The sequence below is a fragment of the Arachnia propionica genome (assembly GCF_003932785.1).
Taxonomy (GTDB): domain Bacteria; phylum Actinomycetota; class Actinomycetes; order Propionibacteriales; family Propionibacteriaceae; genus Arachnia; species Arachnia propionica_B.
In genome coordinates, this window is sequence record NZ_RQYT01000018.1 from 1 (window position 1) to 49,102 (window position 49,102).

Here is a 49,102-nt window from a genome sequence, read left to right on the forward strand (position 1 = left end):
AACGCACGGTCCAGTGCGCTCTTCGTCGTCCGCCTTGCCATGAGGTCACCGTGACGATCCTCGTGACGACCCCCCTATCCGCGCACCCTCTTACTCGGTTGGCGGGCGCTCTTGGGTCTGATCAACCAGTGGGTGGATTAGAGATCTTGGGTCGGATTCCTCGCTGGCACTCGCGGTGAGGCACGGCCAAGGGAGCGAAACGTCTGCTCGATGTTTGAGTACCGACCGCTCTCCTGCGGCTCGTTTCACGTGAAACGGTGCTGAGTGGGTCTTAGAGGGTGCGCGGATAGGCGAATCTACTGCGGTCGCCCCGGTGACCCCCTGGCTGTGTTGTCCTCCTTGAACGCACGGTCCAGTGCGCTTTTCGTCGTCCGCCTTGCCATGAGGTCACCGTGACGATCCTCGCAACGATCCCCCTATCCGCGCACCCTCTTACCCAGCAGCCGCCGGCGTCAGTCTCCTCGCCGCTGGTCGAGCCGGGTCCGTAGCTTGCGGAGGACCCGTGTCGAGACCTCCGTAGGGTCCCTGCCTGCTCGGGTTCCTGCACGGTGAGTGAGGGGTCTCGACACGGACGGCTCGCTGGCGCTCGCGGTCCGGCTCGACCAGCCGAGGAAGACGTCCGCATGGGGTCTCGGACTCACTCCTTGTGCTGACGCGTGCTGCGCAGGTCGTTTCACGTGAAACGGTGGCGAGTGGCTCTCATCCAGCGGTGCCTCGCGTCGGCCACAGCCCCGCTGGTCGAGCCGGGTCCGGAGGACCCGTGTCGAGACCTCCGTGGGATTCCCGCCCGGCTCGGCCAACGGAGCGAAGCGTCTGCCAGCAGCGGTGACGAAGGGCAGCGAACTTCAGAGTCGGAGTCCTCCTCCGCGACAGCGACGATCCGTTTCACGTGAAACGACAGAGTCAGTGACGCGCTTGCGCCGGTCGGTCCAGTGATTTCTGTCGTTTCGTGTCATCCGTTTCACGTGAAACGCCGCGGAACTCGCTTGCGTCGGTGCTGGAGTTTAAAGTTGTGCTCGTTCGGAGGAGGAGATCATGGGATTGTTCTTTCGGAAGCGTCGCCAGGAGTCCAAGACCGAGGAGCCGTGGAAGCAGCACGCCAACGTTTCACGTGAAACGGTGGTGCAGCGCTCGAACGGCCCCCGTCGGGCTCTCCAAGAGGAGGGTGAGGACTCCTGGGACTACGTGGATGAATATGGGGTGGAGTACGAACCCGAGGGACCGCCGCTGACCTTGCCGCGCCCGGCCAAGCCGCGAGTCTTCGTCGTCGCGAACCAGAAGGGGGGCGTCGGAAAGACCACCACGACGGTCAACATTGCGTCGTCTCTGGCCTTTGGTGGTCTGAATGTGCTCGTGGTGGACATTGACCCGCAGGGAAATGCCTCGACGGCGCTCGGTATCGACCATGATCCGGGCACTCCCGGCACCTACGAAGTGTTGTTGCAGGGTGCCGAGATCCAGGACTTGGCGAAGCGATCTCCCCACACGCCGAATCTCCACGTGTTGCCGGCTGCCATTGAGCTGGCCACCGCCGAACTTGAATTGGTGAGCATCGCAGGCCGTGAGGCCAAGATGAAGAAGGCCTTGGCCACCTACATCGAGCAATCCGGCGTTGACTACGTCTTCTTCGACTGTCCTCCCTCGCTGGGGCTCCTCACACTCAACGCCCTGGTGGCCGCGACGGAGATCCTCGTCCCCATTCAATGCGAGTACTACGCACTGGAAGGCGTTGCCCAGCTCATCCGCACCATTCAGCGGGTCAAGGGCAACCTCAACGACGCCCTCGATCTCAGCACGGTGCTGCTGACGATGTTCGACAATCGCACCAATCTGGCGTCTGAAGTGGCACGTGAAATCCGCACCCACTTCCCGACCCAGACCCTGGACGTCGAGATTCCGCGTTCCGTGCGCATCGCGGAGGCCCCGAGCTACGGTCAGAGCGTCATCACCTATCAGCCGAAGTCCTCCGGAGCCATCGCGTATCAGAAGGCGGCCGAGGAGATCGCACACCGCGCAGTTACCGAGGAGAAATGATGATGGCCAAGGCACATCAAGGGCTTGGCAAGGGCCTGGGCGACCTGTTTGCCCGTACGGAGGCGGACGAGACGAAGCCCTCCGAGCAGCTCAAGGACGGCTCCTACTTCATGGAGATCCCCCTTGAGAAGATCACCCCGAACCCCCGTCAGCCTCGCACCGTGTTCGACGAGGACGACCTCGCCGAACTCACCGCGTCGATCCGGGAGTTCGGTGTTCTCCAGCCTGTCGTTGTACGTGAAGTCGGGTCCCGATTCGAGCTCATCATGGGCGAGCGTCGCTTCCGGGCCTCCAAGCAGGCGGGTAAGGAGACGATCCCGGCCATCGTGAGGGGCACGGAGGACGACGCCCTGTTGCGCGACGCCCTGCTGGAGAACCTGCACCGGGCGAACCTCAATCCCCTTGAGGAGGCCCTGGCCTACCAGCAGCTCCTGACCGATTTCGAGTGCTCGAAGGAGGAGCTGTCCCAGCGGATCCACCGTAGCCGACCGCAGATCTCGAACACGTTGCGGCTGCTCAATCTGCCAGCATCGGTGCAGACGAAGGTGGCTGCGGGGGTGCTCTCGGCGGGTCATGCCCGGGCACTGCTCGGTCTGTTGTCCCCCTCCGCCCAGGAGCGACTCGCGGAGCGCATCATCGCCGAGGGTCTCTCGGTGCGCAGCACGGAGGAGATCGTCCGGCTCGGTGACGCTCCTGAGGCCGCACCGGAACCGACGACGAAGGTCCGTCGCCTCCCCTCCGAGCGCGAGGCCGCCGTCGCTCAGCGGCTCTCGGATCACTTCGACACCCGGGTCAAGGTGGCGATCGGTCGGCACAAGGGCAAGATCACCATCGAGTTCGCCTCGGGGGACGACCTGGAACGCATCCTCGCCGTGATCGAGGACCGCACGATCTGAACCAAGCAGCGGCAAACAGCTCAAGCCGCTAAGCGCTTGGAGTCTTTGTCGATAAATCACCGCATGGGGTGTCGAACAGGTTGATCCTCTCGCCTGTGACAAGGGATTTTGTCTCAGAGCGATTCTGAGCGACCCGATCCCTCGGCACGGACGTGGGGAGGGCTGAAACCAGCCGGTGTGATCCGATTGCGGGACCGCTTTCTTCTGCTCCGAGGACTTCCCCCCGATGGTCGAGCCGGGTCCGGAGCCTGCGAAGGACCCGTGTCGAGACCGACGTGGAACTCCGCTCGGCTCGAGTTCCAGCTCGGTGTGCCAGCGGGATGGAGGGAGCGCCAGAAATCTGGAACCAGATGGCTCATTGACTCGTGTGCTGCGGTGTGAGGAGAGAACGGTGTCTCAGTGGGTCCAGGACGGCTTCAGCGAGTCTGGCCGGAAACCCTGTTGGCCGACGGAGAACGAGGATCCTCGAGGCTCGTCCTTCGAAGCGGACAGTGACTCGTCCAACGTCTATGCTCTGAGGAGAAGTTTTCACGAAAGGTCCCCCATGAGCGAGCCGTACCCCTCCGGCCCCCAACAGCCCGGTTTCCAGCCCTCACCCAACGGCCAGCCCTATTCTTCTTCTCCTGGCTTTGATGCTCCGCACCAGGGTGGGCCCATGATGCCGCCCAATCCCTACGGTCAGCAGCCCACCGGTTATCCGCCGGCAGGGTATGGGGCTGTTCAGCCCGGGTACGGTCAGCCGACCGGGGCCGGTTACCCGCCTCAGGCAGCCTACGGACAGCCCCCCTACTACGCGGCTGCACCCAAGCGCCCCGGTGCCGCGACGGGGGCCTCGGTGCTCGGCATCATCAGCGGCAGTTTCGGACTGATCATCGGTTTTTTCAGCGTGATCGGAGTCACAGGTGTGGATCTGGCCGCCACCCTGCTCAAGGTGGACAACGAGGGCCTCTACGTCGCCCTGGGCTACATCAACGCCTTCGGCACCTTCCTCACCGCCGTCGCGCTGCTCGCCAGCGGCATCACCTTCCTCAAGGGCAAGGGATACGGGGTGCTCCTCGGGGCAGGCTTCGCCCAGCTGGCCATGGTCACCATCCTTCTGGTGATGCATGTCATGACCGAGACCCTGGCCCTCGCCCCCACGATTCTTGCGTTGTGCATCGGGTACGGTCTGGCAGCCACCATCGTCTTCCTCCTGCTCAGCCCCTCGGCCAAGCAGTGGAGCAAGTGACCACTGATCTCCTCAGGTGCCCGGGCCTCGGCCCGGGCACCTGTCGTTTCAGGGGCTGATGCCCATGGCTTCGAAAATGTCAGGGCACGCCACTACCGTAGGGTGCGCAAGGGATGGAGCACGCAGGACGTGCCTGGACACCGGAGACGACATGGTTCCCACCACCACCGAGGGGCAGCGTGCGGAGCTGCACCGCACCATCTGGCGCATCGCGAACGACCTCCGGGGCAGCGTCGACGGGTGGGACTTCAAGGCGTATGTGCTGGGGATGCTGTTCTACCGCTTCATCTCGGAGAACCTGACCGCCTACATCAACGCTGATGGGGACGACGACTACGCGGAGCTGCCGGATGCCGTTGCGGAGCGAGGCATGCAGGGGATCATCGAGGAGAAGGGGTTCTTCATCTTCCCCTCGGAGCTGTTCGTCAATGTCCGTGCCCGGGCCGCTGAGGACGCAAACCTCAACGAGACGTTGGCACGGGTGTTCCGCAACATCCAGGGCTCCGCGATGGGCCAGCCCAGTGAACGCGCCCTCAAGGGCCTGTTCGACGACCTCGACGTCGACAGCTCGAAGCTCGGACCAACCATCCCCAGGCGGAACGAGAAGCTCGTCAAGCTGCTCAACGCCATCGGTGACCTGCCGCTGGGAAGCTTCGAGGACAACTCCATCGACCTGTTCGGCGACGCCTACGAGTACCTCATGCAGATGTATGCCTCCCAGGCGGGCAAGTCCGGGGGCGAGTACTACACGCCGCCGGAGGTCTCAGAGGTGCTGGCCCGGCTCACCGTGGTGGGACGGAAGCGCGTCAACAAGGTGTACGACCCGGCGGCGGGTTCCGGGTCGCTGCTGCTGAAATTCGCGAAGGTACTGGGGCCGGAGAACGTGGACAGGTTCGTCGGTCAGGAGATCAACCTCACCACCTACAACCTGGCCCGCATCAACATGTTCCTGCACAATCTCAACTACGAGCAGTTCGACATCGCGCACGGCGACACCCTGCTGGATCCGTACCACGAGGACGAGGAACCCTTCGAGGCCATCGTGTCGAATCCGCCCTACTCCATCAAATGGGAGGGCAACTCCAACCCGCTGCTCATCAACGATCCACGATTCGCCCCTGCGGGCGTGCTGGCACCGAAGTCGAAGGCCGATCTGGCCTTCACGATGCACATCCTGTCCTGGCTGGCGGTCAACGGCACGGCGGCCATCGTCGAGTTCCCCGGGGTGCTGTACCGGGGCGGCGCGGAGCAGAAGATCCGCAAGTATCTCGTGGACAACAACTACGTGGATGCGGTCATCCAGCTGCCGCAGGACCTGTTCTTCGGCACGACGATCGCCACCTGCATCATCGTGTTGAAGAAGTCGAAGCCCAGCAACGATGTGCTGTTCATCGACGCCTCGGCGGAGTTCAGCCGGGTCGGCAACAAGAACAAGCTGCAGCCGGAGCATCAAGAGCGCATCCTGGAGCTGTACACCGCCCGGGCCGAGGTCCCCCACGTCGCGTCGCTGGTCAGCAACGAGGAGATCGGCGAGGCCGACTACAACCTGTCCGTCTCTGCGCACGTGGAGAAGGAGGACACCCGCGAGGCGGTCGACATCACGGAACTCAACGCGGAGATCGCCCGCATCGTGGCCCGTCAGGCCGAACTCCGGACCGAGATCGACGCGATCGTCGCGGACCTGGAGGGAGACTCGGTGCCATGAGCAAGCCACCCACCTCATCATCCGCCGAGTACCTGACCTTCGTGGCTGCCACGGGGGGAGATGACACGGCGGTGGAGTTGCGTTACCAGGATGAGAACATCTGGGGAACGCAGCGCATCATGGCTGAACTCTATGATGTGACAGTGCCAGCGATCTCCCAGCACTTGAAGCGGCTGGTTGACGACGGTGAGATCCAACCGGAATCAGTTATTAAGAAATACTTAACAACTGGGCCCGATGGCAAGCAATACATGGTCAAACACTACAACCTCCAGGCGATGGTTGCTGTTGGGTTCAAGGTCAACAATCCCAGGGCCGTTCAATTCAGGCGGTGGGCGTCGCAGATTGTGAAGGACTACACCATTCAAGGGTGGGTCATGGACGTCGAACGTCTCAAGAGTGGTCACCGATTCACCGACGAGTTCTTCAAGCGCCAGCTGGAGCTCATCCGGGAGATTCGTGCTTCGGAGCGGAAATTCTATCAGCAGATCACGGACATATACGCCACTGCTTTCGACTACGACCCGCAGGCTGCGACAACTCGGGAATTCTACGCCTTGGTCCAGAACAAGCTTCATTGGGCAACCCATCGTCACACGGCGGCGGAGCTCATCGTGGAACGGGCCAACGCCGAGAAGCCCAACATGGGACTCACCACCTGGGCCTCTGCGCCCGCGGGAAAAATAGTCAAGTCAGATGTCTCCATCGCCAAGAATTACCTCAGCAAGGAGGAGCTTGATTTCCTGCAGCGCCTCGTGTCGATGTATTTGGACTACGCTGAGCTGCAGGCAACGCGTAAGATCCCCATGTCCATGGAGGACTGGGCCAAACGGTTGGATGGCTTCCTCGAGTTCAATGGATCAGAGATCCTGATGGGCCCGGGGAGAATTTCACATGAACAAGCCAAACTTCATGCTGAAACCGAGTTCGAGAAGTATCGAGTGGTACAGGACAAGCTGTACGTCAGTGACTTTGATCGTTTTCTTGAGTTGGAGGCAAGCGTTGGGCAGACAGCGAATCCTGAGGAGGATGGTGAAGAATGAGCAGGATCGACGACCTGATCGCTGAGCTGTGTCCCGATGGCGTGGACTTCAAGCAGTTGGGTGAGATCGCGGAGCTTGTTCGCGGAAACGGAATGCCCAAGTCGGTCCTGACCGACGAGGGAGTGGGGGCCATACATTACGGCCAGATCTACACTCGCTACGGGGCATGGGCCACGAAGACCATCTCCTTCGTGAGTCCAGAAACGGCGGTCAAGTTGGCCAAGGTTGATCCAGGCGACATCATCATCACCAATACCAGCGAGAACGTCGAGGACGTGGGAAAGGCGGTCGCATGGCTCGGTGAAAAGCAGATCGTCACCGGTGGTCACGCCACGGTCATCAAACACGGCCAAGATGCAAAGTACCTGTCGTACTGGTTCCAAACGAGCTCCTTCTATTCCCAGAAGAAATCCTTGGCCACCGGGACGAAGGTTGTGGATGTTTCGGCCAAGCAACTTCAAAGAGTTCGTGTTCCAGTTCCCCCGCTTGAAATTCAGCACGAGATCGTGAGAGTCTTGGACAAGTTCGCCCAGCTGGAGTTGGAACTGAGGGTGGAATTGGAGGCGGAGCTGAAGGCCCGGATGCGGCAGTATGAGTACTACCGCGACAAGTTGCTGACCTTCGATGAAACGGCGGGGGGGGGGTGGACCTCATTGAGTGAAATTGGGCAGTTCGTTCGTGGGCGCAGATTTACCAAGCAGGACATGGTACCTTGTGGTATCCCGTGTATCCATTACGGAGAAATCTATACCCACTACGGTGTCTCGGCCAGTCAGGTAGTCAGTCACGTGCGTGAAGACATTTCGGGTCAGCTCAGGTATGCGCAACCGGGAGATGTGGTGATCGCAGCTGTTGGAGAAACAGTCGAGGATGTTGGGAAAGCTGTTGCATGGCTTGGCGAGGTTCCTGTTGCGATTCATGATGATTCTTTTTGCTTCCGGTCAGGTCAGAATCCCACCTATGTCTCGTATGTCATGCGGACGACTTCTTTTCGGGAGCAGAAAAACCGTCATGTTTCGAGGGCGAAGGTCAAGCGAATCGGAAGCGAAGGGCTGGGGAAGATCAGAATTCCGCTCCCTCCCCTTGAAGAGCAGCGTCGAATCGTGTCCATTCTGGATCGTTTTGACGCACTGGTGAATCATCTCAGTTCTGGTCTGCCTGCTGAGATCGCTGCTCGGCGGAAGCAGTACGAGTACTACCGGGATCGGTTGCTCACCTTCGAGGAGAAGCGATGATCCCCGACTACCAGACCTGCATGCGACCCGTGCTGGCTCGGCTTTCCGATGGTCAGACCTGGCGGAAGCGGGACCTCGTTGCTGCCCTGGAGGAGGAGTTCCAACTCACCGCGGAGGAACGCGCCGCGCTGTTGCCGAGCGGAAGACAGCGGGTGATCGCCAGTCGGGTGGGATGGGCCATCACCTACCTGGTGAACGCCGGGCTGGTTGAACGCCCTGCCCGTGGCCAGGAGAGAATCACCGAGGCTGGAATCGCAGCCCTCAGCGCCCATCCCGAGCGGATCGACACGAAGACCCTGGAAAAGTACTCGTCCTTCCGTGAGTTCCTGCAGCGCACCCGGGAGGACAAACCCGCGGCACCAGCCGACCAGGAGGCCGTTGCCCCGACCGACCTCATCGCCCAAGCCATCAGTGTCAACCGGGCCACCGTCGAGACCGAGGTGTTGCAGGCCACCTTGAACACCACCCCGGCGGCCTTCGAACACCTGGTCATCCGACTGCTCGGGGCCATGGGATACGGGCAGCGTGGCTCGCTGGAACGCACCCAGCTCAGCAACGACGGTGGCATCGACGGGATCATCAGCCAGGACCCCCTCGGCCTGGACCGCATCTACGTCCAGGCCAAACGCTGGGCCGTGGACCGCACCGTCGATCGGCCCGAGATCCAGAAGTTCGCAGGAGCCCTGCTCGGCAGGCAGGGCGATCGCGGCGTCTACATCACCACCGCCACCTTCACCCGTGGCGCCTGCGAGGAGGCCGAACGGATCAACGCCCGCATCGAACTCATCGACGGCCCACGGCTGGCCCGCTTGCTGGTGCAGCACGGTGTGGGCGTCCAGGTCGAGGCCACCCACACCCTGGTTCGTCTCGACGAGGACTTCTTCGAAGGACTGTGATGGAAATGCGACGACTGCGAACGGGACGGAGGAGCCTGATTCATGAGTTATGAACCCATCGCGATCTCCGCGGAGAGCACCGTCGTCGCCGAGTACACCCCTGAACCCAGCGACGAGACCGCCTACCAGTCCGAGGCCGAACTGGAACGAGACCTCATCCGCATTCTCGAATCCCAGGCCTACGAACACCTCACCATCACGCGAGAGGAGGACCTCGTCGCGAATCTGCGTCGCCAGCTCGAGGCACTCAACTCCATCACCTTCACCGACGCCGAATGGGGCCGCTTCTTCCAGCAGCTCTGCCGAGGCACTGAAGGGATCGCCGAGAAGACCGCCCGTATCCAGATCGCTCCGGTCGAACTCCTTCGCCGTGACGACGACACCAAGAAGAACATCGTGTTGCTGGACCGCAGCCACATCCACAACAACCGGCTGCAGGTCATCAACCAGTACGAGACCCCCGACGCCGACGACGCCAGCCCCGGCGGCGGCCGCCACGCCACCCGATACGACGTCACCATCCTCGTCAACGGGCTGCCGCTGGTCCACATCGAACTGAAACGGCGCGGCGTCGACATCCGGGAGGCCTTCAATCAGATCAACCGCTATCAACGCGACAGCTTCTGGGCCGGATCCGGGCTGTTCGAGTACGTCCAGCTGTTCATCATCTCCAACGGCACCCTGACGAAGTACTACTCCAACACCACCCGGGACCGCCACATCAAGGACAGCCACACCCGATCAGGCACGAAGAAACGCTCCAACAGCTTCGAGTTCACCTCCTGGTGGGCCGACGCGCAGAACAGACCCATCCAGGATCTCCGCTCGTTCGCCAAGACCTTCCTCGCGAAACACACCCTGCTCAACATCCTCACCCGCTACTGCGTGTTCACCGAGGACAAGTCCCTGCTGGCGATGCGGCCCTACCAGATCGTCGCCACTGAGCGGATCCTGCAACGTATCGACGTCGCCACCAACCATCGCCAACTCGGCACCATCGACGCCGGCGGCTACGTGTGGCACACCACCGGGTCCGGCAAGACCCTCACCAGTTTCAAGACCGCCCAGCTCGCCGCCACGATGCCGAGCGTCGACAAGGTGCTGTTCGTCGTCGACCGCAAGGACCTCGACTACCAGACGATGAGGGAGTACGACCGATTCAAGAAGGGGGCAGCCAACTCCAACACCTCCACCGCCGTACTCAAGGAACAGCTGGAGGACCCCGAGGCCCGCATCATCATCACCACCATCCAGAAACTCGCCACCTTCATCAGGGGCAATCGGAGCCATCCCGTCTACAACCAGCACGTCGTCCTCATCTTCGACGAATGCCACCGCTCCCAGTTCGGCGACATGCACGCCGACATCACCCGGGCCTTCAAGCGCTACAACCTCTTCGGATTCACCGGCACCCCCATCTTCGCCGCCAACAGCACCTCCGGCGGCAACCCTCGGCTCCGCACCACCGAGCAGGCCTTCGGCACCAAGCTGCACACCTACACCATCGTCGACGCCATCACGGACAAGAACGTGTTGCCGTTCCGCATCGACTACGTGCGCACCCTCGACGTCGGCGCGGTCGTGGACAAGCAGGTCACGGCCATCGACACCGAGCAGGCGCTGCTCGCCCCGGAACGCATCCAAGAGATCGTCCGCTACATCCTTGACCACTTCGACCAGAAGACGAAACGCTCCTCCCACTACGAGCACTCGGTGGTGACCAACGTCGTCGCAGCCAGCAGGCGACGTCGCAGCGAGGATCTCATGCGGGCCACCCGGCGGGTCCGCGGCTTCAACGCGATCCTCGCCACCTCCTCCATCGACGCGGCACGGCGCTACTACAACCAGTTCCGGATCCAGATGGAACAGTTGCCACCGGACCGGCAGCTGAAGGTCGGGCTCATCTACTCCTACGGGGCCAACGAGGCCAGCGACGACGGGATCCTCGACGACGAGGCCTTCGACACCGACGAGCTCGGCGACGATGCGCGCAGCTTCCTGGAGGATGCGATCCAGGACTACAACGACCTGTTCAGCACCAGCTACGACACCGGTGCGGACGGGTTCCAGAACTACTACAAGGACCTGTCGATGCGGTTGAAGAACCGTGAGCTGGACCTGGTGATCGTCGTCAACATGTTCCTCACCGGATTCGACGCCACAACCCTCAACACCTTGTTCGTGGACAAGAACCTGCGCGCCCACGGGCTGATCCAGGCCTATTCCCGGACCAATCGGATCCTCAACTCGGTGAAGACCTACGGCAACATCGTCGCCTTCCGGGACCTGGAGGAGGAGACCAACAAGGCGCTGGAACTCTTCGGCAACCGGGAGAGCCGCGGGGTGGTGCTGCTGAAACCCTACGGCGAGTACCACGCCGAGTACGCCGAGAAGGTGGCCGAATTGCTGGCCTCTTTCCCGCTGGGGCAACCGATCGTCGGGGAGGAGGCGCACAAGGAGTTCATCCGGCTGTTCGGGGCGATCCTGCGCCTGCAGAACATCCTGTCGGCCTTTGATGACTTCGCGGGCAACGAGATCCTCACCGAACGCCAGTCGCAGGACTACCGCAGCCTCTACCTCGACCTCCACGCTGAGTTCCGGCGCGAACAGGACGCCGACAAGGAGTTCATCAACGACGACGTCGTGTTCGAGATCGAACTCATCAAACAGGTGGAGATCAACGTCGACTACATCCTCATGCTCGTCGCCAAACATCGGGACGAGTTCGGCGACGGCACGGACCGGGAGATCCACGCCGAGATCCGTCGGGCCGTGGACGCCAGCCCGAGCCTGCGCAACAAACGGGACCTCATCGAGACCTTCGTCGAGTCGATCTCCCCCGACGGTGAGGTCGACGAGCAGTGGCTGGCCTTCGTCGCGGAGAAGCGCGAGACAGAGCTGGCGACGATCATCCGGGAGGAACGGCTCGAGGAATCGACGGTGCGCAGCCTCGTCGAGGCCGCCTTCCGGAAGGGTGAACTCCAGACCTCCGGTACGGCCATCGCCCGGGCCCTGCCGAAGGGCATGTCGCGCTTCGATGAATCAGGCGCCCGGGAACGGACCAAGCGCCGGGTGATCGCGCGCCTCACTGCGTTCTTCGACCGCTACCACGGCCTCGGGGCCCACCCGGACGAGGACGACGAGCCGGACAGCTGAACCCGTCGGAAGGCGGGCGAAATCGGGAGGGGGATGGGTGCGACTGGAAGGGTTGGGCGGGAAGTGGGACGGCGGCGCCGCGGTGACCCGAACCTCACCCGAGGCGGGCGCGCGCCTTCTCGATGAGCTCGGCGAACACCTTGCCCAGGCTCAGGTCGGCCGCGTCCAGGGCGAGCGGGACCAGTGAGGTCTCCGTCAGGCCCGGCGCGACGTTGCCCTCGATGAAGTACGGGACCTGGTCGCGCACGATGATGTCGGTGCGGGAGATGTCGCGGAGCCCCAGCAGCTCGTGCACCCGCACCGCGACCTCCTGGGCCTGCTCCAGCACCTCCGACGGCAGGTCGCCCGGCGTGACGAAACGGGTCGCGCCCGCCGTGTAGCGGGCCTCGTAGTCGTAGACCCCTCCCGCGGGACGGATCTCCACCGGGGGCAGCGCCCGCAGCCCGTCGGCACCGTCGATGACGGTCACCGCCAACTCCACCCCGTCGATGAACTCCTCGACGACCGCCATCTTCCCGTACGCGAACGCCCCCACGAGCGCGCCCGGCAACTCCTCGGCCGCCATCACCTTCACCGCGCCCAGCGCCGACCCCGACCGGGCCGGCTTCACCATGAGCGGGAACCGCAGTTTCTCCCCGATCGCCGACATGATCGCCTGGGCGCCGAGCTCCCGGAAGATGTCGTCCGGCAACGCGATCTGCTGCGGTGTGGCGATCCTGCCCTTCGCGACGAGCCGGGTGGCGATCGACTTGTCGAAGGTCCGACGCGACGCCCCGCCGCCCGAGCCCACGAACGGCACCCCGAGCACCCGCAGCACCTCACGCAGCGCCCCGTCCTCGCCGAGCCCCCCGTGCGCCACCGGCACGGCGACGGGATCCTCGTCGGCCTGCAACCTCGCGACGAGCTCCGAGTTGACGTCGACGACCTCCACGTCGAGGCCCTCCTCCCGCAACGCGGCGGCGACCCGCGCCCCGGAACGCAGCGACACATCCCTCTCGTGGCTCAGGCCACCGGCGATGACGAACACGGTCATGACGTCAGTCTCCCATCCAGGTCACACAACGTTCGGTTCGGGGCCGCCGGAACGCTCCGCGTGCGGCGGGGTGGAGATCCCGAAGGTCTGCAGCAGCTCCAGCTCCCCGCGCACGACGCCGGCGAACCGCTCCACCCCGACCGCGATCCGCTCCGACGGCGGGAAGCAGAACGACAGCCTCACGTTCCTGGCCCCCTGCCCGTCCGCGAAGAAGGCCGACCCCGGAACGAAAGCGACCCGCGCATTCACCCCGCGGGGCAGCATCGCCGCCGAGTTCACCCCCTCCGGCAGCGTCACCCAGACGAAGAAACCGCCACCCGGCCGGGTCCAGGAGCACCCCTCCGGCATCTCCCGTTCCAGGGCGGCCAGCATCGTGTCCCGCCGGTCGCGGTACATGTCCCGGTACACCTCGATCTGGTGCCGCCAGTCGTTGTTCGCCAGGTAGTTGCTGATCGCGAACTGAGAGAACACCGGCGGGCACAGCGTCGCCGACTCCTGCGCCAGCACCAGCTTCTCCTTCACCGCGTGCGGCGCACACACCCACCCGACGCGGAACCCCGGCGCGAAGGTCTTCGAGAACGACCCGAGATAGATGACGTCGTCGTCCATCGACCGCATCGCAGGCAGCGGATCCTGGTCGAGGCACAGCAGCCCGTACGGGTTGTCCTCGACGACGAGCACCCCCGCCGCCCGGCACACCTCCAGCACCTGGCGACGCCGTTCCACCGGCTGCGTCACCCCGGACGGGTTGTTGAAGTTCGGGATCGTGTAGAGGAACTTGGGGCGCTTCCCGTCGGCGCGCAGCCGCTCGATGCGCTCCCGCAACGCCTCCGGGACGACCCCCTCCGCGTCGCACTGCACGTGCTCGACGCTCGTCTCGTAGCTGTGGAACGTCCCCAGCGCCCCCACGTACGACGGTGACTCCGCCAGCACCACGTCGCCCGGGTCGCAGAAGATGCGGGTCACCAGGTCGAGCCCCTGCTGCGACCCGGCCGTGATGACGATGTCGTCGGCGTGGGCGAGTGACCCCTCCTCCGCCATCACCTCGCAGATCTGTTCCCGGATGCCGGGCTCACCCTGCCCTGACCCGTACTGCATGATCTGGGTGCCACGGGACCGGATCAACGCGGCCATGTCGTCGCCCAGCTCATCGAGCGGCAGATCCGTGATGTTCGGCATCCCGCCTGCCAGGGACACGATCTCGGGCCGGTTCGCCACGGCGAACAGGGCGCGCACCGCCGACACCTTCAGGTTGTGGGTGCGCTGCGAGTAGTGCTCGACGAAGGGATCGAGCCTCGTGTCATGTCGGGGCTGGCTCACTCCACCAACCGTATCCCCGAGCACGGCATCCCGGAAGTCCCCGCCGACGATCGGACAGAGTTCACCTGCCACTCAGCTTCGCGTAGAACTCGTCCACCAACGCGGCCAGGGTCTCCTGCGACTGCGAGGTCAACCCGCCCACCGCGATCGCGGTCTCGTCGACGACCCGCACGCACATCGGGATGCCGGGGCCCTTGAGCGTGCCGCACGTGGACTCGCCCACCACGACGGTGTTCTCGATCCCGGCCGCGGTCACGTAGGCCTCGACGCTGGTCTCGGGTCGGTACAGCTGCAGCAGCACCTGGTTGGTCCCGTCGGAGTAGTTCGCGCTCAGCACCGTCATGTCAGGGCTGGGTGTCCCCGGATCCTTGGGTTCACCCGCGACGTAGTCCTGCACCTGGACGGGCAGCTTCAGCTCCCACGCGGCCTGGGAGGCCGTCTTCGACGGGTCCGAGGCCGGGGACACCCTCGCCATCGAGTAGCCGAACCAGGCGGCGAAGGCCACCAGGGCCACGACGACGCCTGCCCCCACGGCCTTCAGCCACACCGGCAGGGGCGGCTTCGCGGCCGGGGAGCCGTCCTTCTTCGGCACCGCACGCCACTGCCCGGGCTCAACCGGGGACGGCGGGGTCAGGGCGGAACGACGCGGCACCGCCGGGGCCTCCGACGGGCTCGCCGGGGTGAGGGCGGAACGGCGCGGGATCGGAGCGAACCCGTTGACGTTGGTGGTCTCCGCCGCCGACTCGTCGAGGGAGGGATCCTCCGGAGGCGTCGGTATGCCCCGACGGGGTCGGTCGGGGCCGAGGGACTGCGTGTCGCTCATCAGATCAACTCGTCGATGACCTTCTTGAGCGCATTCTTCGACTTGCCCCCCGACAGGGACTGCTCGACGCGTCCCCCCTTGAAGAACTGCAGGGTCGGCAGGGACAGGATCCCCTGCTGGGCGGCGAGCCCCGGCTCAGCGGAGGTGTCGACCTTCACGAAGGCCACCTGCCCCTCGTACTCGCGGGCCAGCTCGTCGATGATCGGTGCCAGCTGCTTGCACGGGCCGCACCAGTCGGCCCAGTAGTCCACCACGACGGGGATGGGTGACAGCAGCACCTCGTCGGCGAACTGTGCCTCGGTGATGTTCTTGACGCTCATTGTTCTCTCCTTGGAGCTCAGGACTCGTGGGCGGCCAGCCAGCGCTCGGCGTCGAGAGCTGCTCGGCAGCCGGACCCGGCGGCGGTGATCGCCTGACGGTAGGTGTGGTCGACGAGGTCGCCGCAGGCGAACACCCCGTCGAGGTTCGTGGCCTGCGAGCCCTCACGTACGAGCACGTAGCCGCCCTCATCGAGGTCGACCTGGCCCTTGACCAGCTCGTTGCGGGGGTCGTGCCCGATGGCGACGAACACCCCGGCCGCCTCGACGTCGCGGGTCTCGCCGGTGTTCACGTCGCGGAGGGTGACGGACTCGACCTTCGAGTCGCCGTTGATGGATTCGACGACGGAGTTCCAGGCGAAGCTCAACTTCGGGTCCTTCTCGGCGCGATCCGCCATCACCTTCGAGGCGCGCAGCTCGTCGCGGCGGTGCACCAGCAGCACCGAGGAGCCGAAGCGGGTGAGGAAGGTGGCCTCCTCGACCGCCGAGTCACCGCCGCCGACGACGACGATCGGCTTGTCACGGAAGAAGGCCCCGTCGCAGGTGGCGCACCAGCTGACGCCGCGCCCGGACAACGTGGCCTCGCCGGGGACCCCGAGTTCCCGGTAGCCGGAGCCCATCGCGAGGATGACGGTGCGGGCCTCCCACACCTTCCCGGCGGAGTCGGTGACCTTCTTGACAGGACCGGTCAACTCGACCTGCTCGACGTCGTCGGTGATGAGCTGCGCACCGAACCGTTCCGCCTGGGCCCGCATGTTGGTCATGAGGGTCGGCCCCATGACGCCCTCGGGGAAGCCCGGGAAGTTCTCCACATCGGTGGTGTTCATCAGGGCGCCGCCACTGCTGAACGCCCCCTCGAACACGACGGGGTTCAGGGCCGCCCGGGCAGCGTAGATGGCGGCGGTGTATCCGGCGGGGCCGGACCCGATGATGATCAATTCGTGAACGCTCATGTTCCCCTCAACGTCTGGTGTCGCCAGATCATTCTACGTGTGTCGACGCATCGGAGGACCTGGAGCCCTGCATCGCGGCCCGCGGCACAGTCAGGAAAGCGACGACAAGGGTTCCCGTCCCCAGCCACATCGCGACGGATGAGGCGTGGGCGAGGCCGTCCGGGGAGGCCTCGCCGATCGGTGTACCTGCCAGCACCGCACCCATGACGGTGCCGCCGACGGCGGAACCGATCGCCGCCCCGACCTGCCGGATCGTCGACTGGAGCGCCGAGCCCTGGCCGGATGTGTCGATGGGCACGTCGTGGAGGACCAACGAGGTCAACTGCGCGGCGGCGAGCCCCAGCCCGATCCCGTAGGGCAGCATCGCGGCGGTCAGCCACAGCGGGGAGGCGGCCCGCTGGATGGCGACGGCGGTGGCGGCCAGGCCCACGACCTCCAGCGCCAGCCCCAGCTGCACCACCCGTCGCGTGCTGAGCCGCATGGCGAGGAACCGGGCGGCCCCGCCGGAGACGAAGGCGCCGAGCGCCATCGCCATGAGCACGAGCCCCGCGGTGAGCGGGTCGGCCCCCATGCCCGTGACGAGATGGATCGGCAGGACGAAGATGAGGATGTACTCGCCCACCTGGACGAGGGCCGCGGTGAGGTTCCCCGTCGCGAAGGTCGGGATGCGGAACAGGGACAGGGTCACCAGGTGCGGCAGGTCGCGGCGACGGTGCTCGCGCAGCACGAACCACACCAGCACCGCGAGGCCGACGAGGATCGCGACGGGGGCCGGGGAGACGGGCGCGTCGAGCCCCCAGGTGAGGTTGCCGACGCGGAGTTCCTGGCGGGGACGCCACCAGCCGAGGTCGGTGCCCTCGATGAGCCCGAAGATCAGCGAGCCGAAGCCGATGGCTGACAGCAGTGGGCCGAACGGCTCCAGCGGGGTGCTGTGCTGGCTGCGGGTCTCCGGGACGACCCGCCAGGCCGCGGCCATGACCGCCAGCCCGAGCGGCAGGTTGACCCAGAACACCCAGCGCCAGTCGGCGACGTGGGTGAGCCAGCCCCCGACGAGGGGGCCGAGCGCGGCGGCCCCGGCCATGACGGCCCCCCAGATCCCGAACGCGGTGGCCCGGTGGGGGCCGCGGAAGGTGGCGTTGACGGTGGAGAGGGTGGCGGGGAGGATCATCGCGCCGCCGACCCCCTGGATGGCGCGTCCGGAGATGAGCGGGGCGGGCCCCGTCGCCAGACCGCCGAGGATGGAGCCGGCGATGAACAGGGCCATCCCGATGAGCAGCATGCGTCGTCGTCCGTACCGGTCGCCGAGGCGCCCGAAGGTCAGCAGCAGGGCCGCGAAGACGACGGAGTACAGCGAGTTGACCCACTGCCCGCCGGTGAGGCCGAGGCCGAGGTCGTCGATGATGGTGGGCAGGGCCACCCCGACGATGGTGCCGTCGATGACGATGACGGCGAGCGCCGCCGCGAGCACCCACAGCCCGAGCCAGGTGCGGAGGGTGGGGGCCTGGGGATCCATCAGGGCTCCTCGGGTGCGGCGAGTCGGGGGACACAGGGAATCTACCCGCGTCATGCTCCTTGGACAGGCAGGCTGAGCCGTGCGGGCAGTGCCGTTCTTCCGCGATTTGGGGACGTCCCTCTACAATCGGTCGCCAACGGACCTGGAAGGAGCACCGTGCCGAAGATCGCAGCCCCCACCGTCGCCCAGCACCGGGCGATGGTGCAGCGTCGCCTCGTCGACGCCGCCGAGGAGATCATGCGTTCCGGTGAGCCGGAGAAGCTCACCGCGGGGCTGGTCACCCAGGCAGCCGGGATCGCCCGGAACAGCATCTACCGCTACGTCGACTCCGTCGATGACCTGCGCGGGCTGGTGCTGGAACGCTACCTACCAGCCTGGCTCGACGCGGTGGAGGCGGAACTGGAGCCCCTCGACGACCCGAGGCAGAGGATCGTGGCGTGGGTGGCGGCGAACATCCGTCAGGCCTCCGTGACCGGTCACGGCTGGCTCATGACCCTCTCCCACGGCATCACCCCCTCGCCCGCCACGCAGCGGGTCATGGACAAGGCGCACCGGGTGATGCGCGACGTGCTGAGCCAGGCGTGGGGCAGCCTCGTGCCCGACCCGGCCCGCTGCGTCGTCGCCGCCGGCCTGACCCGGGGCGTGCTGGAGTCGGCGTTCCGGCAACTCGATGCCGGCACCCCCGTCGACCTGGTGCTGGAGATCGCCGAGCGTGCCACTGCCGGCCTCGTCGCGGGGATCGCAGACGCCGGGTGACGGTTCGGGTCGCCGTGTGGCGGATGGCGGCATCCGTCAGTGTCGCGACGGGGGCCTACGGGATCTCGTTCGGAGCGCTCGCCGTGGCCGCGGGGCTCGACGTGTGGCAGACGATGGCGCTGAGCCTCCTGATGTTCAGCGGCGGCTCCCAGTTCGCCTTCCTCGGGGCACTCGGGGCGGGTGGCCCTGCCGCGGCCGGGGCGGTCCGTGGGGTGGATGCCGTCAGCCAACCGTACCGCCAAGGCGTCCGGCCAGGAGGGGCAGCGCTGTCTCCGGATCATCCCCGTCGGCCTCCTCAGCACGCTGATTCGCCTGCCTTACGACGGATCGCCGTCCTGGAGGGTCGTGTCGGGTTGCTGGTCCGACCTCGTGTCTCACCCGCCGATCGTGTGGGTGAGGAACGTCCAGATGAGGGCGTTCATCCGTGCCGCCTGCGCATTGTCCGCGGCGCCGCCGTGGCCGCCCTCCATGTTCTCCCAGTAGCGGACGTTCGCGCCCAGCCCCTCCAGCGCCGCCGTCATCTTGCGGGCGTGGCCCGGATGGACGCGGTCGTCGCGGGTCGAGGTGGTGATGAGCACTGCCGGGTAGTCCACCGTCTCGTCGAGCAGGTGGTAGGGGCTGAACGTGCGGATGAAGTCCCAGTCGCTGGAATCCGGGTCGCCGTACTCCGCCACCCACGACGCCCCCGCCAGCAGATGCGTGTACCGGCGCATGTCGAGCAGCGGCACCTGGATCACCACCGCCCCGAACAGGCCCGGGTAGGTGGTGAGCATGTTGCCCGCCAGCAGGCCGCCGTTCGACCCGCCCTGGCAGGCCAGCCGCTCCCGCGTCGTCACCCCGCGGGCGACGAGGTCCCGCGCCACCGCAGCGAAGTCCTGGTAGGCGCGGTACCGGTGCTGCTTCAGGGCGGCCTGGTGCCAGGCCGGACCGTACTCGCCGCCGCCGCGGATGTTCGCCACGGCCAGGGTGCCGCCCCGCTCCAGCCACGCCTTGCCGCTCAGCGGCCCGTAGCTGGGGGTCAGTGAGATCTCGAAGCCGCCGTAGCCCTGCAGCAGGGTCGGGCTCTCCTCCGCAGGCCTCGGATCGACGGGGCCGATCTGGAAGTACGGCACCCGCGTCCCGTCGTCGCTCATCGCGAAGTGCTGGGTGACCGCGAGCCCGGTCGCGTCGAAGTGGGACGGCTCCGCCTTCAGCTGCTCCAGCGGCGACGGCGCCTCGCCCGCCAGCATGGGGGTGAGATCCGTGAGGTACAGGGTCGGCGGCTGCAGGAACCCGCTGGCCACTACTTGGACGACGTTGTTGATGGCCGCGTCGCTGGGGATCGCCTCCACCGTGCCGGGCAGGTCCCGGTGGATGGGCTCCGCCCGCCAGCCGTCGTCGCCGGGGACGAAGACGGTGAGGGAGGTGCGGACGTCCTCCTGCGCAACCACGACGATGAGGTCGCGGGTGGGGAACCAGTCGGCCAGGGACGTGGTCTCGGTGGGGGTGAACAGCACCGTCGCGCGTGGGAGCTGCCCCTGCCAGCCGGGCAGGAACGACCGCAGCGGCGCCACCGCCAACGACCCGGCGGGGAGCCGCACCCCGTCGACCTCGAAGTCGGTGCGGGGCGCGAGCAGCAGCAGGTCACGGTGCGGGTGGGCCTGGCAGTCGGCGGGCACGTCGATGAGGGTGGTGCTGCCGTCGTCGTCGAGCAGCAGCAGGTCGTTCTCGTAGAAGGAACGGATGCGGTAGATCCAGTCGCGCTCGTGGCCGGGGCTGTCCTCGTGCCAGGCGGCCGCCTGCATGTCGGTGGGGGCGGCGGTGTAGAGCAGCTCCGCCGAGTCGAGGGGGGTGCCGCGACGCCACCGACGCACCTGCAGCGGGTAGCCGGAGGTCGACAGGGTGCCCGGCCCGAAGTCGTGGGTGACCAGGACGGTGTCACGGTCCACCCAGTCGAGGTTCCCCTTCGCCTCGGGACGCTCGAAGCCGCCCTCGGCCACCGGGACGAACCGCTTCTCCACGAGGTCGAACTCACGGCTGACATCCGCGTCGGAGCCGCCGTGGGAGAGGTCGACGATGACGTGACGCCACGGCTCCCCCTCCGCCGGGCGCAGCACCGACGCACCGTGCCACACCCAGTCCTGCCCCTCGACCTCGTTGAGGGCGTCGACGTCGATGAGGACCTCCCACTCCGGGTCGTCGGTGCGGAACGACTCCGGGGTGGTGCGTCGCCACAGGCCACGTGGATGCTCCGCGTCGGTCCAGAAGTTGTAGAGGTGATCGCCGCGACGCTTCACGTGCGGGATGCTGGCCGGAGAGTCCAGGATCCGCTTCAGCTGGGCGGCGAGCTCCGTCACCTCGCCGTCGGCGTCGAGCTCACCCTCGGCGTGCGCATTGTGGTTGCGCACCCAGGCGAGGGTCTCCTCGCCGGTGACGTCCTCCAGCCACAGGTGCGGGTCGACGGTGCCGTCGGGGCTGGGCAGGGCCGCGTTGCGCTCACTCATGGACCCGAGTCTAGAGCGGTCAGTACGCGAAGACCTCGTCAACGAACTCCGTCGGGACCTCCTCCAGCGTCGACCAGCGCCACCTCGGCTGATTGTCCTTGTCGACGAGGAGTGCGCGGACGCCCTCCACGAAGTCGACGGGCAGCATCCGCTCTGCGAGGCGTAGATCCTGGTGAAGGACCCCGTTGTGGTCGAGGGTCGCGGCGCGGCGCAGCGCCCGCATCGACACATGCACGGCGAACGGCGAGCGGGCCCGCAGGTCCCGGGCCGCCTGCTGCGCATCCGGGTGGGGGTGCTCGGCGAGACGACGCGCGATCTCCACCACGTCGTCGCCGACGTAGCAGTCGTGCAGCCACTGCTCGCCCATGAGGGAGGTGGGCAGGTCGCCGTCGGCGGACTCGTCGGCCAGCCCCATCGCGAGGGCGTCGCCGCCGCCGATCTCCGACGCCGTCAGCGCCATGTGCACGCCGAGCGGCCCGGCCTTCGACAGCCACCGCATCACCCCGGCATCGGGGAAGAAACCGATCTTCGTCTCCGGCATGGCGAGCCGCGACGAGGCGTCGACGATCCGTCGATCCGCGCCGACAGCCATGCCCAGCCCGCCGCCCATCGTGATGCCGCGCATGTGGACGGTCATGTGCTTCGGGTACTGGGCGATGATGAGGTCGAGGAGGTACTCAACCTCCAGGAAGTGCAGCCAGGCCGCGTTGCCGGTGAGCAGGGAGGCCAACTCCCGGACATCCGCCCCGGCGCAGAACCCCCGCTCACCGGAGCCGGTGAGGACCACCTCGCGCACCTCGTCGTCGCGCGCCCAGCCGTCGAGGGCGGCGCGGGCCGCCTCCAGCATCTCCAGGTTGAAGGCGTTGATGGCGCGGGGGCGGTTGAGGCTGAGTGTGGCCACACCGTCGACGACGGAGGTCGCGATGAGTTCAGTCATGGTCAAAAGCCTAGATGCTCGGGACTGACTGCGGCGAGAGTTTGCGCAGTGTTGGTCGATCAGTCCCTCCCCAGGCCGGGGCGGAGGCGGTCGAGGACGGCGCGGGCGGTCTCCTCGTCGATGACGAGATCCGTCGCGACCCCGGCCCGCATCGCGCCCAGCACGGCGGCGGCCTTGGCGGGGCCGCTGACGGCGCAGATGCGGCGCGGCAGCTGCCGGAGCTCGTCGGGGGTCATGCCGGTGGCGCGGAGATTGAGGGGGACGTCGCCCCATGAGCCGTCCTCGCGGACCATGACGGTGCAGACATCGCCGACGACGTGGGCGCCGTCGAGGGCAGCGAGGTCGTGGCTGTCGAGGTAGTTGGCGGAATAGACGTGACTCTGGAGTTCGGAGGTGAGGCTGCCCACCCCAAACACGGCCACCGTGCACGAGGCGCGGGCCGAGAGCATGTGGCGGGTGGAGCGTTCCCGCCACATGGCGGCGCGGGTGGCGGGGTCGTCGAAGAAGGCGGGCAGGGCCAGCAGCTGTTCCTCACCGCGATAGGCGGTGGCGAATCGTTGCAGGATGGAACCCACGTAGGGAAGGCCGGTGGTGCGTTCGTTGGCGCCGCCGTTGAGGCCCACGATGCGCACCCCGCTGAGGTCCCGGGGTTTGAGCTGGGAGGCGATGGCGGCGGTGGTGGTGCCCCAGGCGACGCCGATGGTGTCGCCGTCGTGGACGCAGTCGTCGAGGAGCCGGGCGGCGACCTTGGCGACGTGGTCGAGGCGGATGACGGAGCTGGAGCCGGGGCGGACGCTGACGACGTGGGCCTGGACGCGGAAGTTCTTCTCGAAGAGGGAGGAGATGCGGCTCAGGGGGCGTTCCGGGTCGACGATGGTGATGCGGATGAGGCCGCGGTCGCGGGCCTCCTTGAGCAGGCGGGAGACGGTGGAGCGGGAGACGCCGAGCTGATGGGCGATGGCGTCCATCGTCTCCGACTGCACGTGATACAGCCGGGCGACGCGAAGCAGTAGTTCGGTGTCGCGTTCCATGGGGCTCCTTAGCCGACGGGGTGTCCTCGACCTTACGTCATGGAACGCCCGCGCATCGGTTGCGCGAACAGGATGAGCAGTCAGCGAATCGCAGGCCAGCCTACAGCGAATCGTAAGTCCTAGTGCAGCGAATCGTAGGCCGGGGTGCAGCGAAATGTTAATGTTGTTGGGTGGACGTGGTGCACAGGAACGTGGAGTCTTGGGCCCGGGAGGTGTTGGGGGTCTCTCCCGTGCTCGTCATCGAGGGGGCCCGGCAGGTCGGCAAGTCGACCCTCGTCTCGATGCTCGGGGACGAGGACACCACCTATGTCACGATGGACGACGACGTGGTCAGGGGGTTCGCGCAACGCGATCCCGTGGGGTTGCTGAGGTCGGGCGGGGGACGCCTCGTCATCGATGAGATCCAACGCTGTCCGGAGCTGATCCTGCCGCTCAAGATGGAGGTGGACAGGGATCGACGTCCGGGACGGTTCGTGCTCACGGGGTCGGCGAACCTGCTCCGGGTCCCGGGGGCAGAGGACTCCCTCGCCGGGCGCGCCATGACGATCCGGCTGCATCCCTTCTCGCAGGGGGAACTGGCGGGTCGGGTCGATGACTGGGTTGCGGACGTGGTCGACGGTGCCTGGTCGGGGACGCGGATGGGTGGGGCCGGGCGCGGTGAGCGTGCGGACGTCGTCGACAGGCTGGTGCGCGGCGGCTATCCGCCGGTGCAGGGGATGTCGGACAGGCTGCGGACGGGCTGGCTCAGCGACTACGCCGATCGTCTGCTCGAACGGGACGCGCAGGACATCGGGGGTACCCAGGTGGCCCTGCTGCGCCGCATGGTGAGGCTGATCGCGGCTGCGCCGGGAGCGGAGTTGGTGATGGAGCGGATGGCCGAGACATTGGGCTGCTCGCGCCCGACCGCGCTGCGTCACCTGGAGGTCCTCGAGTCGTTGTTCCTGGTGCAGCGGCTGCCGGCCTGGTCGCGGAACCTGACGGGACGGCAGGTGCAACGCCCTAGGACGTACCTGACGGACACCGGGTTGGTTGCGGTTCTCGCGTCGTTGACGTCGGAGCATCTCCAGACAGCCCACGGCTCGGACCATCTGGGGCCGGTGCTGGAGAACTTCGTGGTGTCGGAGCTGCTGCGGCAACGCAGCTGGGCGCGGCACCCCTACGACCTGTTCCACTTCCGGGACCGCAACGGCTCGGAGGTGGATGTGGTCATCGAGACGCCTCGGGGCGTGATCGGGGTGGAGGTGAAGGCGGCAACGGCGGCCCGTAGTGACCACTTCAAACACCTGGTGAAGCTTCGGGACAAGCTGGGCGGCGAGTTCCTGGCGGGCATCGTCCTGACCCTCGGCGACGGGCAGCCGGCAGGTGACCGTCTGATGGCGATGCCGGTCTCGACGCTGTGGGGCAGTCCGGCCTGATCCTGCGAATGCGCGGAGCAACGCCCGTGGCGACGTCGCCAGGGGGCGTACGCCGTGCATGTGCAGGGTTTCTGCCAACAGGGGTCTCGCGAGCAGGGGCGTGCTGGAGAGCTGCGCGGTCACGAACCGCCGTTCTGCTCTTGGTGAAACGTTTCAAACGGGGCTGTCGTTGAAGCAAAGCGGCGGTTCGTGCTCGGAGGGGGTGGGGCGCTGCCTCGTCGTTCTTGCAGGGTTTCCGCTTGACTCGAGCCCCAGGTGGGGGGCCTGTGGCCTGCTGTGCAACGATGGCCCCATGCTGGCACTGGCGAAGACGCAGCCCGGTCCGGGTCTGGAGTTGATCGACGTTCCCGTTCCCACCCCCGGACCGAACGAAGTCCTCGTCAAGGTCGCTCGCACCGGGATCTGCGGCACCGACGTCCACATCGACCGGTGGGACGGGTGGGCCGCCGCCACCGTCACCACCCCGCGCATCCTCGGCCACGAGTTCTGCGGCATCATCGTCGAGCTCGGCTCCGAGGTGAGCGGCCTGGAGGTCGGGCAGCTCGTCTCCGGTGAGGGGCACTACGTGTGTGGCCGCTGCCGCGCCTGCCTCGCCGGGCGCCGTCACCTGTGCCTGCGCACCCAGGGCATCGGCTACCACGTCGACGGCGCCTTCTGCGAGTACTTCGCCATGCCCGCCGCGAACATCTGGGTCCATCCCGACGACCTCGACCCCGACGTCGCCGCGATCTTCGACCCCTTCGGCAACGCCGTCCACGCCGCCCTCCAGTTCCCCGCCCTCGCCGAGGACGTCCTCGTCACCGGCGCCGGGCCCATCGGGATCATGGCGGCGCTCGTCGCGAAGTTCCAGGGCGCCCGCAACGTCGTCATCACCGACCTCAACGACGAGCGACTCGCCCTCGCCGCGTCCCTCGGCATCACCGCCACCCTCAACCCGTCGCGCCAGTCCCTCACCGACATCTACCCCAGCCTCTCCATGCGGGAGGGCTTCGACATCGGGCTGGAGATGTCCGGCTCCGGGGCCGCCCTGCGCTCCATGATCGACCACATGACCCACGGCGGCCGCATCGCCCTCCTCGGCACCCCCGCCGACCCGCTCACCGTCGACTTCTCCACCATCATCTTCAACATGCTCACCATCCAGGGGGTCACCGGCCGCCAGATCTTCGAGACCTGGTACGCGATGAACGCCCTCATCCGCTCCGGCCTCGACATCTCCGGGGTCATCACCCACCGCTTCGCCCCCACCGAACACGCCGAGGCCTTCGCCGTCGCCGGTGACGGGCGCTCAGGCAAGGTCGTACTCAACTGGGAGGAACTGTGAACTTCATCGACGACATCTCGGCCCAGCTGGACCAGCTCCGCGCCGACGGCCTCTACAAGCACGAGGAACCGCTGACCACCGCGCAGTCCGCCCACGTCGCCACCCCCTCCGGCGAGGTCATCAACCTCTGCGCCAACAACTACCTCGGCCTCGCCGACTCCCCCGTCCTCATCGACGCCGCCAAGGCCGCCCTCGACCGGTGGGGCTTCGGCATGGCCTCCGTCCGTTTCATCTGCGGCACCCAGACCCAGCACCAGGACCTGGAGCGAGCCCTCACCGCCTTCCTCCGCCCCGGCGCCGCCGACGACTTCGACACCATCCTCTACTCGTCGTGCTTCGACGCCAACGGCGGACTGTTCGAGACCCTCTTCGGTGAGCAGGACGCCATCATCTCCGACGAGCTCAACCACGCCTCCATCATTGACGGGGTGCGGCTCAGCAAGGCCGCCCGCTTCCGCTACCGGAACCGTGACCTCGACGACCTGCGCGCCCAGCTCGAGGCTGCCTCCGGGGCCCGCCACAAGGTCATCGCCACCGACGGCGTGTTCTCGATGGACGGCTACGTCGCCCCCCTCGACGAGATCTGCGCCCTCGCCGACGACTACGACGCCCTGGTCATGGTCGACGACTCCCACGCCGTCGGCTTCGTCGGCCCCACCGGCGCGGGCACCCCGGAGCAGTTCGGCGTCACGGACCGCGTCGACATCCTCACCGGCACCCTCGGTAAGGCCCTCGGTGGCGCCTCCGGCGGCTACACCTGCGCCCGGGGGAAGATCGTCGAGTGGCTGCGGCAGCGCTCCCGGCCCTACCTGTTCAGCAACTCCCTGGCCCCGTCGATCGTCGCCGCCACCCTCGCCACCCTCGACCTGCTCGCCTCCTCCGGCGACCTCTTGGCGCGGCTCCGCGACAACACCTCCTACTTCCGTCGCCGCATGACGGAGGAGGGCTTTGAGATCCCCGTCTCCGACCACGCCATCGTCCCCGTCATGATCGGCGACGCGGTGCGTGCGGCCCGCATGGCCGATGCCATCCTCGCCCGCGGCGTGTACGTGCGGGCCTTCAGCTACCCGGTCGTGCCGAAGGGCAAGGCCCGCATCCGTACCCAGCTGTCGGCCGCCCTCACCCGCGACGACCTCGACAAGGCGATCCAGGCCTTCATCGAGGCCCGGGACGAGGTCGGCTGAGCCAGCGGCCAGCCCTACGAGGTCAGCTCCAGCAGCCGGTTCACCTGGTTGTTGAGCTCGGTGAAATGGCTCACGTCGCGCTGGCCCACGTAGACGGCCTCGAATCCGGGGATGGTCAACGCCGCCACGTCCGCCGCATTGCTGGTGACCGCCAGGGTGCGGGTGGTGCCCTCCTCCAGATGGACCGTGAAGGCGCTCACGTCCAGCCCCGCCTCGGCCCTCACCTCAAGCGCACGCCTGGTCGCCTCCAGCCTCGCCGGGAACACCGCCCCCGCCTCGGCGATCATCATCTGACACTCCGAGGAACCGAGGTAGGCGACCCACTTCGCCGCCGCCTCCTTGTCATCGGCGAACTTGGTGATCGAGTCGGCCAACCCGTTGAAAGGGCTGGCCCGGTGTCCCAGCGGCCCGACCGGGGTGGGTGCGATCTGGAGCTGGATGTCCGGGATGGAGGCGAAGGAGGAGATCATCCAGGACCCGTTCATCCCGAGCACGGCCTTGCCCTGGGCCACCTGCTGGTAGGAGCCGAGCTGGTTGCCGAAGGTCTCGTAGGACGGCATGTACCCCTTGTCGACGAGGCCGTAGTACCAGGCCATCACCTTCTGGAACTCGGGGTCGTCCATGTTGAAGCGTCGCCCCCACGGGTTCTTGTCCAGCGGCTCCCAGTCGACGGCCCCCGCGTAGGCCCCCCACGTGGTCTGCCCGAGCGCATCCCCGCCCGCGCCGTCGGAGGCCAAGCCGTAGACGGCGACGTTGTCCTTGTCGAAGCCCGGCTCGTCGCCCCGCCTACCGTTGACGTCGACGCTCAGATGGGCGATCACCTTCTCGAAGGAGCCGCCGTCGTCGGGATTCCAGTCCATGCTGGTCAGCTGCTCCCGGGTGATCCCGGCAGCATCGGTGACCCGCTCGTCGTAGAAGTAGCCGACGGTGTCCCAGTCCTTGGGGATGCCGTAGCGTCTGCCGTCCTGCCCCTTCCACAGCTCAGCCAGACCGGCGGCGTACTCGCTGTCGTCGATCTGTGCGGTGGCCTGGAGGTCGTCGAGGGGCACCAGCACCTCCAGGTCGATGAACTGGGCGTACTTGCCGAGGTGGTTGGTGAACACGTCCGGGGCCTGATCCGCGATGAACCCGGCGGTCAGTTTGGCCCAGTAGTCGTCCCAGCCGTACTGGGTGATCTGGACCTTGACTCCCGTGCTGGCCTCGAAGGCGTCGGCGCACTTCTGGTAGCCGGGCTGCTGGATGGAGTCCCAGAGCCAGTAGTCGATCACCCCGTCGCCCTGCGCCTTGGTGGTGGAGCACCCGGTGAGCAGGAGGGTGCTGGCGGTTGCCGCGGCGATGAATGCCGTGAATCTGCGGTTCATGGTGGACCTCACTTGATTCCGCTGAAGCCGATGGAGTTGACGATTCTCTTCGCGCTGCAGGCGAACAGGACGAGCATGGGAATGGCTGCGACGAGGGCGGCCGCCATCAATCCGGACCAGTCCGGCCCGGTGTTGGGGTTCTGGGCCCGGAACACACCCAGGCCGACGTTGAGGACCCGGGAATTGTCGGTGTAGGAGACCATCAACGGCCAGAAGTAGTCGTTCCAGGAGGTGATGAACGTCAGGATCGACAAGGTGGCGATCGGCGCGGCCGACATCGGCAGGATCAACCGGAAGAAGATCCCGACCTTGCTGGACCCGTCCAACAATGCCGCCTCCTCGAGTTCCACCGGGACATTCATGAAGAACTGCCGGAGGAAGAACACGGCGAAGGGGGACATCAGCATCGTCGGTAGGGAGATGCCGAGCAGGGTGTCGATCAGCCCGAGCTGCTTGATGAGCACGAAGTTCGGCAGGAAGGTGAAGATCGCCGGCACCATCAGACCAGCCAGCACCAAGGTGTAGACGAGGTTGCGTCCCGGCCACTTCAGGCGCGCGAACGCGTAGGCCGCGCAGGCGGAGAAGAAGACCTGGCCGATGGTCACGACCGTGGCGACCACGATGCTGTTGGCCAGGTAGCGCCAGAAGTTGATGGCCTGGCCGGAGCCGCCCTCCGCGATGGCGGCCTCCCCGGTCTGCAACCCGAACACCCGGGCGAAACTTCCGGTGTTGAAGTCGACGGGAAGCAGGCTCGTCGCGCCCGAGTACAGGGCGGCATTGGAGGAGAAGGCGGTGCGGATCATCCAGTAGAAGGGAATGAGGGTGACAAGCAGGATCACACCCATGAACACCCAGGCCAGGATGGTTCCGATCGAGACCGGTTTCCTGGATCCGGTGTCACGCTTCTCGACGGCGGGTGCGGTGGGGGAGGTTGCGATGCTGGACATGACGCTCCTCAGTTCAGATCGGTCTCACCGGCACGGGTGAGCCGGTACTGGAGGACGGTGATGACCACGAGGATCAGCAGCAGGCCGACCGACAACGCGGCGGCGTAGCCGAACTGGAACCTCCCGAAAGCCATGTCATAGATGTAGTACTGCAGGACCCGGGAGGAGTTGACCGGCCCGCCCGCCGTGGTCACGGCGACGGTGTCGAAGACCTGGAACGACCCGATGATCGTCATGATGAGCACCAGGGCCAGGATCGGACGCAGCAACGGGATGGTGATGCGCCAGAACATCTGCCACTCGGAGGCCCCATCCACACGGGCCGCCTCGTAGGCCGACTCGGGGATGGTCTGCAACCCGGCGAAGATCAACAGGGCCGTGTATCCCACGTGGCGCCACACGTTGATCAAGGCGATGGTGGGGATCACCGTCGCATCACTGGCGAGGAACGGGATCCGCTCCAACCCGAGGCTGACCAGGATCTGATTGCCCAGCCCCAGCTGGGTGTCCAGGATCCAGAAGAACACCAGGGCCGCCACCACGTTGGAGACCAGGTAAGGGGTCAGCACCAGGGAACGGATCACCGTGGACTGGGTGAGGCGGTGCATCAGCACCGCGATGATGAGGGCGAGGACCGTCTGGATGCCGATGTTGACCACGACGTAGTAGATGGTGACCCAGGCCGCGTTCCAGAACATCGGGTCCTCGAGCATCCGCAGGTAGTTCCTGATGCCGACACCCTTGGGGCTGGTGAGCAGGTTGAAGTCGGTGAAGCTCAGGGCGATGCCGTACAGCGTCGGCCAGATCAGGAAGACCACCAGCCCCAGCACCGCTGGGGCGATCATGACCAGGGCGAGCCGTAGATCGCTGCGAGAGCGTCTCCCTCCTCCCCGTGACGCGACAACACCGTTGATCTGTGACATCACTCACCTCCATTGGCAGGATTGCAGTCCCTGTCTACAGAGGCGATGGAGGTTGTGCAAGGCGACTCGTCGTCAATGTGGAACGATCCGGATGTCGAACAGGATCGCCGTCGAGGGCCGCAGTACCGGGGCCTGCACACCGATGCTGGCCAACTGCGCCCCGGTCAGGCGGGGCGGGTCCTCTCGCAGCCACGGCACCTGCACCCGTTCCGGCAGCGGCAGCCGCTCGATGACGTGGATCTCGTGAAGCCGGTCCGGCTGAAGTCCCGGGAAACGGATCATCCCCAGTCCCGCCTCCGAGGTGTTCTCGACGGCGGCGAGGCTGTAGATGCCACCCTCTGGCCCCACGATGCCCTTGAACCACACACCGGGCTCCGGGAGCTCCTGCCGGACCAACCGACCGGTCAACAGGCGATGCCGGTTCGCCTTGTACCAGTCGATCCACCACTTCAGGGCCGCGATCTCCTCGTCGCTGGCCCGGGCCAGGTCCCACTCGATGCCGAGATGCCCGAACACGGCCGTCGCGGCTCGGTACTCGAGGTCGTGCCAGCGCCCGGTCACGTGGGAGTGCCCTGAGGCGATGTGGGAGCCCATCACCTCGGCCGGCAGCAGCTGGCCGGTCCACCACAGCATGCGCTGTCGATCGTCCGGGTCGATGTTGTCGGAGACCCACACCCGCTGCACCCGCTCCATCACCTCGAGGTCGATGCGGGCCCCTCCCGAGGAGCAGGATTCGAACTCGATGTGCGGGAAGCGGCGACGCAGTTCGTCCAGCAGCCGATAGAAGGCGCGGGTCTGGGCGGAGACGGCGGCCCGACCCAGTGGTGCCGTCCCTGCGTCGACGAGGTCCCGGTTGTGGTCCCACTTGACGTAGTCGATGGCATATTCCTCGAACAGGGCGCTCATCTGCCCCAGCACGTGGTCGTAGGCCTCGGGGATCGACAGGTTCAGCACCTGCTGGTGGCGGCTCCTGATCGGCAACCGGTCGTCGAGCTGCATGATCCACTCGGGGTGGGCGCGGGCCACATCCGAGTCCTCGTTGACCATCTCCGGTTCGAACCAGAGGCCGAACTGCATCCCGAGGGCCTTGACCCGGTCGACGAGGGGGTGCAGCCCGTCCGGCCACACGTCGGGGCTGACCACCCAGTCTCCCAGCCCTGCCGTGTCATCGCGGCGAGCCCCGAACCAGCCGTCGTCGAGGACGTAGCGTTCGACGCCGAGATCGGCGGCCCGCTCCGCCAGGTCCAGGAGCCGTTCGCTGTCATGGTCGAAGTAGACGGCCTCCCAGACGTTGAGGGAGACGGGGCGTTCGGCGTCGGGAGCCGACGGCAGTGAGCGGAGGTGTTCGTGGAACCTGGCCGCCTGGGCGTCGAGGCCGACGGCGTGGTTGAAGTGGACGGTGGGGGTCGTGTATCCCTGCCCGGGGGCGAGCCTTCCCTCGCCCGGCAGCAGCAGTTCGCCACCGCCGATGACCTGCGCCCCGTGCAACTCACGTTCGGCGAGGTGGATGTGGTTGCCGCTCCAGGCGACGTGGCAGCCCCACAGCTCGCCGTCCTGGTAGCCGAATCCGGCCTCGCCCACGGTCAGGACGAAAGGCGAGTCCGCGCCGGTGCGGCCGTGTCGGCCCTCGCGACGGTGGGCGCCGACGTGCAGCGTGTGTCGCTGCGGCACCCGCTCCACCGCCCACCGCCCGGCGAAGTCCATCACCTCGCGGGCGCGGGACGGGACCGGAAGGCGCAGGGTGAGTTCCGTGAGGTCGAAGGGGGAGTCCCCAACATTGGTGATCTGAGCACTGGCGGTCACCAGTCCACTGGGCAGCAGCTCCAGCCACAACCACAGGTCGAGTTCTGCCGCCGTCGCGCTCAGGTGGAACCCGAGTCGAGCCGGTCCCGTGGCGACGAACCCCGTCACGGGGGAACCGTCGAGCAGCACCTCGCGGGTCCGCCAGTGTGGGCTCCACCCCACCCCGTCGCGCGACCCGATCAACCCCGGGGACCCGGTCCAACCGAACCTGGCCTCGGGCACGATCCCCACCCGGAGCGCCTCATCCAGTCCGTTCCCGGTCCTCATCCAGGCCGCCCCCGAGGCCAACGCCTCGAACTGGTCCTCGTCGACGGGTCCGGGGTCGCCGCCCCAGTGGATCACCTCAGGCATGCCGTCCTCAGGGGCTGCGATCAGGAGCGCGACTCCGGCGGCGCGGGCTGCAACACGTGGGTACACCAGAACTCCTCACTGTCTGCTCCCTGAACTCTAGTCCACGGTCCCCCGGGTCCCGCCCGGGGGAGGTCCGTGAGGGCTCAGCCCCTTGTGGGAAGCAGGTTCAGAACCTGAGGATCTGGTCGACCCCCCGTTGTTTCGCCTGCCTTGAGGCCGCTTCGCCTGCCATTTTCGCGGCTCGCCTGTCTTGTTTGGCAGGTGAATTGAAAGAAGGCAGGCGTTTCCCACCCAAGGCAGGCGAACCCGTCGTAAGGCAGGCGAAACCAAGGGGAGCGGGGACGGGGACGGCGCAGGCGCGGCGCAGGCCGGGGCGCTGAAGGGCTGACTACGGGCGGGTGGGTCAGGCGGGGGTCAGGAAGTCGTCGTGCTCCCAGTAGTGCAGCACCGCGCGGGTCAGGTCCGTCGTCGAGGCGTCCGGGTCCTCGTCCCGGTATGCATCCACGATGTCGACGAACATCGGCGCCTCCAGCCAGGGCGAGTGCTCCTCGCTCGATTCGAGGAACAGCTCCTCCTCCTCGGTCTCCCACATCACGAACGTGCTCTCCGCCAGGCCCTCCGGCGAGTCCACGTCGTCGCCGTGCAACACGTACAGGAAACCGGACTCCGGCAGCTCGTCGTGCGCCTCCAGCAACGCCTCGATGCCGTGGAACGTCCTCATGCTCAGCTCTCCCACGCCACGTACGGCTCGCCGTCCCGCTGGAATTTCACGGCCAGGATCTCGTCGCTGGCCTGGGGATCGACCATGAAGTCCATCACCACCTCGACCTGATCGCCCTCCTCCTCGCTGAAGGTGACAGCCCACAGCGCCACCCTGCGCAACGGCAGTTCGTCGACGAAGGTCGCGACCTCCGACGGCAGGTCGAGCCCGGCCTCCTCGATGTGCACGTCGATGAAGGACCGGTCATCCTCCAGGTACGCGAGCAGCAACCCCCGGGCCTCGACGTGGAGTTCGTCGAGGCGTTGCGCCTGCTCGGCCAGCCAGTCGAGGGCCTGTCGGTCGGTCCGCCGGTCGGCCCAGAGCTTGAGGAGCAACTGCCCGCCGCTCACCTCGACCGGTCGCTCCCACACGACATCCGCGTCGTCCGGCAGGGCCACGGAACCGAAGAAGGAATGATCCATGGCCCCAGTCTTCGCGCCCGGACCGACGGGGTCAAGCCCCCTGTTCGGCGATGGCCTTCCGGACAGTCGCCACCGCGACGACCACCGTTGTCGGCTCGGTGCCGAGCGGCGCCCACGTCGTGAGCACCAGCTGCCCGCCGCAGCGTCGCACCGTCTTGAACGGCGCCATCAACGCCTCGGAGCTGCCGCCGAAGATCCGGCGGCTCGGGAACGGCGGGAACCCGTCGAGCTCCAGCTCCGGGCCCAACCGCAGCGAGTCGACGACGAAGGCCCACAGCCGGTCGTCGCCGCTCTGCACCAGGGCGAGGTCCTCGGTGAGGAAGGTCTCCCAGTACCCCACCCCCTCGTGGGCGTCGAAGGTGTCGTCGTCCCCCACAGCCGTGACCTCCGGCGACACCCCCGCCCAGTCGCACGCCAGGTACCGTTGTTCGGTGTTGTCCCAGGCCAGGGCGCGCCGACCCGACGGCGACCACGCCGTCACCACCCGCTCCTGGCGCGGGAACAGCTCCGTGCTGGCGACGTCCCCGTTGACACGGGTCAGCAGCCACGACCCGATGCCGTCCTGACCGCCCCCGAGTTCCAGCACCATCTGCTCACTGTCGGGGGTGGAGGTCACCCGCGGCGCCACCAGACGTGTCGTCGACCCGAAGAACGGGTCCATCATGTCCTGTTCCGCGACGACGGCGCCGTCTGCGGTGGCGAGGCACAGCAGCCGGATGTGCTCCGGCGCGACCCGCTCCACTGCCCACAGCAACGACGCGTCCAGCGTGAACGCGACCTCCTCGATCATCCCGGTGCGACGCCACAGCGCCACCCCGGTGGTGGCGTTGCGGCAGCGCAGCCCGTCGCTCTCCACGACCGCGACGACGTCGCCGCGCAGACTCGCATGCAGGGGTCCCTCGGGACGCGACACCGCGTAGCCGAGCGGGGTGAGCTGGCCCGCCACGACCTCCGCGACGGTCCCGCCGGGCGCGACGAGAAGGCTGCGGTCGTCGTCGGTGACGGTGCGGATCGCGGCATGGTCCCCGGGTAGGACGAGGGCCGGGGCGCAGCTGAGGACAGGGGCTGGGGAAGCAGTGGCTGAGATCACGCAACCATCCTCGTGGCGTCGAGGTCCCGCTGTCGCGCCCACTGTGTCGTCGTTTTGTCCGCCTCAACGCACGTTCAGGTCGCCGACGAGGACGCACCGGCGACGCCGGGTGAAGCTCCTGGCCGATGTGAGACCCTCGCCGGTCGGACCTGCGATCGTGAACGTCGTGTACCCCTCGCCGCCGATGCCGATCCCCGTGTAGGAGGGCCCGTTCTTGACGAAGATCGTCGTCTGGATGAGCTTGCCCATCCGGGTCAGCTTGCTCACGTTGAGGCTGTGCATGATGGCGGTGTGCCGGTTCCCGTGCTCCAGCTCGACGGCCAGGTCGATGGCCGCGTCCACATCCGGGACCCGCACCAGACCGATCACCGGCATCATGAGTTCCTGGACCACGAACGGGTGCGTCGACGAGGTCTCACACACCACCAGCCGTACCCCGGCCGGAGGATTCACCCCGATCGCCTCGAGGATCGCGGCCGCCGGTTTGCCCACCCACTCGGTGCGGGGCCTGCCCTCGGGGCCGATGAGCAGCCGCTCCAGGGCCTTGACCTCGTCGCCCTTCGCCTCGTGGGCGCCGTGCTTCAGCATCGTGAACTTCAGCAGGTCCGCGACCGGGTCGACGGCGATGATCTCCTTCTCCGCGATGCACGGCAGGTTGTTGTCGAAGCTGGCCCCGTCGACGATGCACCGGGCCGCGTGGTCGATGTCGGCGGTCTCGTCGACGACGACCGGCGGGTTCCCCGCCCCCGCCCCGATCGCCTTCTTGCCGGAACTGAGGACCGCCCTGACGAGGCCCGGCCCGCCCGTCGCCACCAGCATCGCGACCTTCGGGTGCGACATCATCGCCTGCGTGTTCTCCATCGACGGGGCCGCGACGGTGACCACCAGGTTGTCCGGTGCCCCGACGGAGCGCAGCGCCCGGTTCAGCTGCCGCACCTGCCAGCACGCCAGCCGCGCCACCCGCGGGTGCGGGCTGAACACCACCGAGTTCCCCGCCGCGAGCATCCCGATGGTGTTGCAGGTGATGGTCTCGGTGGGGTTGGTGGTGGGGGTGATCGCCCCGATCACCCCGTACGGCGAGTACTCGACGGTGGTGAGCCCGTCGTCGCCGGACCACGCCTCGGTGATGAGATCCTCCACGCCCGGGGTCTGCCGCGCCGTGATCTCGTTCTTCAACCGCTTGTGGGCGACATCGCCCATCCCGGACTGCGCGACCGCCTGCTCCGCCATGTAGGTGATGTTGTCGGGGTGGAGCATCACCTCACGGATCGCCGCGACGAAACGTCGCCGATCCGCCAGCGTGCAGCCGAGGTACCGGCGCTGCGCCGTGTGCGCGGCCTCGACGGCGGAGTCCATGTCGGCGAACACCCCGTCGCCGAGCGGCGGCCCGGGCGTCGCCGGGTCGGCGGGCGGCTTGTGGTCCAGCATCGCCGCGACGACCTCGCGGACGGTGGCCTCCAACCTCGCCTGGTCGATCCTCATGACTGTCCTCCCGTGGCCTGAGTGGTCCACCCCTCGAGCGCGAAGGTGGCGATGTCGATGTCCTGGTCGATGCTGCCGCCGGAGACGCCGAGCGCCCCCGCCAGGCGGCCGTCGACGAAGATCGGGATGCCTCCGCCGAACAGGACGACGCGCCCGTCGTTGCTGTGCGCGAGCCCCGGCGCAGGACCCCCGTCGGCGGCGAGCTTCCCGACGGCGGCGCTGGTGGTGCGGAAGGCCGCGGCCGTCCACGCCTTCCCCTGCGCCACGTCCGTGCTCGCCAGCAGCGCCTCATCCATGCGGTGCAGCAGCATCGTGTTGCCTCCCGCGTCGACGATGACGATGACGACGTCGACCCCGGCCTGCCGGGCGCGACCCTCCGCCCGTTCCGCGATCGCCCTGGCGGCGGCCAGGTCGAGGCGACGGCCCTGCGGCGGAGACGGGGCGCCGAGAACCTTCGTGACGGCGTCGCGCACGATCTGCTCCAACTCCTGGTCCCGCCACGTCTCCGTCAGCCGGGCCAGCGCGTGGACGGCGTCGGAGAGCCGGTTGAGATAGGTGATGACCTCGGGGCGGACGGGTTCGGTCTCCGCCAGACTCAACAGCCGGCGCTCCGCCCGCCGCACGACGGTGCGGGCCTGGTGGAAGGCGCTCGACCTCTCGTCGCGCCCGGGTACCACGAACTCCCGCTGCGGCCCCGCGACGGCCAGGCAGTCGTCGATGAGGTGCTCCAGGTCGGTGACGTCGTCGGCGTCGACCTTCCCGGCGAGGATCGCCGCCCCCTTCTCGTCGCTCGCCAGCTCCGCCGCCAGCACGAACAGCCGCTGCTGCACCTGGTGGACGCGCAGCCGCCAAGGCCCCACAGGCAGCATCGCCTTCGCCGTGCCGAGGGCCGCGTTGGCCTCGTCGACGGTGCCGTACACCTCGACGCGCAGGCTCTGCTTCGGCACGCGGGAGCCGCCGAACAGCCCCGTGTCGCCCTTGTCGCCCGTGCGTGTGTAGATCATGGATCAGCTCCCCTGCTGGTCGCCGTCCCGGCCGGGGCCGACCGTGGTGGGCGAGAACACGAGCGTCTCCAGCTGCTCGCTCGGGCGGGGGATGACCAGGGTGCTGACGACCCGCCCCAGCCTCGCGGCGGCGGTCTCGGCCGCGTCGATGGCCGCCTTCACCGCCCCCACGTCCCCCATCACCTTGATGGCGACGTAGCCGCCGCCCTTGGCCAGCTCGTAGCCGACGAGCCGCACGTTCGCGGCCTTGCACGCCACGTCGGCCGCCTCGATGCCCGCGACGAGGCCGACCACCTCGATGCTTCCCAGGGCCTGCATCACTGGCTCCTCTCCGTGTCCACCGGCCTGAGCGGCAGGCGTTTGACGAGTCGGGCCGCATTGGACCCGATGATCCGGTCCGCCGCCCGCTCCCGCCCCAGGAAGTGGGCGAGGTACGGGCGACGTTCCGGCAGCTTCTCCGTGGTGACCACGACGTAGCCGAGGGCCACCCCCACCCCGACCCCCAGCCGCGACGACGTCGCCGCGCCGTGGGCGAGCACGAGCGGGTTGAGCTCGGGATGCTGCTCCACCCGGCTGGGGATGCCCTCCTCCTCCATCCCGAGCAGCAGCTCGGTCAGCTGCGCGTCGGTGACGGCGTCGTGGACGGCGACGGTGATGGCGGGACGGGTCTGGGTCACGACACACCCCCCAGCACCAGGCCGGTCGCGACGGCGTTGCGCGGGCCCTCCGTGCCCCGGATGTTCGCCCGGCCCGCGACGACCCGGTGATCCGCGAGGGCCTTCGTCACCAGCTGCGGGATCTCGAAGTCGAGGGCGGAGCCGCCGACCAGCACCACGAAGTCGATGCCGCGCACCTCGGAGGTCGGCGAGACCCGGGCCAGGGCCCGCAGCGCGTTCGTGACGAACACCTCCTGTTTCGCGCGGATCCGCACCTGCCGGATGGCCTCGACGGGCAGGTCCAGCTCGAGCGGCACCATCCCGTCGGGTTTCAGCACCACCGTGCGGGCGAAGACGTTGCCGGGCAGCGGGTCCTCGAAGAACTGCACGGTGCCGTCCTCGTGGCGGATGTGGAACACCGACTCCACCTTCGCCAACGGGTGCCGTTTGATGTCCTCCGCCAGGTCGAAGGAGTCGAGCCCCAGCTCGGACTGGATCATCAGCGTCACCATGTTCCCGGCCCCCGCCAAGTGGATCGAGGTCCCGGAGCCGTCGGCCCGCATGACGGAGGCGTCGGTGGAGCCGGCCCCCATGTCGAGGATCGCGATGGGGGCGGCGGTGCCGGGGGTGGTGAGCGCGCCCCGGATGGCCATGTCCGCCTCGACCCCGCCCACCTCGACGGGCACGCGCAGCTCGGCGGCGAGCTCCTCGGCGATCCGTTCCATCTGCAGCCGGTCGGTACGCACCATGACGGCGATCCCGACGGCGGCCTCCATCGAGAACTCGTCGGCGATCCCGCCCGCGACCCGCTGCGGCACCCGGGTGTCGACGGCCAACAGGTCGGTGATGTGGATGTCCCGGGGATGCTGGCCGGTGAGCTGCCCCATGGTCACCCGCACCTGCTCCATCATCCCGCCGACGTTGGTGCCGGGTTCCCCGACGATGTCGGTGAGCCCCCGCACCCCGGCCGCCGTCGCCATGATCGCTGCGGCGCCCCGGTCGACGTCCACGTCGAGGGTGTTGGTACCCCGAAAGGTGAGCCGACCCGCCGGGATGCGCCGCTCCTGAACGTCCCCCTTCGGGGTGCGGATGACCACGGCCGACCGGTTCCCGACGAGGGAACGCGCCACCGGCACCACGTGGCGGGTGTCGTCGGCGTCGAGGCCGAAGACGGTTGCGATGCCGAACGGGTTCGACAGGGTCTCCACGATCCGCCCGACCTCCGCCACCTCGATGGCGGCGAGCATCCCGAGCGGCACCTTCTCGATGAGCCGCACCTCGTCGACGATGGGGATCCGGTGGCGCAGCCGGTTGTGGACGAGCACCCCGTCGTCGGCCTGGAGGATCGCCCCGACGACCTCCACGTGGGCGGGCGCGGCGTTGAGGCGCGCGGCGACCTCGTCGAAGGCTACGGTGCCGGGGACGACGACGATGTGGCGGCCCGGGGTGGCCGTGGTCAGCGCGTCGATGGCGATGGTGGTGCCGACCCCCACCCCGAGACCGCCCGGGGTGGCGGGGTTGTGGCCGATCATCGTCGACTCGGTGATGATCGTCTCCGTGATGGTCTCCATCGCGACGTCACCGATGACCGGGGCGGCCTCGTTGATGCGGATGACGCTCAGCTCCTCGACGCGGCGGCCCGCCTCGTCGAGGGCCCGGCTCAGGGCGTGGAACAGCCCCTTGATGTTGTGGCTCGTGCCCTTGATGCCGGTGGTGGGGACGATGGCGCTGGCCAGGAACCGCACCTGGCCAGCGGCAGCACCGACCTCGGCGAGCGCCACCTCGGTGGTGGCGTTGCCGATGTCGATGCCCGCGATGAGCTGCGCCATCGTCGCGCCCGGTCAATCCTGACGGAGCCGACCGCGTGCCTCGTACACGTCGGCGGCCTCCCGGACGAACCCGGCGCTGATCGTCGCGCCGTAGCTTCCCTCCAGCTCGCCAGCGATCTCGTACAGCTCCGCCTTCGTGGACCGGTACGGCCGCAGCGCGTTGTAGATCTCCAGCAGCCGCGCATCCGGCACGGCCACCAGCTCGGCGGCGCGACGGAGGTTCCGGGCCAGCGTCCAACGGCCGTCGGCGTCGGCGACCTGGGCCTGCAGTTCGAGGGTCTCGGCGGAGATGCGGAAGTCGAGGGGGCTGAGCTCGCCCGACTTCACCTTCTCGAAGGTGAGTTCCTGCAGGGCCTTGCCGGTGTTGGTGCGCACCAGCTCCGGGTGCTTCTCCGCCAGCGGGTACTGCTCCTTCCCGACTCGCCCCGTCGCAGCTGCCGACGGGGCGGGCGCGGGGGCCGGGGTGCTGGGCGTCGGGCTGGCCTTCGTGAACGAGACCGAGTCGTTGCCGAGCGACTTCATGACCTCGGCCATGATGTCGTGGATGAGTTTCTCCTGATCCATCGTGTCCCTCCTACGCGGTGCTCACGGTCAGCGACTGGGGCCGCTTCGCCGCATCGCACTGGGCGGTTTCCTTGTTGTGCAGCAGGGCGGCGATGGCTTGGTACTTCGGGCGGGCCATCTGGTCGTTGCGGATCGGCACCGGCTGCGGTGACTCACCCTTGGCGTACTTCGCGGCGTTCTTCCCGATGGCGCGGAACGTCGCCAGATCAATGAGCGGGGACTGGCTGAACAGTTCCACGTTGCTGAGCGGCGGCAGATCCTTCTGGTGGATCACCGTCGTGCCCCGCGACTGGATCCCGATCCCGATGCCGGAGCCGGACAGCTTCGCCGCCTGGTGGGCGATGAACCCGACGTCGGCGCTCTTGTAGATCTTGACGTACCGGTGCTGGCAGCCCTCCTCCTCGATGCCGGCGGCGATCTCCTTGAGCACCGCCGCGTGCGGCAGCCCGATGATCGTCTCGTGGATGAGGGTGCTGAACGCCGGGGACAGCGCGATGACGACCTCCTTCGGGTCGGTGCCGCGCTCGGCGGGCCCGTTCTCGGCGAGGCTGAGCTTCCCCGCCGCCGTCGCGACCATCGTCGCCGTGCCCCCTCGGGAGGGGACCGACGGGGTGCTCGTGGCCGTCCCGCCGCCCTGGTCGGGGGCCATCTCCTGGATCACCTGGGCGATGATCTGTTTGAGGGCGTGCTCATCAATGTTCATGACTCACCTCAGATGCTCTCCGGGCTGATGGCCTGGCGGATGGTCTTGATCTGGTGCCACCGCTCGTCGCTGATCTGGTGGCCCGTCTGTGGTCCCGCGTAGTCGTTGGGGTGGTTGACGGCGGAGATGACGTTGAAGTCGGCGTCGAAGATGGCGGAGGTGTGGAGGTAGTCCCCGGCGACGCGTCGCTTGAGGAGGTTGAACACCGACTCCGCGACGTCCTCGAAACCGCCGCGGGACAGGGCCTTGGCCACGTCGACGCCGGTGATCTCGCGGTTCATCATGTCCTCGGCGGCCTTGAGGTCCTCGACGACGTTGCGTTTGGGCATGTCCTGGGAGGAGTTGGCGTAGGTGGCGGCCTCGACCTCCGCGTCGGTGATGTCGGGCAGCCCCAGCTCACGGAACACCGCCTGCAGGGCGCGGGCGGCCTTGCGGCGTATCGCGATGACGTCCTCCTCCAGCACCGGGGTGAGTCCCCCGTCGACCCTGAGGTCGCGCTGGATGATGTTCCAGTCGTCGAAGTCCTCCGCGTCCCAGTTGGACCCGGCGAACATGTTGTCGCTGTTCGGGGTGGCGGAGTAGCCGGAGCAGATGAAGTCGGTGCCCGGCACGAATTGCATGAGGGAACGCGACACCCGCCGCAAGTCGGAGTGGGTGAAGGTCTGGTCGTTGCTGGAGGCGCACTCAAGGTCCAGCATCGTCGCGATGAGGTTCTCGGCGAGGACGGCCCGGATACCGCCGGGAACCCCGGCCGGGACACCGATGCAGCTGACCGAGCCGTTCTGCGTGCCCTGCGAGCCCGCGGCCTTCGTCACGAACAGGCAGCGGGCCTCCAGGTACAGCATCGACTTGCCTTCGGCGAAGCCCATCTGCACCTCGGAGCCGGTGCCGGAGGTGAACCGCATCTTCAGGCCGCGCGAGGCGTAGCTGGAGGCGAGGAACGCCTTCGACCAGGGGGTGTCGTCGCCGTCCATGAACACGGCCTCGGTGCCGTAGACGGACACGGTCTCCGCGTAGGCGGTGAGCCCGCGCATGCCGAGCTGCAGTTCCGTCGCCTCCTCGACCGCGCACTGGGTGAGGATGCCGGGCCTGCCCGTCTGTGCACCGACGAGCAGGGACAGCGCGTTGAACGGGGCGTAGCGGACGATGCCGACGGTGGTCTCCTGCTCCGCGAAGCCCCGCAGGGCGGCCTCGGCGGCGTCGGCGGCGATCTGGACCGGGTGGTCGAGCACGTTGGTGACGTGGCACTGGTTGGCGGGCTGTTTGCGGGCCCGCATCTTCGTCACGGCCATCATCATCTCCAGCACGTTCATCCGGCCGACGACGTCGGTGAGCTTCGCCGGGGTCATCGCCGTGGTGAGGGGGATGATCGTGGAGCGCGGGACGTTGATGTCGCACAGCATCCGGGCGATCTCCAGGGAGTCCATCGCCATCGCCTTCTCCGCCAGTTCCAGGTTGATGCCGTGGTCGGCGATGAAGGTGTCGATCATGTCGAACTCGTCGCGGGTGCGGCCGTCCAGCTCCACCACCCTGCCGCCGGACAGCTTGATGGAGGGTTTCGGGTCGCCGGGGGAGTCCATCGCGATGAGCCCGACCTCGGGCCATTCGCTGACGAAACCGTCCTGGTTGACGGGGCGGGCGTCGAGCGCCTCGAACCTCTTGGAACGCATCGCTCAGTCCTCAGATGTAGGGGGTGGTGACGGATTCGGCGGTGCCGCCGAGTGCACTGATGAGGGACAGGCCGACGTCGCGGGCGGCGACGATGGCCTGCCGGACCGCGCCGGAGTCGCCGCTCAGGAACGCGATGGCCTCGTTGGAGAAGCTGGTGCCGCTGGCGGGGCTGGCGTAGCCGACGAGGTCGACGTTCGCGGCCTTGACCGCGGTGTCGGCCATGACGACGCCGATGGCGGCGGGCCCGCCGACGGTGATCCCGAACGCCTTCTCCAGCGGTGCCCCGAAGGCCTTCGCGAGGGCGTGGGAGGCGCGGGCGGTGTACTGGAACTCCAGGTGTCCGGCGTCGTTGGCGTAGACGTCGCCGAAGGTGCGGTCCAGCTCGCCGAGCGCCACCTCGACGGCGCGGCGGGCGTCGGAGACGTCCTCGGAGCCGAACACGATGAGGGAGCCGTGGCCGGCGCCGCCCTTGGTGTCGCGGGGCAGTTCGATGGCGAGGATCTCGGTGTTGGTGGCCTTGACCGCCTCGTCGGCGGCGAAGATGTGGGGTCCGGCACCGGTGCGGGCGCCGAGGATGCCGATGGAGCGGTACTTCTTGCCGAGTTTCATCCCGTCGCTGAGCTGCTGGTCGACGTTCGCGATGACCAGGCCGATGGTGTCACCGAGGGGGTTGACCCCCACGAACTCGGTGGCGCTGGGGGTGGGTGCGGCTGCCGAGGGGGCTGTGGCGGCGGGGGTGCCCATCTTCTTGACGACCTCCGCCAGAACCTTGTTGATGAGGTCCTCGGACATGGGTCACCTCACTTCCCCTGCTTCGGCAGGATCTGCTCCACGTCGCTGTGGGGGCGCGGGATGACGTGGACGCTGATGAGTTCGCCCACCCGCCCGGCCGCAGCGGCTCCGGCATCGGTGGCGGCCTTGACCGCACCGACGTCGCCACGCACCATGACGGTGACGTATCCGGCGCCGATCCTCTCGCTGCCGATGAGGTGCACGTTGGCGGACTTGACCATGGCGTCGGCGGCCTCCACCGCGCCGACGTAGCCCTTCGTCTCGACCATTCCGAGCGCTTCCTGCATGGGTGACTCCTTCGTCGTGGACCCGTGGCGGACGGACCGACGGTGGTCCGTTCCTGCGACGTTAACGTGATCCGGATACACAGTTCGCCCGAGCTGTTACACATCTTTGATCCGAATCGGTTGTGTGGTGGGGTGGGGCCTTCTATCGTGGTGGTCACCCCGGACGGAGTTGTCATGACGGAACGGAGCGGCGGGACCGAGAGCCCGCAGGAGTTCGGTCGGGGCCGGAGGCGTCGTGCTGAATCGTGACGTGAACCCGGTCCCGGCGTCGATGGATCTGCGCGCGCTCGTCGACGTGAGGGAGCTGCAGCGCATCCAGGATGAGTTCGCCGCGGACACGGGTCTCGCCATGATCACCGTCGATGCCCTCGGGCGTCCCGTGACGGAGGCGTCCCGGTTCACGAACCTGTGCCAGTTCCTGCGACGCGACCCGGCGATCCGGGCGAAGTGTCACACCTGCGACGCGCACGGCGGGTTGCAGAGCGCGATCGAGGGCAGGCCCGTCGTGTACCGGTGCCATGCGGGTCTGGTGGACTTCTCGGTGTCGATCATGTGGGGGGAGCAGTACCTCGGCGCGGTGATGGCGGGGCAGGTGCTGCTTGCGTCGGGGCAGGAGAACCTGCGGCAGATCCTCGCCGCGTCGGACCTGGCCGGGGATCCGCAGGCCGCTTCCCTGATGGATGAGGTGGCGGTGGTGGACCTCGGGAAGCTGCAGGCCGCTGCCAACGAGGTGGTGCAGCTGGCGAACGCGAGGCTCGGCTCCACCCTCGGGCAGGCGGATTTCGCGACGACGGGTCGGGTGCTGGGCCGGTTGAGTCGCCCTGCCGAGGGTGGGGACGGTTTCGCGCCGCTGCTGGGTGGGACCCGGAAGCTGCTGCCGTTGGTGCCCGTCGAGTCCCCTGTGGGCGGGGTGCGGATGGATGCGGAGCTGCTGGCGCGCAACGTCGCCCAGGGGGATCTGGCGGCGAACCTGACCCTGCTGGGGGATTTCCTTGACCGGCTGCTGCCGCGGTGGAGCCAGAAGGTGGATCCCAGTGAACTCTCCGAGTACGAGGATCTTCTCATCGGGATCGCGACGGGGGAGTCGACGCAGTGCGGGCGGGAGATGTCGCAGCTGGTGATCCGGCACCGGGGCAGGCGTCGCGGCCCGATGAACCGCTACGAGTGCCAGCTGTACTGCGAGAAGCTGCTCATCCGGGTCCACGACCTCATCGCGTCGGCCGCCTCCGGAGGGGAGCCGACGCTGGTGTCGCTGCTCAACGAGATCGAACGGAACCCGACGGCGTTCCTCACGCTGCGTCGGGCGGCGGCCCATCTGATGTGGTCGGAGTCGCATTTCGCGAGGAAGTTCAAGGAGTACACGGGGCAGAGTTTCATCACCTATGTGACGGCGAAGCGGCTGGAGCGGGCCAAGCTGGCGCTGGCCCACACCGACAAGCCGGTGATGCGGATCGCGGCCGAGCTGGACTTCTCGCCGCTCAACTACTTCTCGCGCATCTTCAAGAAGCACGTCGGCCAGACCCCCACCCAGTACCGCAGGGAGCACGCGGCCCGGGCCGCCTGAGGTCGAGCCCGGTCAGCGGCGGGCGAGGGCGGCCGCGACGGGGCCCGTCGGGGCGGCGTCGGCGGGCACGTCCGGCTGGTGGGCGGCGAGGATGTCGAGGACCGCGCGGAGGCTGACCGGGGGTTTCCGGCGGGCCAGGAGGTCGTCGGCGACGGCGTTGAGCAGCGGCCACACCAGGGCCAGTCCGCCCGCCTCCGCGACGACGTCGAGGACCTCGGCGAGGCGCTGTGGCCGCACCGTGAACCACTGGAGTTGTGGGTTGCGCCAGGCGGCCACCAGGTCGTCGGGGGTGAGGCGGCCCTGGTCCCAGGCGTCCACCAACAGGCTGGCGTAGTTCTCGTGGCGGGCCTTGGCGAGGTTGCCGCCGATGGCGACGACGGCCAGCGCCAGCAGCGGTTCGAACCGGGAGGCGGCGGCCAGCGCGGGGGCGAGGGTGTCGAGGACCTGCCAGCCGGGGTGAGTGGCGAGGAGACGCAGCGCCTCCACCGCGGGCAGCGTCGGATGCGCTGGCAGCAATGACATCCCGGAACAGCAGGTGGCATGGAAGGTGGAGCTGAGGTTGCGGTTCTCCCTGCCGTGGGGGAGATCCAGCAGGGTCAGGGTGGGTGGCTCCCCTCCCTGCAGCGTCGCGGAGTTGAGGTCCTCGCCGACGAGGCGGCCGGGTGGGGCTGGCTGGTCCCGCCAGGCGGCGATGACGTCGGGGAGGGTGTGGGTCGTGCCCTCGATGGGCAGGTCGAACGGGGAGAGGTCGGCGGGCGTCGTGGCATGGTCCACGCGGGCGAGGGCGGCGGCGACGTCGACGGGTCGGGCCGCGAGCCCGGCCTCGCGGTAGCGGCCGACGCGTTCGGCCAGACCGTCCCAGGACACGTGGAGCGGGCGGTGGGTCGGGGTGGCGAGCAGGCAGGGCAGGGTGCCCAGCCCGTCGATCACCTCCTGGACCCGACGCAGGGCCAGCGCGGTCCGGTTCACGGCCGTCACCATGCGCCGTCTCTCCGCGGCATAGCGGTCTCGCCCGATCGCGATCCCGAGCAACTCCCCGAAATCGCCGGTGAACCAGTCGATGTCCTCAATCACATCGTCGAAAATCTCCAGTGCGGCCTCCCTGCCGTGGGCCTGGGCGGTTGCGACGAGGGAGGACAGCAACATGTCGATGGTCTCCGGGTCCTCCTCATCGATCGCCTCGGCCAGAAGGGTGTCCAGTTCGGGACCTTGGAGGGGCGGCGTCTCGACGAGCGGCGACGACCCCGGTCCGCTCGGCTCCCGCCACAGCCCCTGCGGCGAGACGGCCTCGGGGGTGGCTTCCCAGGCCTTCAGCAGGGCCCGGGCCGGGGCGGCGAGGGTGGAGTCCTTCGCCGTCGCCACGGCTTGGACGGTGCTGAGCAGGTCGGCGTCGGGCTCGGTCACTCGTTGCAGGGCGGCCAGGACCCGGAGTTTCAGGGCCTTCTCGGGGCGGGGCAGGACGGCGACGGCGATGTCGGTGAGCTCGGCGTCGTTGAGTTCGGGGCGCAGGCAGTGGTCGAGGAACACGCCAGCGGTCTTGGGGGAGGCGGCGGACAGTGCCGCGATCACCCGTCCCCGCTGCTCCCACAGCTGATGGTTGAGTCCGAGGTGTTCCAGCCAGGTCAGGGCCCCGGCCTGCGAGTTGCGGTTGTCGCCGCGCTCGATCATCTGGATGAGCTGGGAGGCCAGCGAGTCGTCGAGCTCCCCGGCGGCGCGGAGCGCCCTGGCGCCGTCGCGGATCTGTTCGTCGGTGGTCCGTTCGTGGTATCTCAGGCCGTTGCGGACCTCGGTGAGGAGGGTGAACTGCTCCACCCAGCGGATGCCCGGGCGCGGTGCCGAGCAGTGGATGAGCCAGTCCTCCAGGTAGGCGGGGTTCGACGGCAGCGGCAGCTCGTGGGCGATGACCAGCGGCGCCAGCATGTCGGCGGCTCTGCCCGCGATGGCGTTCTTCTTCATCACCCCCGCGACGAAGGCGGCGGCCCAGTCGCGGTCCCGGGCGGCGACCCGGTCCTTGAGGCGCTGGTAGCCGACCGGTTCGCCCGGCAGCAGCCCCATCGTGAACTGGGTGAAGGCCGAGATCAGCTGGGCGGGGGTCGCCTCCAGGCAGGCCAGCAGCACGACGAGGTTCTCCCAGAACTGGGCGGCGGGGGAGCGGCGACGGAGCTGGGGGAGCTGCTTCTTCACGGCCCGGTCGAGGGCGGTTCGTTCCTCGTCGTTCAGGGCGTCGACGGCAGCGACCACGTCCTTCGTCTCGTGCGGATACTCCAGGAGGGTGACGATGCGTTCGAAGGTCCAGTCCGAGGTCATGGGATCATTGTGGCCAGCCACGCTGACAGAGGTTGTCGGGTGTTGAACTGTGGGAAGGGGCCGGATGGGCACGGGATGGAGTGGCGGCGCCGCTGTCGCCTACGAGATGAGTTTCGCGCGGTTGTGCGCCGGGGCGGTTCCGGCCATCCTCGCGGCGCTGCCGTCGGCTGCGACTGGGCGGCTGCTGGATGTCGGGGCGGGGACGGGAAGGTTGAGTGTCGCCGCGGCGGCGCGGGGCTGGCGGGTCACGGCGTTGGAACCGGACGAGGACATGCTCGCGGTGGCACGGAGTCGGGGAGCGAAGGGGGTGGAGTGGATCTCGGGTGGGGCGCCGGGGATACCGTTCCCGGACCGGATGTTCGACCATGCGGTGGCCTCGTTCGTCGTCAATCATGTGGCGTCGCCCCGGCGGACGCTGCGTGACATGGTGCGTGTGGTGGTGCCGGGTGGCAGGGTCATCGCGACCGTCTGGGAGGCATCGAAGGGCGAGATCAACCAGCTCTGGCAGGCGGTGACGTCGGTGAAGGGTTTCGAGGCGCCGCCCGCACGGAGGCTACCGCCGGAGGAGGACTTCGAGCGGAGCCCGGAGGGTCTGGCGCGATTGGGTGAGGAGTGCGGGCTGGAGGTCGCGGCGGCGCGAACGGTGTCGTGGGAGTTCGTCATCGAGCCCGGGGACCTCTGGCAGGGCCCCGAGCACGGGATCGCGGGCATCGGTCGTGCCTACCTGGCGCAGGACGAGACGGTGCGGGAACGGATGCGGAGTGCCTACGACGAGGTGGCGGCAGCAATGGCCCAGGACGGCCTCCTCCACCTGAGGTCGCACGCCGTGCTGGTGGAGGCCGTGGTCCCGACCACCTGATCCCGGCCTCCCGGGCGGCCCCTCCTCCGCGAGGGTCCCTGCACATCCTGTCCGGGTCTCGGCTGTCGGGGGTGCTGTGGTCTCGGATCGCCACCTTCCGCTGGTCGAGCCGCGAAGCGAAGCGAGCGTGGCGAGACCACCACAACAGTCCCAGCGAACCGTCGCCGGGTCTCGACACGGGCCCCTCCACTACGTTCCGGGTCCCGGCTCGACCAGCGGGAACGGGAGAACCGATGACGGGCAGCATGTGCGACCGGGTCGCTGCTTTTCCGTTGGTCGAGCCGCGAAGCGAAGCGAGCGTGTCGAGACCTCCGTAAGAGTGCCTGCGAACCCTCACCAGGTCTCGACACGGGTCCCTCCACTACGTTCCGGGTCCCGGCTCGACCAACGGAGAAAGGGGATCTTCACCAGGTCTCGACCATCGGGCGCGTTGCGCGCTCAGCTC

The 49,102-nt window shown here is 67.7% G+C and carries 41 protein-coding genes and 1 pseudogene; 15 read left to right on the plus strand and 27 right to left on the minus strand.

Going from position 1 to position 49,102, the window contains the following annotated elements:
* Positions 1 to 1,035 precede the first annotated feature (1,035 nt).
* From EII35_RS08650 to EII35_RS08685, 8 genes are all read left to right on the plus strand, one after another.
* A complete protein-coding gene (locus tag EII35_RS08650) occupies positions 1,036 to 2,034 on the plus strand; it encodes a ParA family protein (RefSeq protein WP_125228068.1) in 999 nt (332 codons plus the stop codon).
* A complete protein-coding gene (locus tag EII35_RS08655) occupies positions 2,031 to 2,930 on the plus strand; it encodes a ParB/RepB/Spo0J family partition protein (RefSeq protein ID WP_125228069.1) in 900 nt (299 codons plus the stop codon). Before EII35_RS08650 ends, EII35_RS08655 begins: the two co-directional genes overlap by 4 nt.
* Positions 2,931 to 3,585: 655 nt before the next feature.
* Positions 3,586 to 4,158 (plus strand): DUF3824 domain-containing protein, encoded by a 573-nt coding sequence (locus EII35_RS08660; RefSeq protein WP_125228070.1) that lies wholly within the window; start codon positions 3,586 to 3,588, stop codon positions 4,156 to 4,158.
* A 151-nt stretch (positions 4,159 to 4,309) separates the two neighbouring features.
* Positions 4,310 to 5,863 (plus strand): type I restriction-modification system subunit M, encoded by a 1,554-nt coding sequence (locus EII35_RS08665; RefSeq protein WP_125228071.1) that lies wholly within the window; start codon positions 4,310 to 4,312, stop codon positions 5,861 to 5,863.
* Positions 5,860 to 6,906, plus strand: coding sequence for a virulence RhuM family protein (locus EII35_RS08670; RefSeq protein ID WP_125228072.1), 1,047 nt, complete (start codon positions 5,860 to 5,862; stop codon positions 6,904 to 6,906). Before EII35_RS08665 ends, EII35_RS08670 begins: the two co-directional genes overlap by 4 nt.
* Entirely contained in the window at positions 6,903 to 8,141 is a 1,239-nt protein-coding gene (locus EII35_RS08675; RefSeq protein ID WP_125228073.1) for a restriction endonuclease subunit S, read from the plus strand. The genes EII35_RS08670 and EII35_RS08675 overlap by 4 nt, the downstream gene beginning before the upstream one ends.
* Positions 8,138 to 9,037, plus strand: coding sequence for a restriction endonuclease (locus EII35_RS08680; RefSeq protein WP_125228074.1), 900 nt, complete (start codon positions 8,138 to 8,140; stop codon positions 9,035 to 9,037). The genes EII35_RS08675 and EII35_RS08680 overlap by 4 nt, the downstream gene beginning before the upstream one ends.
* Positions 9,038 to 9,079: 42 nt before the next feature.
* Positions 9,080 to 12,193, plus strand: coding sequence for a type I restriction endonuclease subunit R (locus EII35_RS08685; RefSeq protein WP_125228075.1), 3,114 nt, complete (start codon positions 9,080 to 9,082; stop codon positions 12,191 to 12,193).
* A 94-nt stretch (positions 12,194 to 12,287) separates the two neighbouring features.
* Here the strand turns inward: EII35_RS08685 and EII35_RS08690 are convergent, their stop codons facing one another.
* From EII35_RS08690 to EII35_RS08715, 6 genes are all read right to left on the minus strand, one after another.
* Complete coding sequence (locus tag EII35_RS08690) at positions 12,288 to 13,226, minus strand: D-alanine--D-alanine ligase family protein (RefSeq protein ID WP_125228076.1); 939 nt, start codon at positions 13,224 to 13,226, stop codon at positions 12,288 to 12,290.
* A 21-nt stretch (positions 13,227 to 13,247) separates the two neighbouring features.
* Positions 13,248 to 14,546 (minus strand): aminotransferase-like domain-containing protein, encoded by a 1,299-nt coding sequence (locus EII35_RS08695; RefSeq protein WP_260465076.1) that lies wholly within the window; start codon positions 14,544 to 14,546, stop codon positions 13,248 to 13,250.
* Between the two features lie 61 nt (positions 14,547 to 14,607).
* A complete protein-coding gene (locus EII35_RS08700; RefSeq protein ID WP_125228077.1) occupies positions 14,608 to 15,369 on the minus strand; it encodes a hypothetical protein in 762 nt (253 codons plus the stop codon).
* On the minus strand, positions 15,369 to 15,689 hold the full coding sequence (gene trxA, locus EII35_RS08705; RefSeq protein ID WP_125228078.1) for a thioredoxin: 321 nt from the start codon (positions 15,687 to 15,689) through the stop codon (positions 15,369 to 15,371). Before trxA ends, EII35_RS08700 begins: the two co-directional genes overlap by 1 nt.
* A gap of 17 nt (positions 15,690 to 15,706) precedes the next feature.
* On the minus strand, positions 15,707 to 16,639 hold the full coding sequence (gene trxB, locus EII35_RS08710; RefSeq protein ID WP_125228079.1) for a thioredoxin-disulfide reductase: 933 nt from the start codon (positions 16,637 to 16,639) through the stop codon (positions 15,707 to 15,709).
* A 28-nt stretch (positions 16,640 to 16,667) separates the two neighbouring features.
* On the minus strand, positions 16,668 to 18,152 hold the full coding sequence (locus EII35_RS08715) for an MFS transporter (RefSeq protein ID WP_125228080.1): 1,485 nt from the start codon (positions 18,150 to 18,152) through the stop codon (positions 16,668 to 16,670).
* A 156-nt stretch (positions 18,153 to 18,308) separates the two neighbouring features.
* On the opposite strand from EII35_RS08715, the gene EII35_RS08720 reads away from it, so the two are divergent.
* Both EII35_RS08720 and EII35_RS08725 read left to right on the plus strand, forming a co-directional pair.
* Complete coding sequence (locus EII35_RS08720) at positions 18,309 to 18,908, plus strand: TetR/AcrR family transcriptional regulator (protein ID WP_125228081.1); 600 nt, start codon at positions 18,309 to 18,311, stop codon at positions 18,906 to 18,908.
* A 23-nt stretch (positions 18,909 to 18,931) separates the two neighbouring features.
* Positions 18,932 to 19,096 (plus strand): annotated as a pseudogene (locus tag EII35_RS08725) (AzlC family ABC transporter permease); the annotation flags it as partial.
* Between the two features lie 186 nt (positions 19,097 to 19,282).
* On the opposite strand, the gene EII35_RS08730 reads toward EII35_RS08725, so the two are convergent.
* The 3 genes from EII35_RS08730 to EII35_RS08740 are packed head-to-tail and all read right to left on the minus strand — an operon-like array spanning position 19,283 to position 23,359.
* On the minus strand, positions 19,283 to 21,391 hold the full coding sequence (locus EII35_RS08730; RefSeq protein WP_125228082.1) for a prolyl oligopeptidase family serine peptidase: 2,109 nt from the start codon (positions 21,389 to 21,391) through the stop codon (positions 19,283 to 19,285).
* Positions 21,392 to 21,410: 19 nt separating this feature from the next.
* Positions 21,411 to 22,328, minus strand: a complete 918-nt coding sequence (locus tag EII35_RS08735; RefSeq protein ID WP_125228083.1) for an enoyl-CoA hydratase/isomerase family protein — start codon at positions 22,326 to 22,328, stop codon at positions 21,411 to 21,413.
* A gap of 59 nt (positions 22,329 to 22,387) precedes the next feature.
* The gene (locus EII35_RS08740; RefSeq protein WP_125228084.1) at positions 22,388 to 23,359 is read right to left on the minus strand and encodes a sugar-binding transcriptional regulator; all 972 of its coding nucleotides are present in this window, start codon (positions 23,357 to 23,359) and stop codon (positions 22,388 to 22,390) included.
* 170 nt (positions 23,360 to 23,529) lie between these two features.
* Here EII35_RS08740 and EII35_RS08745 point away from each other — a divergent pair, with 170 nt between their 5' ends.
* The 3 genes from EII35_RS08745 (at position 23,530) to EII35_RS08755 (ending at position 27,282) form a co-directional block, all read left to right on the plus strand.
* Positions 23,530 to 24,774 (plus strand): ATP-binding protein, encoded by a 1,245-nt coding sequence (locus tag EII35_RS08745; protein WP_125228085.1) that lies wholly within the window; start codon positions 23,530 to 23,532, stop codon positions 24,772 to 24,774.
* A 292-nt stretch (positions 24,775 to 25,066) separates the two neighbouring features.
* Positions 25,067 to 26,098 carry an L-threonine 3-dehydrogenase gene (gene tdh, locus EII35_RS08750; RefSeq protein ID WP_125228086.1) on the plus strand — a complete coding sequence of 344 codons (1,032 nt, stop codon included), beginning with the start codon at positions 25,067 to 25,069 and terminating at the stop codon, positions 26,096 to 26,098.
* Between the two features lie 5 nt (positions 26,099 to 26,103).
* Positions 26,104 to 27,282: a glycine C-acetyltransferase gene (locus tag EII35_RS08755; RefSeq protein ID WP_395858234.1), complete on the plus strand. Its 1,179-nt coding sequence runs from the start codon at positions 26,104 to 26,106 to the stop codon at positions 27,280 to 27,282.
* 14 nt (positions 27,283 to 27,296) lie between these two features.
* Here EII35_RS08755 and EII35_RS08760 read toward each other — a convergent pair whose 3' ends face one another.
* From EII35_RS08760 to EII35_RS08840, 17 genes are all read right to left on the minus strand, one after another.
* Complete coding sequence (locus EII35_RS08760) at positions 27,297 to 28,643, minus strand: ABC transporter substrate-binding protein (protein ID WP_125228088.1); 1,347 nt, start codon at positions 28,641 to 28,643, stop codon at positions 27,297 to 27,299.
* Between the two features lie 8 nt (positions 28,644 to 28,651).
* On the minus strand, positions 28,652 to 29,590 hold the full coding sequence (locus EII35_RS08765; RefSeq protein ID WP_125228089.1) for a carbohydrate ABC transporter permease: 939 nt from the start codon (positions 29,588 to 29,590) through the stop codon (positions 28,652 to 28,654).
* 8 nt (positions 29,591 to 29,598) lie between these two features.
* Positions 29,599 to 30,513: a carbohydrate ABC transporter permease gene (locus EII35_RS08770; protein ID WP_125228090.1), complete on the minus strand. Its 915-nt coding sequence runs from the start codon at positions 30,511 to 30,513 to the stop codon at positions 29,599 to 29,601.
* A gap of 72 nt (positions 30,514 to 30,585) precedes the next feature.
* Entirely contained in the window at positions 30,586 to 32,733 is a 2,148-nt protein-coding gene (locus tag EII35_RS08775; RefSeq protein WP_221739717.1) for an alpha-galactosidase, read from the minus strand.
* A 337-nt stretch (positions 32,734 to 33,070) separates the two neighbouring features.
* Positions 33,071 to 33,388, minus strand: a complete 318-nt coding sequence (locus EII35_RS08780) for a hypothetical protein (RefSeq protein WP_125228091.1) — start codon at positions 33,386 to 33,388, stop codon at positions 33,071 to 33,073.
* 2 nt (positions 33,389 to 33,390) lie between these two features.
* The gene (locus EII35_RS08785) at positions 33,391 to 33,849 is read right to left on the minus strand and encodes a DUF2004 domain-containing protein (RefSeq protein WP_125228092.1); all 459 of its coding nucleotides are present in this window, start codon (positions 33,847 to 33,849) and stop codon (positions 33,391 to 33,393) included.
* Positions 33,850 to 33,880: 31 nt separating this feature from the next.
* Positions 33,881 to 34,939 carry a hypothetical protein gene (locus EII35_RS08790; protein WP_125228093.1) on the minus strand — a complete coding sequence of 353 codons (1,059 nt, stop codon included), beginning with the start codon at positions 34,937 to 34,939 and terminating at the stop codon, positions 33,881 to 33,883.
* A 63-nt stretch (positions 34,940 to 35,002) separates the two neighbouring features.
* Positions 35,003 to 36,367, minus strand: coding sequence for an aldehyde dehydrogenase family protein (locus tag EII35_RS08795; protein WP_395858235.1), 1,365 nt, complete (start codon positions 36,365 to 36,367; stop codon positions 35,003 to 35,005).
* A gap of 50 nt (positions 36,368 to 36,417) precedes the next feature.
* Entirely contained in the window at positions 36,418 to 37,425 is a 1,008-nt protein-coding gene (locus tag EII35_RS08800) for a cob(I)yrinic acid a,c-diamide adenosyltransferase (RefSeq protein ID WP_125228095.1), read from the minus strand.
* Between the two features lie 3 nt (positions 37,426 to 37,428).
* Positions 37,429 to 37,743, minus strand: coding sequence for a BMC domain-containing protein (locus EII35_RS08805; RefSeq protein ID WP_125228096.1), 315 nt, complete (start codon positions 37,741 to 37,743; stop codon positions 37,429 to 37,431).
* On the minus strand, positions 37,743 to 38,102 hold the full coding sequence (locus EII35_RS08810) for a glycerol dehydratase reactivase beta/small subunit family protein (RefSeq protein WP_125228097.1): 360 nt from the start codon (positions 38,100 to 38,102) through the stop codon (positions 37,743 to 37,745). Before EII35_RS08810 ends, EII35_RS08805 begins: the two co-directional genes overlap by 1 nt.
* Positions 38,099 to 39,910 carry a diol dehydratase reactivase subunit alpha gene (locus tag EII35_RS08815; RefSeq protein ID WP_125228098.1) on the minus strand — a complete coding sequence of 604 codons (1,812 nt, stop codon included), beginning with the start codon at positions 39,908 to 39,910 and terminating at the stop codon, positions 38,099 to 38,101. The genes EII35_RS08810 and EII35_RS08815 overlap by 4 nt, the downstream gene beginning before the upstream one ends.
* Before the next feature lie 12 nt (positions 39,911 to 39,922).
* Positions 39,923 to 40,474 carry a diol dehydratase small subunit gene (locus EII35_RS08820; protein ID WP_125228099.1) on the minus strand — a complete coding sequence of 184 codons (552 nt, stop codon included), beginning with the start codon at positions 40,472 to 40,474 and terminating at the stop codon, positions 39,923 to 39,925.
* 10 nt (positions 40,475 to 40,484) lie between these two features.
* Positions 40,485 to 41,177, minus strand: a complete 693-nt coding sequence (locus EII35_RS08825) for a propanediol/glycerol family dehydratase medium subunit (RefSeq protein WP_125228100.1) — start codon at positions 41,175 to 41,177, stop codon at positions 40,485 to 40,487.
* A gap of 8 nt (positions 41,178 to 41,185) precedes the next feature.
* Positions 41,186 to 42,847 carry a propanediol/glycerol family dehydratase large subunit gene (locus EII35_RS08830; protein ID WP_125228101.1) on the minus strand — a complete coding sequence of 554 codons (1,662 nt, stop codon included), beginning with the start codon at positions 42,845 to 42,847 and terminating at the stop codon, positions 41,186 to 41,188.
* 10 nt (positions 42,848 to 42,857) lie between these two features.
* Positions 42,858 to 43,640 carry a propanediol utilization microcompartment protein PduB gene (gene pduB, locus EII35_RS08835; RefSeq protein ID WP_125228102.1) on the minus strand — a complete coding sequence of 261 codons (783 nt, stop codon included), beginning with the start codon at positions 43,638 to 43,640 and terminating at the stop codon, positions 42,858 to 42,860.
* Between the two features lie 8 nt (positions 43,641 to 43,648).
* Positions 43,649 to 43,927 carry a BMC domain-containing protein gene (locus EII35_RS08840; protein ID WP_125228103.1) on the minus strand — a complete coding sequence of 93 codons (279 nt, stop codon included), beginning with the start codon at positions 43,925 to 43,927 and terminating at the stop codon, positions 43,649 to 43,651.
* A gap of 235 nt (positions 43,928 to 44,162) precedes the next feature.
* Between EII35_RS08840 and EII35_RS08845 the strand changes: the two genes are divergently transcribed.
* Positions 44,163 to 45,491, plus strand: coding sequence for a PocR ligand-binding domain-containing protein (locus EII35_RS08845; RefSeq protein WP_125228104.1), 1,329 nt, complete (start codon positions 44,163 to 44,165; stop codon positions 45,489 to 45,491).
* Positions 45,492 to 45,503: 12 nt separating this feature from the next.
* Here the strand turns inward: EII35_RS08845 and EII35_RS08850 are convergent, their stop codons facing one another.
* A complete protein-coding gene (locus tag EII35_RS08850) occupies positions 45,504 to 47,798 on the minus strand; it encodes a DUF7824 domain-containing protein (RefSeq protein ID WP_125228105.1) in 2,295 nt (764 codons plus the stop codon).
* Between the two features lie 64 nt (positions 47,799 to 47,862).
* Between EII35_RS08850 and EII35_RS08855 the strand changes: the two genes are divergently transcribed.
* Positions 47,863 to 48,657: a class I SAM-dependent methyltransferase gene (locus EII35_RS08855; protein ID WP_125228106.1), complete on the plus strand. Its 795-nt coding sequence runs from the start codon at positions 47,863 to 47,865 to the stop codon at positions 48,655 to 48,657.
* Positions 48,658 to 49,102 lie beyond the last annotated feature (445 nt).

What these genes read in the sequence shown, in the direction of transcription:
- EII35_RS08650 (WP_125228068.1), top strand. Translation starts at nt 1,036, where the DNA reads ATGGGATTGTTCTTTCGGAAGCGTCGCCAGGAGTCCAAGACCGAGGAG.
- pduB (WP_125228102.1), bottom strand. Translation starts at nt 43,640, where the DNA reads ATGTCCGAGGACCTCATCAACAAGGTTCTGGCGGAGGTCGTCAAGAAG.
- EII35_RS08690 (WP_125228076.1), bottom strand. Translation starts at nt 13,226, where the DNA reads ATGACCGTGTTCGTCATCGCCGGTGGCCTGAGCCACGAGAGGGATGTG.
- trxB (WP_125228079.1), bottom strand. Translation starts at nt 16,639, where the DNA reads ATGAGCGTTCACGAATTGATCATCATCGGGTCCGGCCCCGCCGGATAC.
- EII35_RS08815 (WP_125228098.1), bottom strand. Translation starts at nt 39,910, where the DNA reads ATGGCGCAGCTCATCGCGGGCATCGACATCGGCAACGCCACCACCGAG.
- EII35_RS08680 (WP_125228074.1), top strand. Translation starts at nt 8,138, where the DNA reads ATGATCCCCGACTACCAGACCTGCATGCGACCCGTGCTGGCTCGGCTT.
- EII35_RS08675 (WP_125228073.1), top strand. Translation starts at nt 6,903, where the DNA reads ATGAGCAGGATCGACGACCTGATCGCTGAGCTGTGTCCCGATGGCGTG.
- EII35_RS08850 (WP_125228105.1), bottom strand. Translation starts at nt 47,798, where the DNA reads ATGACCTCGGACTGGACCTTCGAACGCATCGTCACCCTCCTGGAGTAT.
- EII35_RS08700 (WP_125228077.1), bottom strand. Translation starts at nt 15,369, where the DNA reads ATGAGCGACACGCAGTCCCTCGGCCCCGACCGACCCCGTCGGGGCATA.
- EII35_RS08795 (WP_395858235.1), bottom strand. Translation starts at nt 36,367, where the DNA reads ATGCTGGACCACAAGCCGCCCGCCGACCCGGCGACGCCCGGGCCGCCG.
- EII35_RS08660 (WP_125228070.1), top strand. Translation starts at nt 3,586, where the DNA reads ATGATGCCGCCCAATCCCTACGGTCAGCAGCCCACCGGTTATCCGCCG.
- EII35_RS08740 (WP_125228084.1), bottom strand. Translation starts at nt 23,359, where the DNA reads ATGGAACGCGACACCGAACTACTGCTTCGCGTCGCCCGGCTGTATCAC.
- EII35_RS08855 (WP_125228106.1), top strand. Translation starts at nt 47,863, where the DNA reads ATGGGCACGGGATGGAGTGGCGGCGCCGCTGTCGCCTACGAGATGAGT.
- EII35_RS08830 (WP_125228101.1), bottom strand. Translation starts at nt 42,847, where the DNA reads ATGCGTTCCAAGAGGTTCGAGGCGCTCGACGCCCGCCCCGTCAACCAG.
- EII35_RS08800 (WP_125228095.1), bottom strand. Translation starts at nt 37,425, where the DNA reads ATGATCTACACACGCACGGGCGACAAGGGCGACACGGGGCTGTTCGGC.
- EII35_RS08730 (WP_125228082.1), bottom strand. Translation starts at nt 21,391, where the DNA reads ATGAGTGAGCGCAACGCGGCCCTGCCCAGCCCCGACGGCACCGTCGAC.
- EII35_RS08685 (WP_125228075.1), top strand. Translation starts at nt 9,080, where the DNA reads ATGAGTTATGAACCCATCGCGATCTCCGCGGAGAGCACCGTCGTCGCC.
- EII35_RS08670 (WP_125228072.1), top strand. Translation starts at nt 5,860, where the DNA reads ATGAGCAAGCCACCCACCTCATCATCCGCCGAGTACCTGACCTTCGTG.
- EII35_RS08760 (WP_125228088.1), bottom strand. Translation starts at nt 28,643, where the DNA reads ATGAACCGCAGATTCACGGCATTCATCGCCGCGGCAACCGCCAGCACC.
- EII35_RS08770 (WP_125228090.1), bottom strand. Translation starts at nt 30,513, where the DNA reads ATGTCACAGATCAACGGTGTTGTCGCGTCACGGGGAGGAGGGAGACGC.
- EII35_RS08840 (WP_125228103.1), bottom strand. Translation starts at nt 43,927, where the DNA reads ATGCAGGAAGCGCTCGGAATGGTCGAGACGAAGGGCTACGTCGGCGCG.
- EII35_RS08665 (WP_125228071.1), top strand. Translation starts at nt 4,310, where the DNA reads ATGGTTCCCACCACCACCGAGGGGCAGCGTGCGGAGCTGCACCGCACC.
- EII35_RS08735 (WP_125228083.1), bottom strand. Translation starts at nt 22,328, where the DNA reads ATGACTGAACTCATCGCGACCTCCGTCGTCGACGGTGTGGCCACACTC.
- EII35_RS08820 (WP_125228099.1), bottom strand. Translation starts at nt 40,474, where the DNA reads ATGGATCAGGAGAAACTCATCCACGACATCATGGCCGAGGTCATGAAG.
- trxA (WP_125228078.1), bottom strand. Translation starts at nt 15,689, where the DNA reads ATGAGCGTCAAGAACATCACCGAGGCACAGTTCGCCGACGAGGTGCTG.
- EII35_RS08780 (WP_125228091.1), bottom strand. Translation starts at nt 33,388, where the DNA reads ATGAGGACGTTCCACGGCATCGAGGCGTTGCTGGAGGCGCACGACGAG.
- EII35_RS08715 (WP_125228080.1), bottom strand. Translation starts at nt 18,152, where the DNA reads ATGGATCCCCAGGCCCCCACCCTCCGCACCTGGCTCGGGCTGTGGGTG.
- tdh (WP_125228086.1), top strand. Translation starts at nt 25,067, where the DNA reads ATGCTGGCACTGGCGAAGACGCAGCCCGGTCCGGGTCTGGAGTTGATC.
- EII35_RS08655 (WP_125228069.1), top strand. Translation starts at nt 2,031, where the DNA reads ATGATGATGGCCAAGGCACATCAAGGGCTTGGCAAGGGCCTGGGCGAC.
- EII35_RS08825 (WP_125228100.1), bottom strand. Translation starts at nt 41,177, where the DNA reads ATGAACATTGATGAGCACGCCCTCAAACAGATCATCGCCCAGGTGATC.
- EII35_RS08765 (WP_125228089.1), bottom strand. Translation starts at nt 29,590, where the DNA reads ATGTCCAGCATCGCAACCTCCCCCACCGCACCCGCCGTCGAGAAGCGT.
- EII35_RS08805 (WP_125228096.1), bottom strand. Translation starts at nt 37,743, where the DNA reads ATGCAGGCCCTGGGAAGCATCGAGGTGGTCGGCCTCGTCGCGGGCATC.
- EII35_RS08785 (WP_125228092.1), bottom strand. Translation starts at nt 33,849, where the DNA reads ATGGATCATTCCTTCTTCGGTTCCGTGGCCCTGCCGGACGACGCGGAT.